At 44.1% G+C, this 57671-nt stretch carries 48 protein-coding genes (1 of these 48 cut by a window edge); 27 read left to right on the top strand and 21 right to left on the bottom strand.

Annotated elements, in window-relative coordinates; translation table 11 throughout:
* Window positions 1-5: 5 nt before the first annotated feature.
* Window positions 6-1064, bottom strand: coding sequence for a recombinase RecA (recA, locus tag ACSUPM_RS11215; protein WP_025652431.1), 1059 nt, complete (start codon window positions 1062-1064; stop codon window positions 6-8).
* 1030 nt (window positions 1065-2094) lie between these two features.
* The gene (trmB, locus tag ACSUPM_RS11210; RefSeq protein WP_407074181.1) at window positions 2095-2826 is read right to left on the bottom strand and encodes a tRNA (guanosine(46)-N7)-methyltransferase TrmB; all 732 of its coding nucleotides are present in this window, start codon (window positions 2824-2826) and stop codon (window positions 2095-2097) included.
* A 385-nt stretch (window positions 2827-3211) separates the two neighbouring features.
* Here trmB and ACSUPM_RS11205 point away from each other — a divergent pair, with 385 nt between their 5' ends.
* Window positions 3212-4141 carry a DUF2628 domain-containing protein gene (locus tag ACSUPM_RS11205; protein WP_025652433.1) on the top strand — a complete coding sequence of 310 codons (930 nt, stop codon included), beginning with the start codon at window positions 3212-3214 and terminating at the stop codon, window positions 4139-4141.
* Between the two features lie 34 nt (window positions 4142-4175).
* Here the strand turns inward: ACSUPM_RS11205 and ACSUPM_RS11200 are convergent, their stop codons facing one another.
* On the bottom strand, window positions 4176-6035 hold the full coding sequence (locus tag ACSUPM_RS11200; protein WP_025652434.1) for a monovalent cation:proton antiporter-2 (CPA2) family protein: 1860 nt from the start codon (window positions 6033-6035) through the stop codon (window positions 4176-4178).
* 89 nt (window positions 6036-6124) lie between these two features.
* Window positions 6125-6829: a hypothetical protein gene (locus tag ACSUPM_RS11195; RefSeq protein WP_101212386.1), complete on the bottom strand. Its 705-nt coding sequence runs from the start codon at window positions 6827-6829 to the stop codon at window positions 6125-6127.
* Window positions 6830-7030: 201 nt separating this feature from the next.
* On the opposite strand from ACSUPM_RS11195, the gene ACSUPM_RS11190 reads away from it, so the two are divergent.
* Window positions 7031-7345 (top strand): hypothetical protein, encoded by a 315-nt coding sequence (locus ACSUPM_RS11190; protein ID WP_173238837.1) that lies wholly within the window; start codon window positions 7031-7033, stop codon window positions 7343-7345.
* 78 nt (window positions 7346-7423) lie between these two features.
* Here the strand turns inward: ACSUPM_RS11190 and ACSUPM_RS11185 are convergent, their stop codons facing one another.
* The 6 genes from ACSUPM_RS11185 to gmk all read right to left on the bottom strand — a co-directional run bounded on the left by ACSUPM_RS11185 (window position 7424) and on the right by gmk (window position 15598).
* Window positions 7424-8617 (bottom strand): cation diffusion facilitator family transporter, encoded by a 1194-nt coding sequence (locus ACSUPM_RS11185; RefSeq protein ID WP_436879950.1) that lies wholly within the window; start codon window positions 8615-8617, stop codon window positions 7424-7426.
* A gap of 213 nt (window positions 8618-8830) precedes the next feature.
* Entirely contained in the window at window positions 8831-11128 is a 2298-nt protein-coding gene (locus tag ACSUPM_RS11180) for a primosomal protein N' (RefSeq protein WP_436879949.1), read from the bottom strand.
* Window positions 11129-11272: 144 nt separating this feature from the next.
* Window positions 11273-11653 (bottom strand): RidA family protein, encoded by a 381-nt coding sequence (locus ACSUPM_RS11175; protein WP_025652439.1) that lies wholly within the window; start codon window positions 11651-11653, stop codon window positions 11273-11275.
* 176 nt (window positions 11654-11829) lie between these two features.
* On the bottom strand, window positions 11830-14016 hold the full coding sequence (locus ACSUPM_RS11170) for a RelA/SpoT family protein (RefSeq protein ID WP_025652440.1): 2187 nt from the start codon (window positions 14014-14016) through the stop codon (window positions 11830-11832).
* 474 nt (window positions 14017-14490) lie between these two features.
* Window positions 14491-14751: a DNA-directed RNA polymerase subunit omega gene (gene rpoZ / locus ACSUPM_RS11165; RefSeq protein WP_025652441.1), complete on the bottom strand. Its 261-nt coding sequence runs from the start codon at window positions 14749-14751 to the stop codon at window positions 14491-14493.
* Between the two features lie 220 nt (window positions 14752-14971).
* A complete protein-coding gene (gene gmk / locus ACSUPM_RS11160; protein ID WP_025652442.1) occupies window positions 14972-15598 on the bottom strand; it encodes a guanylate kinase in 627 nt (208 codons plus the stop codon).
* A gap of 348 nt (window positions 15599-15946) precedes the next feature.
* Here gmk and ispH point away from each other — a divergent pair, with 348 nt between their 5' ends.
* From ispH to ACSUPM_RS11100, 12 genes are all read left to right on the top strand, one after another.
* The gene (ispH, locus tag ACSUPM_RS11155) at window positions 15947-16903 is read left to right on the top strand and encodes a 4-hydroxy-3-methylbut-2-enyl diphosphate reductase (RefSeq protein ID WP_025652443.1); all 957 of its coding nucleotides are present in this window, start codon (window positions 15947-15949) and stop codon (window positions 16901-16903) included.
* A 1-nt stretch (window position 16904) separates the two neighbouring features.
* Complete coding sequence (locus tag ACSUPM_RS11150; protein WP_025652444.1) at window positions 16905-17150, top strand: hypothetical protein; 246 nt, start codon at window positions 16905-16907, stop codon at window positions 17148-17150.
* A gap of 149 nt (window positions 17151-17299) precedes the next feature.
* The gene (locus tag ACSUPM_RS11145; protein ID WP_025652445.1) at window positions 17300-18115 is read left to right on the top strand and encodes a thioesterase family protein; all 816 of its coding nucleotides are present in this window, start codon (window positions 17300-17302) and stop codon (window positions 18113-18115) included.
* Between the two features lie 486 nt (window positions 18116-18601).
* Window positions 18602-20122 carry a catalase gene (locus tag ACSUPM_RS11140; protein WP_025652446.1) on the top strand — a complete coding sequence of 507 codons (1521 nt, stop codon included), beginning with the start codon at window positions 18602-18604 and terminating at the stop codon, window positions 20120-20122.
* Between the two features lie 448 nt (window positions 20123-20570).
* Window positions 20571-22580: a molecular chaperone HtpG gene (gene htpG / locus ACSUPM_RS11135; protein WP_025652448.1), complete on the top strand. Its 2010-nt coding sequence runs from the start codon at window positions 20571-20573 to the stop codon at window positions 22578-22580.
* Window positions 22581-22939: 359 nt separating this feature from the next.
* Window positions 22940-24421 carry a C13 family peptidase gene (locus tag ACSUPM_RS11130; protein WP_350587883.1) on the top strand — a complete coding sequence of 494 codons (1482 nt, stop codon included), beginning with the start codon at window positions 22940-22942 and terminating at the stop codon, window positions 24419-24421.
* Window positions 24422-24524: 103 nt separating this feature from the next.
* Window positions 24525-25415 carry an S-formylglutathione hydrolase gene (gene fghA, locus ACSUPM_RS11125; RefSeq protein ID WP_025652450.1) on the top strand — a complete coding sequence of 297 codons (891 nt, stop codon included), beginning with the start codon at window positions 24525-24527 and terminating at the stop codon, window positions 25413-25415.
* 286 nt (window positions 25416-25701) lie between these two features.
* Complete coding sequence (locus ACSUPM_RS11120; RefSeq protein WP_240990812.1) at window positions 25702-25914, top strand: TIGR03643 family protein; 213 nt, start codon at window positions 25702-25704, stop codon at window positions 25912-25914.
* Window positions 25915-26039: 125 nt separating this feature from the next.
* Window positions 26040-26729, top strand: coding sequence for a ribulose-phosphate 3-epimerase (gene rpe / locus ACSUPM_RS11115; RefSeq protein ID WP_025652452.1), 690 nt, complete (start codon window positions 26040-26042; stop codon window positions 26727-26729).
* A 105-nt stretch (window positions 26730-26834) separates the two neighbouring features.
* Window positions 26835-27170, top strand: coding sequence for a hypothetical protein (locus ACSUPM_RS11110; RefSeq protein WP_101212403.1), 336 nt, complete (start codon window positions 26835-26837; stop codon window positions 27168-27170).
* Window positions 27171-27304: 134 nt separating this feature from the next.
* Window positions 27305-27616 carry a hypothetical protein gene (locus tag ACSUPM_RS11105; RefSeq protein ID WP_010201409.1) on the top strand — a complete coding sequence of 104 codons (312 nt, stop codon included), beginning with the start codon at window positions 27305-27307 and terminating at the stop codon, window positions 27614-27616.
* 193 nt (window positions 27617-27809) lie between these two features.
* Window positions 27810-28121, top strand: coding sequence for a hypothetical protein (locus tag ACSUPM_RS11100; RefSeq protein ID WP_010201404.1), 312 nt, complete (start codon window positions 27810-27812; stop codon window positions 28119-28121).
* A 144-nt stretch (window positions 28122-28265) separates the two neighbouring features.
* Here the strand turns inward: ACSUPM_RS11100 and rpmG are convergent, their stop codons facing one another.
* Window positions 28266-28421 carry a 50S ribosomal protein L33 gene (gene rpmG / locus ACSUPM_RS11095; protein WP_010201403.1) on the bottom strand — a complete coding sequence of 52 codons (156 nt, stop codon included), beginning with the start codon at window positions 28419-28421 and terminating at the stop codon, window positions 28266-28268.
* A gap of 134 nt (window positions 28422-28555) precedes the next feature.
* The gene (gene rpmB / locus ACSUPM_RS11090) at window positions 28556-28792 is read right to left on the bottom strand and encodes a 50S ribosomal protein L28 (protein WP_010201401.1); all 237 of its coding nucleotides are present in this window, start codon (window positions 28790-28792) and stop codon (window positions 28556-28558) included.
* Between the two features lie 485 nt (window positions 28793-29277).
* Here rpmB and ACSUPM_RS11085 point away from each other — a divergent pair, with 485 nt between their 5' ends.
* Window positions 29278-37089 (top strand): hypothetical protein, encoded by a 7812-nt coding sequence (locus ACSUPM_RS11085; RefSeq protein ID WP_436879948.1) that lies wholly within the window; start codon window positions 29278-29280, stop codon window positions 37087-37089.
* Between the two features lie 211 nt (window positions 37090-37300).
* Window positions 37301-38224, top strand: a complete 924-nt coding sequence (gene purU, locus ACSUPM_RS11080; protein ID WP_227687540.1) for a formyltetrahydrofolate deformylase — start codon at window positions 37301-37303, stop codon at window positions 38222-38224.
* Window positions 38225-38353: 129 nt separating this feature from the next.
* Here purU and ACSUPM_RS11075 read toward each other — a convergent pair whose 3' ends face one another.
* Window positions 38354-39118, bottom strand: coding sequence for a cytochrome C assembly family protein (locus tag ACSUPM_RS11075; protein ID WP_037025430.1), 765 nt, complete (start codon window positions 39116-39118; stop codon window positions 38354-38356).
* A gap of 462 nt (window positions 39119-39580) precedes the next feature.
* Here ACSUPM_RS11075 and ffh point away from each other — a divergent pair, with 462 nt between their 5' ends.
* The 7 genes from ffh (at window position 39581) to ACSUPM_RS11040 (ending at window position 46001) form a co-directional block, all read left to right on the top strand.
* The gene (ffh, locus tag ACSUPM_RS11070; protein WP_201565437.1) at window positions 39581-41125 is read left to right on the top strand and encodes a signal recognition particle protein; all 1545 of its coding nucleotides are present in this window, start codon (window positions 39581-39583) and stop codon (window positions 41123-41125) included.
* Between the two features lie 195 nt (window positions 41126-41320).
* The gene (gene tsaB, locus ACSUPM_RS11065) at window positions 41321-42004 is read left to right on the top strand and encodes a tRNA (adenosine(37)-N6)-threonylcarbamoyltransferase complex dimerization subunit type 1 TsaB (RefSeq protein ID WP_025652460.1); all 684 of its coding nucleotides are present in this window, start codon (window positions 41321-41323) and stop codon (window positions 42002-42004) included.
* 97 nt (window positions 42005-42101) lie between these two features.
* On the top strand, window positions 42102-42944 hold the full coding sequence (locus ACSUPM_RS11060) for an undecaprenyl-diphosphate phosphatase (RefSeq protein ID WP_201577526.1): 843 nt from the start codon (window positions 42102-42104) through the stop codon (window positions 42942-42944).
* 67 nt (window positions 42945-43011) lie between these two features.
* Window positions 43012-43908 carry a class I SAM-dependent methyltransferase gene (locus tag ACSUPM_RS11055; protein ID WP_436879947.1) on the top strand — a complete coding sequence of 299 codons (897 nt, stop codon included), beginning with the start codon at window positions 43012-43014 and terminating at the stop codon, window positions 43906-43908.
* Between the two features lie 157 nt (window positions 43909-44065).
* Window positions 44066-44305 (top strand): hypothetical protein, encoded by a 240-nt coding sequence (locus ACSUPM_RS11050; protein ID WP_101212410.1) that lies wholly within the window; start codon window positions 44066-44068, stop codon window positions 44303-44305.
* Window positions 44306-44392: 87 nt separating this feature from the next.
* The gene (gene ubiA, locus ACSUPM_RS11045) at window positions 44393-45331 is read left to right on the top strand and encodes a 4-hydroxybenzoate octaprenyltransferase (protein ID WP_436879946.1); all 939 of its coding nucleotides are present in this window, start codon (window positions 44393-44395) and stop codon (window positions 45329-45331) included.
* Complete coding sequence (locus ACSUPM_RS11040) at window positions 45324-46001, top strand: DUF4112 domain-containing protein (RefSeq protein WP_025652465.1); 678 nt, start codon at window positions 45324-45326, stop codon at window positions 45999-46001. The genes ubiA and ACSUPM_RS11040 overlap by 8 nt, the downstream gene beginning before the upstream one ends.
* Window positions 46002-46107: 106 nt before the next feature.
* Here ACSUPM_RS11040 and ACSUPM_RS11035 read toward each other — a convergent pair whose 3' ends face one another.
* From ACSUPM_RS11035 to ACSUPM_RS11025, 3 genes are all read right to left on the bottom strand, one after another.
* A complete protein-coding gene (locus ACSUPM_RS11035; protein WP_201606406.1) occupies window positions 46108-46731 on the bottom strand; it encodes a hypothetical protein in 624 nt (207 codons plus the stop codon).
* An 80-nt stretch (window positions 46732-46811) separates the two neighbouring features.
* Complete coding sequence (locus ACSUPM_RS11030; RefSeq protein WP_173238850.1) at window positions 46812-47249, bottom strand: secondary thiamine-phosphate synthase enzyme YjbQ; 438 nt, start codon at window positions 47247-47249, stop codon at window positions 46812-46814.
* 9 nt (window positions 47250-47258) lie between these two features.
* Window positions 47259-47876: a hypothetical protein gene (locus ACSUPM_RS11025; protein WP_101212414.1), complete on the bottom strand. Its 618-nt coding sequence runs from the start codon at window positions 47874-47876 to the stop codon at window positions 47259-47261.
* A 171-nt stretch (window positions 47877-48047) separates the two neighbouring features.
* Here ACSUPM_RS11025 and yiaA point away from each other — a divergent pair, with 171 nt between their 5' ends.
* Window positions 48048-48614 carry an inner membrane protein YiaA gene (gene yiaA / locus ACSUPM_RS11020; protein WP_201575919.1) on the top strand — a complete coding sequence of 189 codons (567 nt, stop codon included), beginning with the start codon at window positions 48048-48050 and terminating at the stop codon, window positions 48612-48614.
* 50 nt (window positions 48615-48664) lie between these two features.
* On the opposite strand, the gene mnmD is transcribed toward yiaA, so the two are convergent.
* From mnmD to ispZ, 4 genes are all read right to left on the bottom strand, one after another.
* Window positions 48665-50704, bottom strand: coding sequence for a tRNA (5-methylaminomethyl-2-thiouridine)(34)-methyltransferase MnmD (gene mnmD / locus ACSUPM_RS11015; protein WP_436879944.1), 2040 nt, complete (start codon window positions 50702-50704; stop codon window positions 48665-48667).
* Window positions 50705-51039: 335 nt separating this feature from the next.
* Window positions 51040-51411, bottom strand: coding sequence for a hypothetical protein (locus tag ACSUPM_RS11010; protein WP_227674771.1), 372 nt, complete (start codon window positions 51409-51411; stop codon window positions 51040-51042).
* Between the two features lie 80 nt (window positions 51412-51491).
* Window positions 51492-51821, bottom strand: coding sequence for a YciI family protein (locus ACSUPM_RS11005; RefSeq protein WP_101212422.1), 330 nt, complete (start codon window positions 51819-51821; stop codon window positions 51492-51494).
* Between the two features lie 177 nt (window positions 51822-51998).
* Entirely contained in the window at window positions 51999-52550 is a 552-nt protein-coding gene (gene ispZ / locus ACSUPM_RS11000; protein ID WP_436879942.1) for a septation protein IspZ, read from the bottom strand.
* A 171-nt stretch (window positions 52551-52721) separates the two neighbouring features.
* Between ispZ and ACSUPM_RS10995 the strand changes: the two genes are divergently transcribed.
* Both ACSUPM_RS10995 and ACSUPM_RS10990 read left to right on the top strand, forming a co-directional pair.
* A complete protein-coding gene (locus ACSUPM_RS10995) occupies window positions 52722-53603 on the top strand; it encodes a PHP domain-containing protein (protein ID WP_025652474.1) in 882 nt (293 codons plus the stop codon).
* A gap of 241 nt (window positions 53604-53844) precedes the next feature.
* Entirely contained in the window at window positions 53845-55293 is a 1449-nt protein-coding gene (locus ACSUPM_RS10990; protein ID WP_436879941.1) for a diguanylate cyclase, read from the top strand.
* Between the two features lie 18 nt (window positions 55294-55311).
* On the opposite strand, the gene truD is transcribed toward ACSUPM_RS10990, so the two are convergent.
* The gene (truD, locus tag ACSUPM_RS10985) at window positions 55312-56538 is read right to left on the bottom strand and encodes a tRNA pseudouridine(13) synthase TruD (RefSeq protein ID WP_436879940.1); all 1227 of its coding nucleotides are present in this window, start codon (window positions 56536-56538) and stop codon (window positions 55312-55314) included.
* Window positions 56539-56990: 452 nt separating this feature from the next.
* Here truD and ACSUPM_RS10980 point away from each other — a divergent pair, with 452 nt between their 5' ends.
* On the top strand, window positions 56991-57671 hold the 5' portion of the coding sequence (locus tag ACSUPM_RS10980; protein WP_436879938.1) for an FAD-dependent oxidoreductase. 957 nt of this gene lie beyond the right edge of the window; 681 of the gene's 1638 nt are visible here — the first part of the coding sequence; the start codon lies at window positions 56991-56993; its stop codon lies off the right edge, out of view.

Raw genomic sequence — 57671 nt, 5'->3', positions numbered from 1 at the left:
AGCCGTTATTGAACAGGTTCAGAAGCGGGTTCTACATCGGCTTCATTAGTATCCGCTGCTTTGGCTTCTTTTTTCGATCCAAGTTTTTCATCACGAATTTTATCTTCAATCTCTTTCGCAATCGCAGGATTTTCTTTTAAGAACAGTACAGAGTTGGCTTTACCTTGACCAATTTTTTCATCGCCATAGCTATACCAAGAGCCTGCTTTACCAACCGCCCCAATCTCAACGCCTAAGTCAATCACTTCGGCTAAATGATTGGTACCTTCACCATAAGTGATTTCAAACTCTGCTTGGCGGAAGGGCGGTGCCATTTTGTTTTTGATGACCTTGACACGGGTTTGGTTCCCGATGATTTCATCACCATTTTTGACCGCACCGATACGGCGAATATCCATACGGACTGAGGCGTAGAATTTCAGCGCATTACCACCAGTCGTGGTCTCAGGGCTACCAAACATGACACCAATTTTCATACGGATTTGGTTAATAAAGACCACCATACAGTTTGAGCGTTTGGCATTACCGGTAATTTTACGTAGCGCTTGGCTCATCAGACGTGCTTGCAGGCCCATGTGCGAGTCACCCATTTCGCCCTCAATCTCAGCACGCGGCGTCAAGGCAGCTACTGAGTCAATCACGATCATATCGATTGCGCCTGAGCGTACCAACATATCGGTGATTTCAAGTGCTTGCTCGCCATTGTCAGGCTGCGAGAGCAATAAGTCATCAGTGTTTACCCCAAGCTTGCGTGCATAGACAGGGTCAAGCGCATGCTCAGCATCGATAAAGGCACAGGTCCCGCCTTGCTTTTGACATTCTGCAATCGCCTGCAGCGTCATAGTCGTTTTACCAGAGCTTTCTGGGCCATAAATTTCAACGATACGACCTTTTGGCAGACCGCCGATACCGAGCGCAATGTCTAGACCTAGTGAGCCTGTTGATACCACATCAACATCCATAATGGCTGAGTCGTCACCTAGATGCATGATGGTGTTTTTGCCAAACTGCTTTTCGATTTGACCGAGGGCTGCTTTGAGTGCTTTGGCTTTATTGTCGTCCATACTGGATTCCTTTTATTCAATAATTATTTTGAAATGGTAAATAAGATGTCTTTGCTACTATATAACGCTAGGGTAGTGAGGCTAATAATAGGAATGACCTAAATCATAAGAAAGATTCAGCCTTTAAATAGGCTAGCGACGTTGTAATAGGTGGTAATTAGTAAGTAATAGCTAATATATCACTCTACTATACAGTAAAATTAAATAATGAGATAAGTAAAAAAAAGTTCATAATCATCTATGATTATAGGAGACTTTGGCGTATCAATAGTGAATTAATTAAAGCATATGCTTTGTACTACTATTGATTAGATAAGGCAATTATAACAAAATCCAAGGACTGGCTTTAGGGTTAGGAAACGCTAAACGACACTAATTGTCGCGTGATAAACAACGATGACTTTATACAAACCATGCTAGCATTTATCTGTTATTTCAGACCGGATAACAGGGTGGTTTGTCAATAGATTTATAAGTTGTCCACAACGAATAATCAAAGTTTATTCGTCGTGTGTGAAACATCTTTGATAATTGAATAATATTTAAAAATATTAAAAATAAATTATTATGATTTCAAATGATGTCTAAGATATTGAATATTAAGGGTTTTTAAATTGTATAAAAAATGAACGATTTTACCTAACCCTTTAAGCTACCTAGGAAAATTCTTGTCAAGTGGTGACTTATACACAGGGTTATCCACAGCTTATGGGGAGAACTCATGCAGCCCTTATAGTATCAATGTTTGTATGAATAAGTAGGAGCAGAAAATCACTCAGTTATACATTTTTGCTATTATGCAACTATTTCTTCTTCTGTAAATTTCGTCGAAATGGCTATGTTTCACATATTGCTGCTTTGTTAATTTGGATAAATAAAATTCTTCAAAGCACCTCAGACAGAGGGTTCAGCCAATTAAACGCTACATATATTTAGATAGAATGAGGAAAAGCGATACCGATAGTACAAAAAAGCGGCTAGATATCTTAGCCGCTTTGTCGAAAAACCATTAAGGGTAACGTGGTAACGTTTACTCTTTAATATAGATCAAGTCCCAGACACCATGTCCGCGCTCTAAACCACGGCGCTCAAACTTGGTCATTGGACGAAAGTCAGGGCGGTCTGTGAAGTTGCCTGCGCCTGCTTGGTTGGTTAGCCCTGAAAAACCATCTAAAACCTCAACCATCCAAAAGGCATAATGCTCCCAGTCGGTTGCCGTATGGAACCAGCCACCTTGCTTTAAACTGCGCGTGACAATCGCCATACGCTCAGGACTGACAAAACGGCGCTTATAATGGCGCTTCTTTTGCCATGGGTCAGGAAAGTAAAGCTGGATGCGGTCGATATGGTTTTCTGGTAATTGCTTGAGTAATTGAATGGCATCACCGTTAATGATTTTGACATTGTTTAGCTCTTGCGTACCTGCCATATAAGCGCATTTACCGATACCTGGCTCATGGACTTCGACGCCAACGAAATTGCGCGTCGGCTCGGCGGCGGCCATCTCGATGAATGAATCACCCAGCCCAAACCCAATCTCTAAAGTAAGCGGAGCGGCACTGCCATTAGGGCTATCCGCGAATAACACCCGCAAGTCCTCGATGCCGTCGAGATTGCCATCACCGAAGCTGTTATTGACCAAATAATGCGCAAATTCTGGATCAGTAAGAGCCATTTCGGCATTTTTATTCATGTGCGTACGCCGTTTCATAAAGGTATTAACAATACGAATATGCTTGTCCGTTGGCATGTCTGTGTTCATGGTGTCAGCAGTATTGGGATTTTGCGCATCAGTAGTATCATGACTACTATTGATGTCATTGTGTTCAGGATGTTGACTCATAGGATTAACAAGGCTTAATTAGGTGGGTAAAGTTGCCTCATTATAAGTGAAATCGTCACCGCTGTGAACGCACAATCCAATTTTAGCGTGCCTGCCATAATTTTTATATATTTATACACTGTTTGTGTCTACAGGTTTCATATATATGGGTTTTCTACGCAGGGCTTTTGGCGTTATCATATAGCAAGTGTGGTTTTAAAATAATGGTTTAAAAATAACCACTTAATGAGAATCGTTGAATAAAAAAAGATATAAAAATCCGCGCGTTAACATTTATGCTTAATAATAAGTAAGGCTTGTCACCATGTTATTTATTGAGACGGACTCGCCACCACCGTTTTACCAAGAACAGCTGACAGCTGCCAAGCGTGAGCAGTTGGATAAATGGTTTATCAGTCATCGTACCCAGCGCTATTATCTCAAGCGCTTCTCAGAGTTTGATGAGCAAGGTTATCTGTCGCCAAAATGGCACTGGGCCGCATTTTTTATTACTTTTCCTTGGCTGTTATATCGCAAGCGCTATATGGATGCAATTGTTTACAGCGTAGCAGGCTGGTCTTTTATTCAGCTTAATGTTGCTATTGTGCTGGTCACTTTTGAATTTGTAGCGATGTCTTATATTCCAGATGCATATCAAATGGCAACGCGACTGGGTATTGCGGCGATTATTTGGCTGTTTTGGGCGTCTATGGTGGCACGTTGGACAGACGCTTATTACTACCGGATGGCACGGCGCGAAATCGCTGATGCGATTGAGGATTATCCGCGAGACGAGGCGGCGCAGCAAGCACATCTGCGCCGAGAGGGCGGGGTCAGTTTGTTTGGTTTGGGCTTGGGATTTGGGCTCTTTGCTTTTGCTTTATTGGTGATTAAGGTGCAGTTTTTACCTATTATTGCGAAGCCAAAAGCCAATGAGGTATTGTTTAATGCTTATGACATCACCAAGACGACGCAGAATCGTGTGGCGGTCATTTACCAACAGACCGGGCAGTGTCCCATTAATTTGCCATTTAACATAGATGATCCGCAGGTGCTGATGCGTATTGATACTCAAGTGCCGGGCGTTCCTAAAACAGATTGTGCCGTCATAGGAACGATTCATAACGTTAAATTCCCACTGCGTTATCTCAATGAGCAAACAGTCGCTTTTTATCATGTGAAAGATAGCAACAGTTGGCAATGTACCAGCTCGCTAAATGAAAAACTTGCGCCGCCAAACTGCTCACCGGATTAAACGGCAATTATCCTTTGGGGTTAGTAGCGATATTCTAGTTTTCATCAACGGGCGCGGCTTGGTTTTTTAGGGCGTCAGAGAACTCACTCAAGTCCATCTTACGTGCCTTACCAATATCCTCATCGAATAAGCTCTCAAGCTCTGTCATTGAGGACTGTACTGACTCTATCAGGCTGGCCTCATCATCATAGATGGCTTGCTGACGCTCAATCAAATCATCATCATAGTCACGGAAAGTTTGCACGGTTTCGCGCGCTTTTTCAGGAGAGATGCCAAGCAGCTGCAAGGACTCACGCGACATATCTAAAGACGATAAATAAGTCTCACGCCAGATATGACGAACCCCAACTTCACGGAGACGGTAATAGTGCTGTCGGTCACGAGCGCGTGCCAAGATAATTAAGTCAGGGTAGTTTTTGCGCAGGTATTGAGCGGTGGTAATAGAGCGCTCTAGGTCGTCAATCGCCAGAATAAAGACGCGGGCTTTTTTGATACCAGCGGCGCGCAATATCTCAGGGTTTTTTGGATCGCCGTAATAGACTTGGTTACCAAAGCGCCGGACGAAATCCACTCGATTGGCGGAGCGTTCGATGGCTGTAAATTCGATATTGTGCATGCGTAATACGCGACCGATAATCTGACCGACACGACCAAAACCAGCGATAATAACCTGATGCTCATGATCAGGAATGGTATCGTACTCACGGCTGGGTTTGCTTTTGGCGAATAACGGCTCTCCTATTTTTTCTAATAATAAGAATGCCAGCGGCGTCAGCGCCATAGAGATGGTCACAATGAGGTTTAGGGTGTTTGCCAGCTCAGGTTGCAAGACATTTTGAGCGGTGGCCACACTGAACAAAACAAATGCAAATTCACCGCCTTGAGCAAGAGTAACCCCTAACCTGATACTGGTTGGCCAGCGATTGCCAGATATTTTTGCGATAGCGGTGACCACACTGAACTTGATAAACATCAATGCCATCGCACAGCCGATAATAAAGATGGGCTTGGCCAAAATGAGTTTGACATCAGTCAGCATTCCGACCGACATAAAAAATAGCCCAAGTAATAACCCTTTAAAAGGTTCAATACTGGCTTCTAACTCGTGACGGTACTCCGAATCCGCCAGCAAAACCCCAGTCAAAAATGCACCAAGCGCCATCGATAGACCAATCTGCCCCATCAAAATAGAGACGCCCATGACGATAAATAGAGCAACTGCGGTTAATAATTCTGATGCGCCACTAGATGCCACAAATTTAAAGAAAGGTCGGATGATATAGCGGCTAGCAAAAATAAGTCCGGCGAAAACCGCAAATACTTTGCCGAAATAGATTAAGTCGTAGCTCTGCTCGCGCACCCCTGACAAAAATGGAATAACCGCCAATAAGGGAATCACGGCAATATCTTGGAATAACAAGATGGTAAACGCTTCACGACCATGGGTACTAGATAGCTGCTGTTTTTCGGTCAGTATTTGTAGCACAAAAGCGGTGGAGGAGAGCGCTAAGCCGAAGCCGACAATAAAAGCCGTATCGAGTGGTAAGGAGAAAAATTGATAGAGGATACTCATCAATAAGGTGCCAGACAGACCGACTTGTAAGCCACCAAGGACGAATATTGAGCGGCGTAGCGCCCAAAGCCGTGAAGGCTGGAGCTCAAGACCAATGATGAATAGCAGCATCACCACGCCAAATTCAGAAAAATGTAATAAGCTCTCAGCGTCGCCCGCCACATCTAGCGCACTTGGTCCTAATATCAATCCGGTGATTAAATAACCAAGGACGGTCGCAATACCAAAGCGTTTGCCAAGGGGTACAAAGAGCAGGGCAGCTCCTAAGAAAATTGTAGCTTGTAACATTAAATTTGGTGAGCCGGCGGCGGCAGCGAACATCTGGAATCCTCAAAATTGGCAAAAAAATAAGCAATGTAAAACAGTCAATATAAAACAAGAAGGACAATAATAAATAACGCTAGCATACTTTATTTTTTGCGATAAATCTTCCACACGCCGTTATCAGCAAGCGGATTGTTATAAGCATCATTACGACGCTTACGCGGTGTCTGCCGACTGTCTATCATCTTAAAATTGGGCAGTGCATGAACGATAAGTCCAGTGCGATAAAAGCGCACACGTTCGGGCTCTAGCATCTCACCCATACTATCGCGGCAAAAGACGTACGCACGCAAGTCAATAAATTCACGATGCGCCACCAAACGTGCCTCATCATCCTTCTCCAATACGGCAGCCATACGCGCAATCTCATCAGCGCTATAATCCCCGCATTTATCAGTAAGTGCACCTACTGAGCCAAAGCTCTTAGATTCTTTAGCATGAGTTTTGGTTAGATGCAGGCGCTGAACATGATAGATAAATTGAGGTATCTCGAGGCTGGCAGGTAATGGCAGATAATCGGGCGGTAGATTGGCCGCCGGATAAAAGGCCATCGCGCGTTCGAGCAGCGTCTGCCAACGCTGTTGATAGGCTTGGACTTCGGCTAGATTGCCTTCATAAATAGGCATATCACGGATTTGACACAAAATATCAGGCGGGAACTGCGCATCTCGAAAGCTAGCAATGTCTTCTTGCAGCGTTGATAGCAATGTTTTGGCATGCTTTTTACCCTCGCTTGAGATAGGGTCATCAATGTAGCTAGGAGCAACGAAAGGAGCTGAGCGTCTCGACATGGCAGAAGGTCATCAATTGGTTATGAATAAGGGTTTTAAGCCTTAAGTATACAGAATTTATAGGAAAAATATGGCGGCGCGGCCAAATTTTCCATTATTTTTAACATGCTCTTACAATGATAAAAATCTGCCTGATATAAGCTGATTTGCAATAAAGGTCTTTTATTTATCTTTTTTAAGCCACTTTTTAGGCGCTTTTTTATGAATCATCATTCACCTCCTTCGTCCATATATGATAACTGGCGTGGCTTATTAGAAACTGTTGGTAAAATAATTTTAAGGATTATCGGTGCAGGACTGGCGCTGCTATTTGGGTTTTGGTTAATAATGGCATCCAATATGGGACCGGCTTATCTGCCGCACCTCATGAACGGTGCGCTAGATTTTTGGATTCGCATGACGCTGTTGGGGCTCGGGCTAAGTACTTGGCTCATAACAGCGCTGTGGATAATCTGGCTAATACTGCGTTATTGCCAGTACTTTATAAAAAAATATCAATTAAAACGTCGCTCATAACTAACAACCAGATAGGCGACGTCTTAATTGATAATTATATGATTTAATATTTAATGTCTTATGTTTAATGTCTTATGCTTAATGGTTGTGACCAATATGACTATTGGTATCAGTCGCCTGCTGTGAGATATCGCAAACTAAAGCATCGCTATGCGTCTTGGTTTGCGGATGCGCTAAGCTTTCAACCTGAATGGTCGCATGGTGAATATCAAGCTCAAGGAGGCTTTGCTCTAAACTGGTAATCAGGATACTGGATTCATAAATACTCATTTCGCCATCGACGACCACGTGACACGATAGGGCGTTGAGACCGCTGGTGATACTCCAAACATGCAGGTCATGGACTTGTCGTACTTGCGGATGGGTAAGCAGTTTATCCTCGACCTCCACCAGCGATATTCCCTCTGGCGTCCCTTCCATCAGGATATGGACCGAATCACGGACGACGCGGTAACCACTAAACAAAATCAATATGGCGACAATCACCGAGGCCGCCGCATCCGCCCAAATCCAGCCAAAGCTCATCATCAAAAGCGCGGCAACGATAGCGGCAACCGAACCCATCAAATCGCTCAAGACATGCAAATAAGCACTTTGCATATTCAGATTGACCGGTGCTTTACCCTCATTTTTTCCTTGACTGTCCTTGTTACTACCTGCATGACTGTGACCATGTGCATCTGTGCCGCGACTGCCACGGTGCATCAGCCAAGCGACCAAAATGTTGACCAACATACCAATGGTAGCAACGATAAGCATGCCTTGGGTCGCAATCTCAGGCGGCGAATTAAAGCGTTTAATCGCCTCATAAAAAATCATAATGGCAATAATAACCAACGTCGCACCATTGACTGTTGCCACTAAAATCTCAAAGCGTTTATAGCCAAACGTCTTTTGATGAGTGGCTGCTTTTTCACCAATTTTGAACGCCATTAACGTCGCGCCAAGGGCTACGGCGTCACTGAGCATATGACCAGCATCAGACAATAGCGCCAAACTGCCCGTGAGCCAGCCACCGATGGCTTCGATAAACATATAGCCAGTAATAATGATAAAACTAAATAGCAAGGTACGCTGATAGCCTTTGGTATCACGCGGTGCAACCGTCTGTTCTAGGTGTTCATCGTGGTCGTGATTGTCTTGATTATTATCAGTATAACTGTCTTTAATATAATGACCTTCTGCATCCTTTTGACCGTGCTTATGATTATCAGCCGCAGTATTCTCATGAGAATGGTCATTCTTTTCAGATTTTGGGTGATTTTGATTCATAACAACACTCAGGATGATAGAAGGTGAAATTTGATTGCTTATAAAGCTGTGCTTGCTGTATAAAAACCAGACAGATATAAATAATTTAGCACATTTAATAAATGCTTGCTGTATCTAGGCGGTAAACGATAAATGAACTATTTCTAATAGCGTTCTTTAGTAACGGCGAGTTATAGAGGAGTAGTTGGGCTTATAAAGAGTAGTAGTTGGAAGTTACCAACCAACAGGGTCAATATCCAAGGTCAGCTTCAGGTATTTGGCGCTTGGCAAGGTAAGTACAGGTTGCCACCAATGATTTAATACCCGATGCAATTGCTGTCTGTCTTTGCCTAACAGCAGTAAATGCACGTGGTAGCGACTGTTCTTTTTACTCATTGGCGCATCGATAGGACCGAGGACAGCAAGATTATGCCCATTTGGCAAAATAGCAATCGCATCTTTAAGCGTTTGCGTCGTGGCGGCAAGGGTTTTGCCTTCACAGCGTATTAGGGCAGAGTGGCTATGCGGCGGCAAGCCCATCATTTTACGCTCTTGCAATAGCTCACGAGCAAATGAAAGATAACCATCTTTTACCAATTTTAATAACAGCTCATTATCGGGCTGCAGCGTTTGAATCAATACGCGCCCCGATTTATCACCGCGACCGGCACGCCCTGCGACTTGAATCATGAGTTGTGCAGTATGTTCCGGTGAGCGAAAATCGGCTGATAAAAAGCCACGATCAGCATTGGGCAAACAAACAAGCGTAACATTAGGAAAATGATGACCTTTGGCGACCATTTGCGTACCAACTAAGATGGCAGGCTTGCCTTCATTGATACGTTGATAGATATTCTCCCAGCTGTCTTTACGTCTGGTGGTATCGCGATCGATTTGGATAATAGGGTAAAGCTCTTTACTGGTTTGCGGATTGGCAAAAATCGCATGCAAGTTTTCGCTGAGCCTTGTAGTGCCCATGCCTTTGGCATCCAAATTTTGACTGCCACAATCAGGGCAAACCGTTGGAATATAGGCTTGCCAATCGCAATGGTGGCACTTTAAATATGAGCTGCTTGAATGGGAGTTAGATGGCGAATGGCTATTATAATGAACGGTTAAATGCGCGTCACAGCGTGGACAATCTGCTTGCCAACCGCAAGCTTCGCATAGCAAAACTGGTGCATAGCCGCGACGATTTAAAAATATTAATACTTGATCGCCAGCCTCTAGTGTTTGCCGTATTGCGCCGATAAGCGCATCGGTCAGACCAGTATCATAGCGTGCGCCTTCGTTCGTCGTTTGTTGATGCGTACTTTGCAGGCGCGCATCAATCAGCTGCATGCTGGCAAGCTTGGCATTACCGGGGCGAGTTTGCAATTGGCACTCTACCAGTTTACCGTCATCGACCAGTTTTAGATGCTCAAGAGACGGGGTGGCGGTCCCAAGTACGACGGGGATATTGGCTTGTAATCCGCGATAAAGCGCGACGTCAGCGGCATGATAGCGCAGCGTATCTTGCTGCTTATAGGAGCCATCATGCGCTTCATCAACCACAATTAAGCCCAAATCTGCAAAGGGATAGAGCACCGCTGAGCGCGTTCCAATGATAATTTGCGCATGACCGGTACGGCAATCTTGCCAGCCTTGTAGGCGATGGGTATTGTTCATACCCGAATGCAATAAGACAATATGAGCGGCAAAGCGACTGGCAAAGCGCGCGCGCGTCTGCGGCGTGAGTCCAATCTCTGGCACCAAAATCAAAACTTGCTTGCCGGCTTCTAAGACCGCTTGCATCGCTTGCAAATAAACTTCGGTTTTGCCACTACCGGTAATACCGTTTAATAAAAATCCCGTGTAGCGCTTAGCTTCGTGGGCAGCAATGATAGCGTCGACAGCAAGCTGTTGCTCATCGTTCAGATCAAGTGGCATTTTCGCGAGTTTGACAGGGGCAGGTGCTTGTTTTGGCTCAATATAGCGTTCGATAAGGCCTTTTTCTTCCAGCGTCTTTAAGAAGGCTCTTTGCATGCCTTCCAACAACAAAGTATCTTCACTCGCACCGCGTTCGCCATGCAGTTTAAGCATATCGAATTGCTGCTTTTGTTTTTTGGCATTGGCACGAAAGTCATCATCATTCGCATGCGGCAAAATTCGCCAATGGGTAATCAATAAGTCTAGCGGATTGCCTTGACGAACGAGGGTGGGCAAGATGACTGCTAATACATCACCGAGTGGATAGTGGTAATAACTCGCCAGCCAATAAGCCAGCTTTAGCATGCTGGCGTCCAAAATCGGCTCGGCATCTAAGCACTTATTGATAGGTTTGAGTTTTTTTATTGGTACGCTGCTATCTGCTGCAGCGATATGAGCAATGACGATACCAATTAAAGTCTGACGACCAAATGATACCTCGACGCGGCTACCAATTGGCGGTAGTTGTGATGCAGCCTCATTTAGTGAAATGTTCATATCTGCCGGTAGGCTATAATCAAATACCCGATAAAGGGGCACAGGCAGCGCAACTTGTACCAACATAAAATGCATTCCTAACTTTTGGGTATCTAAATAATAAACTCGATGAGGATAATAACAGTAAGCCCAAATAATGATATTTGGGCTTACGCTAACAACCGTTATTTTGACGCATTCACTTAAGCATTCAGTGTAATAACTTCCGTATTATTCAATGTATAGTATAGACTCAATTTCAACCACACCGCCTTTAGGTAGTGCGGCTACTTGTACCGCTGCACGGGCAGGGTATGGCTCGCTTAAGTTGGCAATGAATACCTCGTTTAAGGTGGCAAAGTCATTCAAATCAGTCAAAGATACATTGAATTTAACCACGTCATTTAGACTGCCACCCGCGGCTTCACAAATGGCTTTAATGTTTTCAAACACTTGCTCAGCCTGTGCTTTAAAACCCTCGCGCAGTTCCATGGTTTCAGGATCAAAACCAAGCTGACCTGAGATATAGACGGTGTTACCGACCTTTACTGCTTGTGAGTAAGTACCAACAGCGGCAGGAGCTTTATCTGTTTGAATGGTTTGACGACTCATATTATATCCTTAACGTATTTTTTTCGTTTGATTGATTGGATTTACTGACTAAAAACGAAGTAGCAAAGTTTATCATTATTTTGGTTTTTTCTAAAAATTAAGGCTAACTCTATAAGGGTTTAGTGCTTCTTCAATCAGCAAAAAAGTTAGGTATTAAGCATTAATAGCGCTTATAGCTATAGCTGATAAAGTCGCATAATATTAGGAAATCCCAGTAGTGAGCGCAGCTCGCGAATGCCTTGTGCTAAGTGATTGCGACTACGCACCACAATATGGATGATGGTGTCAGTATGGCGCACATCGACCGTTTCGACCCCCATATTTAACTGGCGCAGATGGTAGATAACCTCGCTAATTTGTTCGTCGCTGAGGGCAAGAGACAGCTTTAAATAAGCCGAAAAACGGACTTTGCTAGCGTGCTCACCGGACTCATTTTGTTTGATAGCCTTATCATTGCGCCAGCGCAGCTGTATCACTTGGTAAGGGTTGTCCTTACGAATATCATCGAGCGAAAAGCATTTATGGCGATGTACCACCAAGCCATGACGCGATAAATGGCCAACGATAGGGTCGCCATAGATCGGATGACAGCAATTGGCAAAATCAAGCTCAACCCCTGAGGCGTTGACGATCAATTGCTGCGGTTGCGCCGTATCATCGCTGTGTTCTTTGGCCTGCAAGTCACTGACTTCATCGCTAAATAGCCGCGTGACTACCAGCTGAGGCAATAGCGTACCCGAGCTGATCTGCTCAAATAGCGCACTTTTTTCTGCCAGACCGCGCCATTCTGTCAAGTTTTTCCAGTCGCTATCGGTTAAATCATCGAGACTTTTTTGATAGGTTTTTAGCGCGCGATCCAAGGCTTGTTGACCGTGGTGCTGCTTATCAGCTGCAGATAAATCTTTAAACCAGCGTAAAATCTCTTCACGAGCTTTATTGGTTACCACAAATCCTAACCATTCGGCTTTTGGTTCCGAGTGGCTATTCACTTCTATCTCGACCAATTGACCGTTTTTGACCACCGTACCCAGCTTGGCTTTTTTACCATCGATATTGGCACCAACGGCGACATTGCCGACCATAGGTCCAACAGCGTAGGCAAAGTCAAGCGCTGTGGCTCCTTGCGGTAGCTCATAAGCACGACCTTTTGGGCTATAACAGATGATTTTGCTTGAATGCAAATAATCCATCAGCTCATTAATCGTCGAGACCGCAGCGGTAAAGTCAGGGCTGTGTTGATTAAGGCTGTCCTCATCCACCAAGTCCTTCATATTGCGCAGCGATGCTTGAATGACTGATTGGCTGACATCGGAGGCGTGTTCTGCGCCAATGACGCCCAGCCTTGCCGCATTTTGCATCTGTTTGGTCAAGATAGTGACTTTTACAAAGTCGTTATCGCGCTCATAAATAAGGGTCAGTGATTGGTTGCCACCTGGTAATGGACGCCGAATATTGTCAGCGATATGGCCGTCATCGATCTGATATTTTTTGATTAGGTAATAAGCAAGCTTGTCACATTCTTCGATACTATCGAGCACAATCTCAAAAGCGTAGTGACGGAGCAGGGCATTAATCTCACCGCGATTGCGGAAAAACTGCCGATATATCACCACACGATTGTCTAATACTTTCACGAGGCCATTGAGCCCTAGATTATTTAAGACAATAGTCAGATAGCTATGAATGGTTTCTCTTTGGAAGTTTCGTCCCAGCCCATGTTGCAGTAGCTTATCCGAAATCTTGTTATACATCCCAGAATCAAGATTTCGATAACATAGCACCTCGATATAATCGGCAATGTCATTGAGACCCATCAGACGGGCAAATGGCACATAAAAATCTAATGTCTCTTGCGCCGTGGTGCGCTGTTTTTCGGGACGTACCGCATCCAGCGTCGACATATTGTGTAAGCGGTCGGCCAACTTAATAATGAGCACTCGTGGATCAGCAAGGGTAGCCGTCAGGATTTTATGAAAGGTAGCAGCTTTATTCTGTTGCTTATTATGAGACGAGGATTTTAGTTTGGTGACCCCATCGACCAGCCTCGCCACGACTTTGCCATAACGCTGCTCAATTTGCTCATCACTGACCTCGGTATCTTCGACCGTATCATGTAAAATCGCCGCAATAATTGTATCTCGATCTAAGCGAAAGCCCGCCAATATCTCAGCGACCGCCATCGGATGAGTAATATATGGCTCCCCTGATTTACGCTTGTCTTTAATGTGCGCAATATCGCCGAACTCACAAGCATCAATAATGTCACGGCGTTCAGCAGCAGTCAGATAGCCAACTGAACGGAGCAAATTATATTGAGCATCATCGACTAGGTGATGACTGAGTTTGGGGAGGGTTTGACTCATAAAGTGACGATCCTATTTTCCATTATCTATCATTGATTGAGCGCTGTTGAGGTAAATGGTGACTGAATGAATACTAATCTATCGTTAAAAAAATAATATCGGTGCATGGATATATGGATATAAAAGCAACCGCATGCAAGCTGTACTAGCGTATCGTTCACAAGGTTGATACTGTCACGCTTTTAAATTGCAGCGACCATATCATAAAAGAAAACGATCATTGTAAAAGAGCGCGATAATTATAATAGAGAGCAGTAGAAAGGCTAGACCACCCTCTAATTAATCGTAAATCGCCTTCAATGTCAACTGCTAAGCACAGGTGCTAGGAAAAAATTCATAAATTCCAACCCAATGGTACGATTTCGGGTATAAATGGCATTGGTAATCGGCAAAAGAACACTTGTATAAACGAAAAACCACAGCATAAGCTGTGGTTTTATCATCGATATGCAGATGCGTTTCGAGCCGTTCTTATTAAAAGCTATGATCGCCTGACAATGCTAAGTCTAGTGAGCTCGTGGCAAAGTTATGCTCTGGCTGATTTAGAATGTCGCGGGTGATTTTGCCAGCAGCAATTTCACGTAGAGCCAGTACCGTAGGCTTGTCGTTATCGACTTCAACCAACGGCTCAGCGATACCTTTGGCCAACTGACGGGCGCGCTTACTTGCGACCAAAACCAGCTCAAAGCGATTATCAACATTATCCAAACAATCTTCAATCGTCACTCGTGCCATAAATAGCTACCTCGGTTGTTTTTATCAGTCACGGGCATGGCCCGCCACTCAATAAAAATAATATCAAAAATATAAAGGGGAATAGCTAGACATTGTAGCATTTTTTGCCTAGGTAGGTGGTTGCTTTTTATGTCTGCTGCTACTTATATCGAAGGCGGCGCGCACAATGCTCAGATAAGAGGGCAGATAGTGCGATTTTAGCCTTCACCTATTTTTCCGGTTACTCTTCTACTTTGGGATTGAGTAAGTTGGTAATGGTGCGATGATAACGCTGCTGTTGACGTTTTAAGGTCTGTCTATCGGCGACGATAATGGCCTTTAGCTCAGTCAAGGCGACTTCGAAATTGTCATTAATAATGACAAAATCAAAATTCACGTATTGCGCCATCTCTGTTACCGCGCCCGCTAGGCGTTGCTCTATGACTTCCAGGGTATCTTGCGCGCGAGTCGATAAGCGCTGGCGTAAAGTAGCAATACTTGGCGGCAGAATAAAAACCATCGTCGCATCGGTAAATATTTTTTTGACTTGTAGCGCCCCTTGCCAGTCAATCTCCAAAATCACATCGACACCGGCGTCTAACTGCGCACGCACGCTTTGTTCTGAGGTGCCATAATAATTACCAAACACTTCGGCGTGTTCCAAAAATTTATTGTCACCGATAGCAGCCACAAATGTATCAACATCAGTAAAATGATAATGATGACCATCAATTTCACCGGGACGCGGGGCACGAGTCGTGTGCGACACACTGACGGTCAAGTCATTGGTGGTGGCAAGTAGCTGCTTTACCAATGAAGTTTTGCCCGTGCCGGAGGCGGCGGTAATAATAAATAATGAACCTGTCATACAATGTTTCCTAATGGAGTGCGTCCTGATGGAGTACGTCTTAGTAAAGTGTGTGTTAGTAAACCGCCAAAGCGTCAAAGGCTGGTAAAAATATAAAATGCCATCATGTAAGGTTAGAGAAACCGTAACCGCTGTATAATTATAAACTGCTTTTGGTACTTTTATTTTTTAAAGACCAACCGTTATTTTTTAAAGATTAACTGTGTCTATTACGACTGCACGGTAGTATTTTAAAAGGCAATAAAAGCAAATTATGCTAAAGTAGGGTATTGAATGCATCCCAACTTTTGAACGTTAAACTTTTGACGTTAAGCTATAAATACAAATTATCTAATGATAGGCCATCTTATGCAAATTTATCTTGCCAATCCACGTGGATTTTGTGCTGGTGTTGATCGTGCGATTGCGATTGTCAACGAAGCGTTGATACGCTTTGAGCCCCCTATTTATGTCCGTCATGAAGTCGTCCATAATAAATTCGTGGTCTCGGATTTGGCCAATCGCGGTGCCGTATTTGTCGAAGAGCTACATGAAGTGCCGGATGGAGCCATTGTCATTTTCTCGGCGCATGGGGTCTCAAAAGCGGTCGAAGATGAGGCGACGCGTCGTGACCTGACCGTCTTTGATGCCACTTGCCCGCTCGTTACCAAAGTACATATCGAAGTCGCTAAATTTGCCCAAGATGGCATGGATGCGGTATTGATCGGCCATGCAGGTCATCCTGAAGTAGAAGGCACGATGGGACGCTTTAATCGTCGCCATGGTGGGGAGATTCATCTGGTCGAAAATGAAGCCGATGTCGCAAAGCTAACTGTGCAGGATGGCGAGCGTTTGGCATTCGTGACCCAAACGACCTTATCGATGGATGATACAGCTCGCGTCATCGATGCCTTGCGTGACAAGTTCCCTAGTATCGAAGGGCCGCGTAAAGACGATATCTGTTACGCCACCCAAAACCGCCAAGATGCGGTCAAAGACTTGGCCAGTCGCTGCGAGATAGTATTGGTGGTCGGTTCGCCAAACTCATCAAACTCCAATCGCTTGCGTGAATTGGCAGAGCGGATGAACTGCCGTGCTTACTTGATAGACAATGCTAGCGAAATGGATAACAGCTGGTTCGACGGTATCGACAGTGTGGGTGTCACCGCAGGGGCTTCAGCGCCAGAAGTATTGATTCAAGAAGTGTTGCAGCAGCTACAGGATTGGGGTGGTGATTTACCGAGTGAGCTATCAGGGATCGAAGAAAACGTTACTTTCAGCTTGCCCAAAGCGTTACGTATTCCGGTCACACAAGTGGGTAAATAACATGAAAAAACAGAAAAATAAATTCGTACTGGCAGAAGCCTCTGTTGAAGACATTAATAAGCAATTGAAAATCAACATGCTGGTCATTGTCGTACTGATATCGATGTTGGTTCTCAACACCGCGCAATTTATGAAGGATTATAGTCTGTTATATGCTGTTCTCATTGCCATCATGGCTTTTTTCCTCTTTATAATGGCTAAGAGTCGCACGCTGCTTACTATGAGAAAGCAAGCGCTTACTAAATAAACAGTAAAGGTAAGCGCAGTCTAAAAATTACCAGCGGCTGTTTAACACGCTCTGGTAAAGCGTATTTTTTATATAACCATCACCACTTCTCACGGCAGTCAAAAGCGCTGGATGAATGAGAGGGATTCGATTGAAAATCAAGGATATCCATGTCAGCTTATTACAACTTTATTAAACGCGAGCAGCAAGACGATGGTGTGGTAGTCGCCTATTACCAACCAACGAAGAACGTCCAAGGTGCTTGGAATGAGCATGAGCAACATATGGCACCAGCCACAGGAATACTGACCGCTGAGCTCAGTAAATATGCCCCGCAAGCAAATACGCGTATTGCTCGTATTAGCCTTGACATCTTGGGACTGATACCCTTTGATGACTTTACCATTACCACTCGTTGTATTCGTCCGGGTAAAACTATTGAGCTGGTTGAGGCGGTCATGAGTAGTGGCGGTCGTGATGCAATTATTGCACGTGCATGGCGATTAATGACGCAAGATACCAGCGAGATTGCAGGGCTAGAGGACAAAAAAGCGCAGTATCAACCTGAAGAGTTAGCGGACTGGGATGGGATGAAAGGTTGGCCAGGTGGTTTTATTGAAACAGTGCGCTTAGTCACTGATGCCGATCGCCGTGCTGGTCGTGGTATGGTCTGGATCACCAATGATGTTGAAATGGTAGCAGGTGAGCCAACAGATGATTTGGTGCATTTATTGGGTATGGTCGACACTGCGAATGGTGTAGTACCACGGCTTGGCCTTGGCCTCACAACGTTGGAATGGATGTTTCCCAATACAGATTTGCAGATTCATATGCATCGCTCACCGCAGGGTCGTTGGCTTGGCATTGAAGCTGTACAACAGTATGGCGCTGACGGAATAGGGCTTACCAGTGCCGTATTACACGATATACATGGGCCTTTTGGTCGTAGCGAGCAGATTTTGACAATTCGTCCCATGCCTCGTTAATTGCTAAGCAGTATGTAAATAACTAGGGCGCGTCCTCAATTCAAGCGATTGTATCTAAATGGGCTAAATCTTGCCGAACATCGTCAAATAGCTGATTAATATCTCGATATTATTTGCGCTATTTTCCTCATTTGACTGCAATTTATCTCATTTTTATGACCATTTGTAAAATGAGGACACGCCCTAGCTTTTAATCAAAGTTACCCAAAGAAGTAAAGCAATTTAAATCGGTCAAAACAAGCCAGATTGTTCTGAAAAACAAAACCAAAGCATGTAATTAATTAATTATACAAATAAATGGTAATCGGTTGTAATAGCATTCAATAACAGAATCTGACCACCAATTAGACATTACCTATGAAAAAAACAATCCGTTTTTCGAACATGCTGACAACTATTCTGGAACTGTTGCTTGAGGCTTATTCAGAATAGATTTTGTACTTTAATGCATTTAACTTTCAAAGGAGTATCACTATGAGCAATGAAATGAGCGCTAAAAAATGTCCTTACGCACCGACCCAATTGACCATGGGCAATGGCGCACCAGTTGCTGACAACCAAAACAGTCTTACCGCCGGCAAGCGTGGACCACTATTGGCACAAGATATTTGGCTAAATGAAAAATTGGGTAACTTTGTCCGTGAAGTGATTCCAGAGCGCCGTATGCATGCCAAAGGCTCCGGCGCATTTGGGACCTTTACCGTCACTAATGACATTACCAAATATACCCGCGCTGATATTTTTAGCGAAGTCGGTAAGCAAACGGAGATGTTTGCGCGCTTTAGTACGGTGGCAGGCGAGCGCGGTGCGGCTGATGCCGAGCGTGATATTCGCGGATTTGCGTTGAAGTTCTATACCGAAGAGGGCAACTGGGACATGGTCGGCAACAATACGCCAGTGTTCTTTTTACGTGATCCTCGCAAGTTTCCAGATTTAAACAAAGCCGTTAAACGCGACCCACGTACCAATATGCGTTCGGCGACCAATAACTGGGATTTTTGGACTTTACTGCCAGAGGCATTTCATCAGGTTACTATCGTGATGAGTGATCGCGGTCTGCCCGCATCGTATCGACACATGCATGGTTTTGGCTCGCATACCTACAGCTTTTGGAATACAGCCAATGAGCGTTTTTGGGTAAAATTCCATTTCCGCACGCAACAAGGCATTAAAAACTTGACCGATGCAGAAGCGGCGGATGTCGTTGGTATGGATCGTGAAAGTCATCAAAAAGATCTGTACGATGCCATCGAAAATGGCGACTTCCCGAAGTGGAAAATGTATGTGCAAATCATGCCAGAAGCTGAGGCTGACACTGTCCCTTATCACCCGTTTGACTTGACCAAGGTCTGGCCAAAAGGCGACTATCCGCTGATCGAAGTGGGCGAGTTTGAATTAAACAAAAACTCTGACAACTACTTTGTCGATGTGGAGCAAGCCGCATTTGCGCCAAGTAACCTAGTACCAGGTATTAGCGTCTCACCAGATAAAATGCTACAAAATCGTTTGATTAACTACGCTGATGCACAGCGTTATCGTGTTGGGGTCAATCATCAGCAGATTCCGGTGAATAAGCCACGTTGCCCTGTGATGAGCAATCATCGTGATGGTCAAGGACGCGTCGATGATAACTACGGCAGTCGTCCGCACTATGAGCCAAACAGCTTTAGCCAGTGGCAAGAGCAGCCTGACTATGCTGAGCCACCATTAAAGATTGATGGCGATGCCGCGCATTATGATTTCCGCGAAGACGACAGCGATTATTTCAGCCAACCTAGAGCGCTGTTTAATTTGATGAGCGCTGAGCAGCAACAAGTACTGTTTGAAAATACTGCTGGCAACCTATCAGGTGTGCCTGACTTTATTCAGTATCGCCATATTCGCAACTGTAATTGGTGTGACCCCGCTTATGGCGCAGGCGTGGCCAAGGCATTAGGCCTAACGGTCGAGGACGCAATGGCAGCGCGCGCGACTGATCCTGCCCGTGATTTACCTAGTTGCTTATAATTATTCAGACGGTTATTAATGATTTAGGCAGTTATCAACCTTGATATTCTAGGGCGTGTCCTCAATTCAACCGATAGCAATCTAAATGGGCTAAAAATGGTTAAATCTTGCCAAACATCGTCAAATAGCTAGGTAATATCTCGATATTATCTGCACTATTTTCCTTGTTTGACTGCAATTTACCTCATTTTTATCACCATTTTTAAAATGAGGACACGCCCTAAACATTATGCCAATAGATTGCTGATACAAAAACACCGCTTTAGGAAACTAGGGCGGTGTTTTTGTTGAATTGAACTTTTTAGCTTGAAATTTTCCGCTGCGCCCCTATTAGTATAAACAGCTTAGCGGTATCCAAATCGTGCTTTTCTCATATTCATTTGAGCAAAAATGGTTTGACTGCTGCTGTTTTACAATAAGTTTTTGACATAAATTAAAGGAGTTTTTTATGAGTGAACAGACCCAAGCGGCTAATAAAAATGCTGATGACATCAACGTTAATAAAAGCAGCCCTGAACTAAAAAAACATACTTTTGAAGCAGAAGTGGCGCAGTTGCTACATTTAGTGACGCATTCTCTGTATTCTAATGCCGATATTTTTGTCCGTGAGTTGGTCTCAAACGCCTCCGATGCTTGCGATAAGCTGCGCTTTGAAGCCACCAATGATGACAGTTTGTACGAAGACGATGGCGAGCTACGTATTCGCATTGCTGTTGATGAAGACGCCAAAACCATTACCTTTACTGATAATGGTATCGGTATGAATGAAGCGGATGCCATCGAAAACTTAGGAACGATTGCCAAATCAGGTACCAAAGCATTCTTAGACAAGCTGTCTGAATCGCAAAAGCAAGAAGGTCAATTGATTGGTCAATTTGGCGTTGGTTTCTATTCAGGCTTTATCGTGGCAGATACGATTAGCGTAGAATCACGTAAAGCAGGCGAGCCTACTGATCAAGGCGTACGCTGGGTATCAGATGGTACGGGCAGCTTTACCGTTGAGCCGATCAATAAAGCGACGCGCGGCACTGCCATTACTTTGCATTTAAAAGAGCAATATAGTGAGGGCGAAGACAATTATCTAGATCGCGGTAAAATCAAGCGTTTGGTGAATAAATACTCAGACCACATCAGCTTGCCGATTCAAATGCGTAAAGAAGTTTGGCAAGAAGATGTAAAAGAAGAAGGCGACGCTGATGAACAAGCCTCTGCTGGCGGCGAGATGGTGTTGACTGACGAATGGGAAACCATTAATAAGGCCAGCGCGCTGTGGACACGCTCAAGCTCTGAGATTGAAGATGATGAGTACGTCGATTTTTATAAAAACATCTCTTATGATATGGATGCGCCACTAGCATGGACGCATAATCGTGTCGAAGGCCGCGTGCAGTATACGCAGCTATTATATATCCCAAAAAAAGCGCCGGTAGATTTATACACGCGCGAGCAGCAACATGGGCTTAAGCTGTACGTCAAACGCGTCTTTATCATGGACGAGGCAGAGCAGCTGCTACCAATGTATCTGCGCTTTGTCAAAGGGGTGATTGATTCAGCTGACTTGCCATTGAACGTCAGCCGCGAGCTATTGCAAGAATCGCGTGATGTGAAGTCTATCCGTGATGGTAATGCGCGCCGTATTTTGACCTTGCTAGCTAGCCTTGCTAATAGCGAAGACAGTGATAAGCAAGAGAAGTTCGCGCAGTTCTACGCTGAGTTTGGTGATGTCATCAAAGAAGGACTGGGCGAAGATATGGGCAATCAGGAACGCATTGCCAAATTGCTACGTTATGCGACCAGCACCCAAGATAGTGTGACCACCAGCTTTGAAGACTATAAAGCGCGTATGAAAGATGGGCAAAAGGCCATCTATTATATAACGGCTGACAACTTGGCGGCGGCAAAGAACAGCCCACAACTTGAGCTATTTAAGAAAAAAGGCATCGAAGTTATCTTGATGACCAGCCGTGTCGATGAATGGGCGATGAACTTCTTGACCTCATTTGATGAGACCCCGCTACAAAACATCGCCAAAGGTGCGGTTGATTTGGGCGACTTGCAGGACGAAGCTGAAAAGGCTGAAGCTGAGAAAGCGCAAGAGACCATGAAGCCTGTGGTTGATAAGCTAAAAGCAGCATTAGGCGAGCGTGCTAAAGACGTGAAAGTGTCTACACGCTTGGTCGATAGCCCAGCCTGCCTAGTCGTTGGTGAAGGTGAGTTGTCACCGCAAATGATTCAAATGCTCCAGCAAATGGGTCAAGATGTCCCAGCGAGTAAGCCGACGCTCGAGGTCAACCCTGATCATCCATTGATTAAAAAGTTAGAGAGTAGCGAGCAGTCTGACATCGATTTTGACAAGCTGGCGCAAGTGATTTTTGACCAAGCATTGTTAGCAGATGGCGGTCAATTAGACGACCCCGCTGCTTATCTAAAACGCGTCAATGAGCTATTGATGAGATAATGTTTATGGTTTGGTAGAATGCTTTGATATAAAAGGAGATCTTGTATTCAAGGTCTCCTTTTTTTATGCTATTTCTGCCTTGATTTAAGCGATTTTTTACAAATCAGCCTTATCCTCTTAACCGACAATCCGTTACAATCGCGATAGATTAGCAAGCTAGACTATTGAGTATAGAACATTGATTCTAGACCATTGGTTTACGCTATTCGCTTCTTATAATTATTCTATAGTGAGTCAAATATAAAATAGATTTGTGTCAGCCGCGTAAAAATGCAATTGAATACTATGAAACGGCTGCTGCATCAAAAATTTATTATTGGCTCGCTTTATTTCTTTCGACTGGCTAGAGGTCTAAGTCTTTGTCACTTGCGTCGCTAAAAACCGTATCGCTTCAGCGCTTTTCACTTAATTTCGCTGCCAATATTATTGCAACCTTATGGATGCTGGTGGGGTCAACACGGGCGTTTTCTTGGGTTAAGCCCACCTTTATTCAGTTTGCGGTATTCGCGCTATTGGCACTTGGTAGTAACGTGCTTTTTTCGTGGCTGGCTGCCGAAAGTGGCAGTATTTTTAATGAGCAAGGGTTGGTCAGTTATTTAATCTGGCCGATGATTATCTTATTGAGTGGTATCATTTTGGCTAGGCGCGCGGGCAATCAAGCGCTGGTTTTTGTGCCGGTGGTGCTATGGTTGGTTGCTGACACCTTGTCGGCATTGTTACAAAGTCTGGTGCAGTTTTTTGGCAGTTATGGTTGGCTGCCGGACTGGAGTTATTCATTTTTACCCATTCTGTTTTTAGTGCTGTTCTTATGGCAGACGCTTGCCTTATTGTGGATTTTTTCTCGTCGCCTGCGCACACCATGGTGGGAGCGTATTATTGTGCTGGTAGGCGCAGTGGCACTGTTGACGATTTGGCAGCGCAATGTCGCTGATCAGCCCATATTTAAGCAAATTCCCGTAGAGCCTGTGTTAGCAGAAGCCGCATTGTACGAGCAACCAAGGCTGTTACAACAAGCGCTGGACGGTATTGATCCAAGTGTCGATGGCAAAACCGACTGGTATTTTATGGGTGTGGCGGGCTTTTCTGATCAGAACGTTTTTCGCTCGGAGATTAATAAAGTACGTGAGCTGTTCGATGTGCGCTTTGGTACCAGCGGTCATTCGCTTGCCCTTATTAACAATATGTATAGTTGGCTCGATGAACCGATTGCGACCAAGACCAGTATCCTACGCGGCTTAAAAAGAATTGGTCAGCAGATGAATGCCGATGAAGACGTGTTATTTCTCACGCTATCCTCACATGGTAACGAGGATATCGTTCAGTTAGCGAATCCGCCAATCGCGATGGATAATCTAGATGCTGCATGGCTTCGTGAAGCACTGGACGCCTCAGGTATTCGCTGGCGTGTGATTGTGGTATCTTCTTGTTATTCGGGATCATTCATCGATGAACTAGCGTCTCCGACCACAGTGGTGATAACGGCATCAGCCGCTGATAAGGCATCGTTTGGTTGTACCAATACGGCTGAGATGACGTATTTTGGTCAAGCCTTCTTTGCTGAAAGCTTGAGAGGAAACACCAGTTTTGAGTCGGCTTTTAAGGAGGCTCGTATACGTGTCAATGAGCGTGAGAGCGCAATGGGTTTTGAGCCATCAGAGCCGCAGATGGTGATTGGTAGCTTAATGGAAACCGCCTTGCCAGCATTTGAGCAAGTATTGTTTGATAAAACCCGTCTACCAATTGCCGGCATTACCAATAGTGCTGGCTCTACTGCCGTAAATATCGTACCTGATGCTGCTGCTTCAAATACAAGAGGAGAGGCTACCAATGATATTAATTAACTATTTAAGTGTTATATGACTGATTATCAATGCGCTTTTTGCCTTATAAAGCATTTTTCACAAGCCATTGTTTATTTTACCTTGGATAAAAAGGACGTTAATGATGAATAATACTTATAATAAAAGCTTGTCTGCTAATAGCCAGCTCACGCAACAGAGTGTGAACCGCTGCTTTGATGGCGAGCAACATTACTATAGTCATGAGTCGACAGCGACTAAGACACCGATGACGTTCAGTATTTATCTACCAGATGAGGCGCTGGCAGGGCGGTTATGTCCTGCGGTTTTATATCTATCGGGTTTGACCTGTAATGCCGATAACGTCACCCATAAAGCGCATTTTCAACAAAAATGTAGCGAGCTTGGCATGATATTTATCGCGCCAGATACCTCTCCTAGAACTAGTGAGGGCAGTGAAGTGCCGAACGATGAGCGCTATTTTGTTGGTCAGGGCGCGAGCTACTATGTGGATGCCACCCAGCAGCCTTGGTCAGACAACTTTAATATGCAAAGCTACATCGTCGATGAGCTATACGATTTGCTACGCTCAGAATTTCCTATTCATAGCGTTGGCATTACTGGACACTCGATGGGTGGTCATGGGGCATTACTTTTAGGTTTTAAATTCCCGAGCAAGTTTGTCAGCGTCTCCGCCTTATCGCCTGTCTGTGCTGCCAGTGAGTCAGCATGGGGGCAAGCCGCCTATACTGAGTATTTCGGTGAGGACCACTCACTATGGTCGCAAGCAGATGCATCGCAGATGATCGAAAAGGTCGGCCAGCAGTATGCCAGCATCTTGGTTGACCAAGGCGCTGCGGATAATTTCTTGGCAGAAGGTCAGTTGCAAACAGCCAAACTTCAAGACGCTTGTATAAAAGCCAAGCAGCCTTTAACATTGCGTTATCAGGCAGGTCATGACCATAGTTATTATTTTATTCAGAGTGTTATCAACGACCATATCGAACATCATTGGCGCATGGCACAACTTAGCTAAGCGTTTATATTGAACTCTTTTCAATAAGCCGCTCAACACGCGCTAATGTTTAAAAGGTAAAATTATGGCAAGTTATCAAGATTTAACAGCACAAAGCTTAGATTCTTCCTCAGCTGAATCAGCGCTGGCGACTATGCAAGCCGAAATGGATGCGGCGCTAAAAAAGAAGCAGCATAGCAACAGTGACCCAGTCTCTAAAGCTAACTTAAATGAGTTCATCGCGAAAAATATCAATGACGCTGGTGACAGAGTGCTTGATGAGACCCAAGTCTCACGAGTTATAGAGATGGCGTGGGAGGATAGAACCCCATTTGGGGCGATCGAGCACAGCTACGGCCTTAATGAAGCGGGGGTTATTAAGCTCATGCGCCAAACGCTAAAGCCGTCGTCTTTTCGGTTATGGCGTCAGCGTGTGAGTAATCGCGCTACCAAGCATCAAGCGAAACGTGAGTTTGCAGTTGGTCGCGCCTATTGTAAAACCCAATATAAACAGCGCTAGGGGTTTGAATCCTTAAGATTATTGCTTTAAAGGCTTAAGTTTTTTAACTCATTTAGATGACTATCGAGTGAGTTGAAGACACGCCCTAGTATTTCTTTATTTCAACAAAATTAGGTAGCTCAATTATGATCAGTCCTTCTAAGCCATATCTTATCGCTCCTTCCATTTTATCTGCCGACTTTGCCAGACTGGGCGAAGAAGTTGAAAGAGTATTGGAGTCAGGTGCTGACGTCATTCATTTTGATGTGATGGACAATCATTATGTCCCCAATCTGACCTTTGGCAGTATGATCTGTAAAGCGCTGCGTGATTATGGTATCGATGCACCTATCGATGTTCATCTGATGGTATCGCCGGTGGATAGCATGATTGAGCAATTCTTAGAGGCAGGTGCCAGTGTTATCACTTTTCATCCAGAAGCCAGCGCGCACATTGATCGCTCTTTGCAGCTCATCAAAGATGGCGGCGCTGAATGTGGCTTGGTATTGAATCCAGCTACACCGCTGCATTATCTAGACTATGTCATGGATAAAGTGGATCAAATCTTACTGATGAGTGTCAACCCTGGTTATGGTGGTCAGTCGTTTATTGAAGGTACTCTGGACAAGGTACGCCAAGTCCGTCAACGTATCATCACTAGTGGTCGCCCAATTAGACTAGAAGTTGATGGTGGTATCAAAGCCAGTAATATCCGAGCCATCGCTGAAGCGGGCGCTGATATGTTCGTCGCTGGTTCTGCGATATTTAACCAAGAAGACTATAAAGCGGCTATCGATGCGATGCGTGCAGAGCTTGCCTTGGCAAATGGGGAGTAACGCCCCATGTAGTAAGGTATATACTATTGAATATTAGAGTTACATACTACTGATAGCCGCTGTATGACTGACTATATCAAGCGACGCGTCAGCTAAAGGTGCCATATGAATATACAAAATGCAGAACATAAAAACCAAGATTTGCAACCACGCAGCTTAGTACCCAAAAGCATTACCATTGGCTTGGCTATGTTTGCGCTTGTCTTAAGTTTGGCAGGCTATGGCTTTCGTCTCATGGTAGGTGATGATACTGGCGAAGTATTACGTCATGCTGCGGTCATCGTGCCTGCATTTATGCTGGGTATTCCGCTTTTGTTCTGGATAGGGTCACGCATATTTAACAAGGTTAAAGGCACACATATAGAAGGCTGGAATGCGATTAGCTTGGGCTATTTAACCTCTTGTATATCGATACTATGGTTGATGGGTACTTATAGTTAATTTTTTAGTCGCCAAGATGAGGTTGCTGAATAAATATAACCTTATGAATATAATGGGGCAATATTTTTTATAAGCGGTTTTTACACACTTTTTCATCATTAAGTCAGGCTTTTTAAGCATGACTGGAATTTTACATGCGAATCATACCGACCAAGATTGCCAACATTATCTATCCAAAAGACTTACCAAATGGCTTATTTACCAGCTTAATTATCGCCTGTTTACTGTTAGGGCTGGCATCACTGCGTCATGGTACAGATTTTCAAGGCTGGCTGAATGTCATCGAAAACTGGCTGCTTATGCTGTTGATATTTCCGACGGCTACCGCTACCGTTGCATTGCCGTTTAAATATCGAGATCCGACGCTCGAGTTAAAGCTCATGTATTACCTCGGCATGTTTGTGGCCTTCTTATTTACCATCGCAAAACTACGCTATTGGCGTTAACTGGTTTGCAGTGTCAGCAGACGAAAGTCGCATTTATATGTAAGACTTGCGTGACAGCCCTTGAATTCTAAGGTCAAAGCGTCCATTGTATGAGTAAGACAGTTTTACCCGCGTTACTGTAAATTGCTAGCTTTATTAAATGAATTATTAGGGTTTCTTTGCAGCGATAAACGGGTTAATAAGGATAACGTGAATGCCATACGACATTGATAATGAAATAGAAGTAGACAACGAAAGCACCGATCAATTTGCAGGATTTGCCAAAGAGACGACACTCGAGCTAGTAGAGGCGGATGATGGTCGATTGTTATTGCGTGACGCTGAACAAGATGAAGCGCCGCTGATGACCATTGATTTCTCTGAAAAACTCAAAGAGTTGCTTGGTAGTGATACGCAAGCGATAGGTCAGCACATGATTCATGCGGCGATTCAAGTTATCATGCAAAAGCAGATGAGCCAATGGCATGCGCATGTCTATGATAAAGAGCCAACACACTATAGTTAATTCAATCTGCACAGCTGTTTCTGTATAGCTATTAATAATAGCGAGTAAGTTAGTAAGGCAAGTTAAGCACAAATAGCCAAAACGTCAGCAATAAAAAAGGGTATATCAATTGATATACCCTTTTTTTTGTTCAAATAATAGCAATTATTTGATTTTAGCTTCTTTAAAGATCACATGCTGACGTACTTTTGGATCAAACTTTTTGATTTCCATTTTGCCAGGCATAGTGCGCTTGTTTTTGGTAGTGGTGTAGTAATACCCAGTACCAGCGGTTGATACTAACTTAATTTTATCTCTCATGATAGCTTTCCTGTAAATGAGGGGTCTTCAAACGATAGGTACGGATCTAAAAAATTAAGTGGCTACAATAAATGTAGCAGAATGGCAGCTTAAGTAACAAAGATAATCGATGTCCTTAAGCTACCAGTCGTCACTTATACTTTTTGACCTTGTGCGCGCATATCTGCTAACACTTTATCGATACCAAGTTTGTCAATGGTGCGCATACCTTTGGTAGACACACGTAGACGTACAAAACGATTTTCAGACTCTACCCAAAAACGATGGTTATGAAGGTTTGGTAGAAAGCGACGACGGGTTTTGTTGTTTGCGTGCGAAACATTATTACCCACCATAGGGCGCTTTCCAGTCACTTGGCAAACTCTAGACATGGCGAACTCCTAATCTATGAGGTATGAGGGATTCTCATACCAGTCTGGGCAAGTTGCACGTATTTGCGGCATGGACACAGCAAGCGGCAGCTTTGCACCAAACAAAACTATATGAAGGTTGAGCTGATATGACTGTCATCTAAAGGCAAATAACAGGCTAACCAATTCAGAAAATTTTAAAGCCGACATTTATACCATAAAAGTAATGAATACTCAAATATTTTTATGATAATTGTCTGCTTCAACGCGAGCTATTATACCTGAAATGAGGGAACTATGTGATTGATTATTTAACGGTAAAGTTTAATTTTTAGTTGTAAGTTATAACAAAAGTCAGTAAAGTTGCTGTTATAAAATTAATACAATCTGTTAATACAACTGACTTTAATGTAAATCTATGTATCATTACCAATCTATTGTGATTCGGTGTAATGATAATTTACTTATTTGCTCGAATAAATTACTGCCGATGCGGAGTTCAAAACATGTCATATAGCTCATTACCTTTTACTTATAAGTTATTTCAACTTACTTCTTTGACTTGCGCTTTGGCACTGGCAGGTTGTGGTGGCGGAGGTGATGGTGACACGGTCGACTCTATTGCTCCTGAACCTGATTTGGGTGTGACGCAGCCTGGTAATGGTGGCAATGGTAATAACGGCGGGGGTGAGCAAGTGCCAGATGTTGAGCCTGAGTTCTTTTTACAAAGACTTAGTACAGCGCCTACTATTATCGAGCTGTCAAATGAGCAAACGAACTTCAGTGTTACTGTCAAAGCTGCTGAAGTAAGCTCTGGTGGCGCAATGGTTGGTAAAGCCGTGACCTTAAAAGTAGTCAATTCTGAAAATAATGGTATTACTATTGAAGGGCAGAGCACCCAGACTACTGATAGCGATGGTAATGCTGTGTATACGCTCAAGCTCAATCCGCAAGCTGTTGCTGATAAAGATGCGCTAGTAGCAGAAGGCTTCACCTTAGTAGCCACTGCCAAAAAAGCAGATGGTACTGCTATTGCACCGCAAGAGCTGAAAGTTTCAGTGAGCAAAAAAGGCAGTGGTGGTGGCACACAAGTTACCGAAAGTAAACTTGATATCACATCTGTGTTGAGCACTAGTTCAGTTTCTAACAATGCCCTAAACCCTTATGGTGATAATGCCCAATTGACCGTCATTGCTAAAAATAGCAATGGTGCCCGTGTTCAAGATGTAAAAGTTGGACTGGGTATTGATAGTATTAAAGGCATCTCTATCGTAGGTGGCAGTAGTAAAGTTACAAATGCGGATGGTATCGCAACGTTCAGCATTAAAATAGACGAAAATCTTTCGAAAGCTGAGCGCGATGCACTTCTTCAAGGTGAAGGTATTGCGTATGCTATTAGCATCCAAGAGCCAGATGGTGCTACCAAGCAAGAAACAGGCAATCTATCAATAGAGTTGCCAGTCTCAGATTATGTGCTAGATGTAAAAGGTAGCGATGTAGTGCTCAATGCCTATGGAGATGAGCAACCTCTGACCATCACAGCAACTACCAAAAACGCTAAAGTACCAACCTCTATCAATGGAGCAAAAGGTACAATCAAGCTTAATAACCCAATTACTGGGGTCAAGCTGAGTACAGAGGCCTTTGTCTTTGATGCGACTGGAAAGGTAGTTGTAAATCTCATCGTAGCACCTACGCTTACTGCAGATCAGCGTAAAGAGATTGTAGAGAAAGGCGTGAGTTATACTGTGGTTTTATCAGAGCCTAACCGCGCAGTAACGTCGGATACATATGGCAGTGAAGCATATATTCCTGAGTCTCAGTATCAAATAAAGTTTGCGACGAAAAACAAAGATAGAATCTCTAGTTTTGGTAGTGAGGCCATTATCAGCTTCCGTGTCAATGATAAAGATGGTGGCGCAATTGCCAATCAAAAAGTAACCGCCAGCTTACCTCAAGATCTAATCAAAACAGGGTTATTGAATTTAGACAGTGCCGCTACTCAAGTAACCGATAGTAAAGGCATGGTTAGTTATAATGTGAGTGTGCCAGCAAGTTTGACTGCTGCACAAAGAGCAAAACTAGAAGGTATCGGTGGCTTTATCTTAGCGGCTAAGGTTACTGAGGCCTCAGGAGCTAGTAGCACTATCAACAGTGAGCGTATCCAAGTCACTGCTGCAAGTGAAACAATCCTAAATGTAAAAAACATCCCTAGTGCTGTTAATATATTAAAAAATCAATTCCAAATTCAAGTGGCAGGCAAACGTCCAGATGGTAGTGCGGCAGCTGGTAAAGAAGTGAAGTTGGCTATTAGCAATGTCACAGGCGTAAGTATTCAAGGTAGCCAGCAAACGACAGACGCCTCAGGTAATGTCACATTTACTGTTAATTTAAGCCAAGATCTGACAGAAACACAGCGCCAAGCTTTGGTGAAGTCTGGCATTCCTTATACGGTAACTCTGACTGATGATGATGGTGTGGCTACGAATAAGTATAAAGCGCCAGTTATCATTCCAGTGGCTGAATACAAGCTAAACTTTGGCAGTAGCAGTGTTAGTAAGCTGCTAAGTACAGGTGGTGTCACGACCCTAAGCTTCCGCGTTAATGATAAAAATGGTGGCGTAATAGCCAATCAGACCGTAACAGCAAGCTTACCGACCAGCTTGACTCAAAAGGGTTTGATAACACTTGAAAATGCCGCAAGCCAAGCAACTGATGCTCAAGGCAATGTAAGTTACACGGTTCGCATTCCTGCAGGGCTGTCTGTTACACAGAGAGCAGAGTTAGAAAAAGCTGGTGGGTTCGTGCTAAATACTCGTCTGGTTGAATCATCAGGTGCAAGTATCAATGTAAGTAGTAACCGTATCCCAGTGACTGCTGACCCTAGTAGAAGTAAAACTATCCTCACGGCAAAAACCACTCCTAGCGTCGTGAACGTTTTAAAAGACAAGTTTACGATTCAAGTATCTGCCAAGCGTCCAAATGGTAGTGCTGCTGCAGGTAAATCTGTAAAGCTTGCGATTAATAACGTCAAGGGCGTTAGTATCGAAGGTGGTGAACAAACCACTAACAGTGCTGGTAATGCGGTGTTCACCGTAAATATAGACCAAGCATTGACCTTAGAGCAACGTAAAGCGCTTGAAAAAACAGGCATTGCTTATACAGCCACATTGACTGATGACGATGGTGTTGCCACTGAAAACTACAGTGTGAAAGCATCTGTCCCTAACGCCGAGTACAAAATCAATTTTGGTAGCAGCAGCAATGCGCAATTATCAAGCTCAGGTGGCAGTACTGTCGTTAGCTTCCGAGTGAATGATAAAGACGGTGGCGTTATAGGCAATCAAAAAGTCACAGTGAGTCTCCCGAAGTCTTTAGTTGATGCTGGGCTATTGACCCTAGATAGCGCTGCTACTCAGACAACGAATGACAAAGGTATCGTGAGCTATACCGTTCGTATCCCTACTGGATTATCGACTGCACAAAAATCAGCATTAGAAAAAGCCAGCGGATTTTTCTTGACGGCCAATCTGATCGAGGCATCTGGAGCCAGTACTAGTACCAATAGTGCGCCTATCAGCATAAGCGATAAAATTCAAAAAAGTTTAACGGTCTTAACCTCAGAGACCAATCCTAAGGTAGTGAACGTTTTAAAAGATCAATTTACGATTCGAGTATCGGGTAAGCGCAAAGATGGTAGCGCTGCAGCTGATAAAGTTGTCAAGCTAGTGCTTAATAAAGTAGCCGGCATTACAGTTAAAGATAACGAACAGAAGACTGATGCGTCAGGTAATGCGACATTTATCGTAGATGTAAGCCAAGACTTGACCCAAGCTCAACGCGAAGCACTAGTGAAGTCAGGCATTACTTATACAGCCAGTTTGACTGATAACGATGGTGTCACCACCAGTAATTATAATGCGTCTGTGGTTATCCCTGCTGCACAGTATCAAATTAATTTTGGTAGCAGTGATAAAGTTCAGTTATCAAGTTCAGGTGGTAATGCAGTCATTAGCTTCCGTGTGAATGATAAAAATGGTGGGGTTATTGCTAATCAAAGCGTCACAGCAATGCTACCAAAAGCTCTAATCGACTCTGGCTTACTGACTTTAGACAGTGCTGCGACTCAAATGACCAATGCTCAAGGTGTGGTCAGCTATAAAGTTAGTGTTCCTGCAGGTTTGACTAAATCACAGAAAGATAAGCTAGAAGCACAAAAGGGCTTTGCGTTAACTGCCAAAGCTGTTGAAGCCTCAGGTGCGAGCAGCAGTATCAGTAGTTCGGCTATAAAAATCAGTTCAGAGTTAGCCAAAAGTGATATTAAACTTACTTCGATTAGCTCTCCTAAAGTGGTGACTGTCACAGACAAGCAGTTTACTATTCAAGTATCTGCTAAAAACCCTAATGGTAATGTCGCAGTCGGCAAAAAAGTAAAGCTTGAGATCAGTAATGTGGCAGGCGTCAGCATTCAAGGTAATGAACAAACAACCAATGAAGCTGGCAACGCAGTATTTACTGTCAACCTTAGTCAAGACCTAACAGCAGCACAACGTACAGCTCTAATCAAATCAGGTATTAAATACAATGTTACTTTGACAGATGATGATGGAACAGTCGCCAAAATTGAAAATGCAGTTATTAATGTAGAACAACCAGCAACGAGTTTAGAGTTTGCCTCTATCCTTACGCCTTCTATTAGTGAACTTGGTGGTAGTGGTACTATTAGTATCAAGCTATTGGATAAAGTTAAGCAAACGCCAATGAAAGGGCAAGCAGTTGCTATTCAATTGGGTAAAGCAGCACTTGATTATGGCGTTACTGTCAATGCAGAGTCAGCGACTACTGACTTTAGTGGTGAGACGACATTTATAGTGACTATCCCAGAAGGGTTGACAGCAAAAGAGCGTTCTGAGCTTAAGCGTACAGGTATTAACTATCAGCTGTCTTATGTAGAAAAAGGAGAGACTTATACCTCTGTTATAAAACAAGTAGATATTCTAACCCCAGCAGTTGATTTGACGGTACTAAATCCGCCAAACCTTATTAATAATCGTCCTTTCTACACATTGAATGGTGAAGGTGGTAACGTTGTTGTGAATGCGGCACTAAGTACCCGAAACACCAACATCAGTATCAGTGATCAGCCTATCCAGCTGGAATTTGCTAACAAAGAACTATCAGCGTTATTACTTGTAAATGGTAAGTCAGGCTCAGCTACCAATATTGTAAGTACTAACGCTACAGGCAAAGCAGGCTTCACGATTATTGTACCGAGTAGCTTAACGGCAGCGCAAAAAGCTGCTCTAAAAAACCAAAAGCTGACAGCTACTTTGACGGAAACATTAACAGGTAAAAAACAAGAAATTCAGTTTAATGTACAGTCAACCAAAGCTGCTATTGATTTAATAGCCATCACACCGAAAGCACTGAATCTAAACGGTGGTGAGACTCAAGTTGAAGTGATAGCCAAAGACAGCAAAGACAATGTCATTGCAGGTAAGTCAGTTTACTTAGCGCTCCCTGCTGCGATTGCTGCTCAAGGTGTTAGCTTAGTAACCAGTGGTACACAAACCACGAATGAGTCGGGCAGAGCTAGCTTTACGCTTGCTGTGCCAGCTGGTCTTACTGATGAGCAAAAATCAGCCATTGGTAGTAGCTTTGCAGTTGTATTCTCAGCAACGGATGAGAATACTAACATTGCCACAAAAACCAGTACTGTTAAGACAGTCACTCCAGATCCAAGCGGTACACAAGAAAGCCTAACCATCGGCGCAAATAAAGTCGTCAATACTAAAGGCGATACCTTCAAAGTATTCGTGCGTTTAGAAAATAAAGGTGGCGCTATCGCCAATCGTGAAGTTCGCTTAAATGTCGATGACCCTATCAAAACTGGCGTAACTGTTAGCAACAACACAGCTACGACTAACGGTGATGGTTTAGCAGCCTTTGACCTGACACTAGAAGACGGTGCTAATGTCAACCAAGCGATTCTAGCAGCGGGCATCAAGCTGACGGCGACCACGACGACTGCAGAAAATATCGAGTTGCCGCAGACCTATATCGTAGCCGTAGATACTGCTACGATTGATAGCTATCAGCTTATCGTATCTTCTGATAAATCTACTTTAAATACTGGTGGTGATCAGACCAATGCGACTTTCCGTGTGACGGACAGCAAAGGCGGTATCTTGGCAGGAGTACCTGTCCAGCTAAGTATCGAAGATTTAGAAGTTAGTGGTGCGGCTTTGACCACCCCAAGCATGGTAACAACGGATGCCAATGGTCAGATCGATGTCGGTGTCATCTTAGCCGCCAACTCTATCAACTCGCGTCTCAATCATAGTGTTGTTATTAACGCCAAAATCGTCACGCCACAATACGATGCAGATGGCAAGGTCAGTATGCAAGTGCGTGAAGAAAACTCACTAAGCTTGTCAGCTAACGGTACGGAAATTACTATTGCAGCTACAGAAGCCAATCTGAAAGATGATGCTTCTACTACTATCACGACCACATTGGTGGATGGTGCAGGACGTGCTATTGCCAATGCTGGTATGGAGTTAGTCGACGCGAACGGCGATGTTATCCATTCTAGTGCGACTGCTATTAGCAATGCAGATGGTAAAGCAGTATTTAATATTAACGAAGCTGACTTGACCTTTGATAATAACGGTAACTTACGTGTATTTGCCCGCGCTTTAGGTGAAAATGGCATCAATACTCAGCGTAGTCTAAATAGTATTGAGCTGATTAAGGTCTCACAGGCAGGTATTAGCTTTATAGACATCCAAGACGTTTATGATGTCAATATAGCGCAGACAATCAATGTTCAGATACGTCGTGATACAGCTGCTCAAGCAGCAGAACTAATCGGTAAGCAAGTTGAAGTACAAACGACTATTGGTACGTTTTCTGATAGCAATGATGTTATCGTCACAAAACCCATTACCGCTGCTAATATAAATGGCAATATCATTACGATACCGGTTACCTTAACATCAGAACTTGCTGGTATTACCGCACTACAGGCGACTGTATTAGGTGAAACACTACCAAACGGTGAGCCGCGCTATCGTGCGACAGTGGACGCACGTTTCCGTGCTACAACACCTGCTAAAATGTTATTTCAAGCGGTGAAATCTGTCATTACCCCGGGTGGTAGCACTGAAATTGTCGCTACGGTAAAAGATAAAAATGATGTGCCAGTCGAAGGTCAAACCGTCGTATTTAGCCGTGCGTCAGACTCGTCAGCAGGACGCTTGTCTGCGGCAACGGCTATTACTGATAGTAAAGGTGAGGCGCGAGTTGTCTATCAAGCCAATGCTAGCTCACCTATTGGCGGTGTTGTAATCAACGCACGTTTATTACAAGACAATGCGAATATAGGGGTGAAGACTACGACTATCACTGTGTCAGAAGAAGCGGTCTATACGACATTGGCTTTTGCTAATACTTTATCTTCTGATGATATTTATTATACAGTACGTGGTTCTATATCTGTCATGGATGGTTCAGGACGTGCTGTACCTAATCAAGAAGTATCAATTAAGTCTTATGCCACACAATATGCTCAAGGCAGAGTCTGTTTGTTAGACAGTACAGTGACCTATCAAGCGGCTGATATTGCAGAAAAAGATGAGAATGGGAATGTGATTACTACAACACCAGATCCTAAAGTGTTCTCTGAAAAAGCGCCTATTTATTTAGAATCTAATTGGATATCAACTGAAGATCTAAACTATAACTATACGTTAGATCAAGACGAAGATATTAATCGAAATAGTCAGTTAGATGCTATTAATCCGGTCGCTATTATTGGTGGTACAGTATCAAATGACGGTTATTCATTTGTCACTGATTCAGAAGGTAGAGCCGACTTTGAGATTCGCTATCCACAGCGTTATTCAAAATGGGTTAAAGTACGTTTTGATGCATCAACCTTTGTTAATGGTAGTGAAAATACGCAAAGTATTAACTATCAACTACCGATCCTAGCGGGAGGGGTATCAGTATCTGACTCAGATATAATTACACCTTGGATTAATGGTATAAGTCCATTTGGTGATGCTGGCGCAACTTGTATAGATAGCATGAATGTTCTTATCAATGAGCAGGAGGATAGTACTAAAGTAGTCCTATCACCTTATGCACCATCACAACCAAATTATGTTGTTGCTATCAATGGAAATAGTTCAGGAACATCGTCAATAGGTTACGATAGCTTTATTGTAAACTTTGATGAAGCATTTGATTTAGGCTCTCGAATTAAAGTCAGCCGCAATGGTGTTAATTTTTCTAAAACGCTTAAGGTCGAGTAGTCAGTATCTCGTATTAATTCAAAATATATTCCTTGGTAAAAACCCCCAACCACGCGTTGGGGGTTTTTGCATTAGTATACTGAATAACCAAAAAAAACCAACTCAGTCAGCAAAATATCGTAAAAGCGATTAAAATAGCGGTCTTCTTATACTGGTAATAGATTCTACAATCAGTAGCAAGTTTTGATTTAATTTTTACATTGGGCGCATTATGTTAAGTAATACAACATCAGACACTATAATAACGGCTTCATCTTCTAAAACCCCTGCCGCTAATCCTGCTATTGATACCGCGACGCTATTGATTAAATGCCGTGATCAAGCGGGCATCGTACAAGCCGTATCTGAGTTTATCCATCGTTATGGCGGCAATATCATCTCCCTTGATCAGTATTCAACTGCTCATGAAGGCGGACAATACTTTATGCGCTTAGAGTTTGCGCTATCAGGGTTAAGTGAGATTATTGACAATTTTGAAGCCAGCTTTGGGCATACGGTTGCCAAGCGTCACAATATGACTTGGCGCTTACACGATAATGCCATTCAAACCAAAGTCGGTATTTTGGTTTCCAAGTTTGATCATGCGTTGTTGGATTTATTGTGGCGGCATCAGCGTGGATTGCTTGATTGTGAGATTACTTCGGTCATCAGTAATCATGAAGACTTACGCCAAGCGGTAGAAAACTTTGGCATTGATTTTCATTATGTGCCAGTGACCAAGGACAATAAGGCAGAGGCGGAAGAGCAGATTCACGAATTGATGGCAGGCAATGACTTGCTAGTATTAGCGCGCTATATGCAGATACTGTCCTCTGATTTTGTCAAGCGTTGGCCGATGCAAGTTATCAATATTCATCATTCGTTCTTGCCAGCCTTCGTCGGGGCTGATCCGTATCGTCAAGCTTATGACAAAGGCGTCAAGCTTATCGGCGCGACCGCGCATTACGTCACTGCTGAATTAGATCAAGGGCCTATCATTGAGCAAGACGTACACCGTGTGACCCATCGTCAAGGTGTGACAGAGTTGCGGGCTATTGGTCGTGATATCGAACGCAATGTGTTGGCACGTGCCGTTAACTGGCATGTGCAAAACCGCGTGATTGTGACTGGCAATAAAACAGTGGTTTTTAATTAGCTTTTGATTAGAGCATTTTTAAAGTGAAAGGTATGCATTGAATACAGAGCTAATAAAAAGCCGCCAATAGTATTAGATAATACTATTGGCGGCTCCGTTTTTAATCACATTACTACGGTAAATCTAAGTTTATAACAGCATCTCTAACACAAACTTGCTACCGACGAAGCCAATGGCCAATAAGATAAAGGCATAAATAGTAATGTTGGCAGCACGTTTGCCACGCCATCCAGCGCGCCAATTACCGAACAGTAGCGCACCGAACAATAACCATGATAGCAAGCTAAACACCGTCTTATGCACGATATGCTGCGCCATCAGATCTTCTACGTAAATAAAGCCGATACCCAGCGCGATGCTAAGCAGGACAAAGCCGACCAACAGCATGTCGAATAACAGACTCTCCATACTTTGTAGTGAGGGCAGTTTATTGACCCAAAAGCGGTGGATGCTTTGATGCTTAAGCTCACGAATTTGCAGCCGCAAAAATAGCGCTTGCACCGCTGCCATCAGCAGCACACAATAGGCGGCCAGCGATAGCAATATATGTGCTTCAAGGCCAACGCTGATATCCGTAAGTGGTTGATAAGGCGCGCGGCCGACATAGCCGACTGTCAATCCTATCAGGGCAGTCGGTGCGGCCAAAATACCGAGGCTCAGAATAGGGCGATAGAGACAGAACAGTACATAAAAGAATAAGAAAAACAAACTGGTGAGGCTCAGCACATTAAACAGATTAAAATTTAGCCCGTATAAGGTCACGACGTAAGGGTAGAGTAGCGTCGCATGCGCGAGCATACCGACCAATAATAAGCCTAAGCTCACGCCTTTATGGATAGGTTTGTCCTGAATCAGCGCCCAACCGATGTGGAAGCTGACGATGATATAAGCCATACTAGCAAGTAAGAATGCAAAGTGCACAGGTAAAAAGCCTCATCTCATCATGAGCGTAAAATAGCCGCTCAATATAATGCTAAAGTGGTTGTGACAGAAGGATTAGAATAATCGTCCAATTTATCATAAAATGGCAGTCAATTGAGTATCATCTTATTTATTCCTCATAAATGCGTAACGATGGCAGGATAAATAAGACCTTGTATCGGTCACTGATAAGCCAACCAAGCAAGCATTTTGCAAAACGTCTATAAATTTTTAGCCGTCTTAATGCTATAGTATTGATAATAGGCAGTTTTATTTGCCAGCATTGCACCCAAACCTAAGCATGCATCCTAATATTATTTATAAGCCATTTTCATGGTTTACCTAAGAACTGGTTTGACTAACAATTATTTTAACCAACAACTATCTTAACTGCGAATTACTTTAACTGCGAATCACTTTAACTGAGAGTTATTTATGTTTGATACTTTAACAGAACGCTTATCGTCGAGTCTGCGCAATATTGTCGGGACTGGGCAACTGACCGAAGACAATATCAAAGACACCTTGCGTGAAGTGCGCATGGCATTGTTAGAGGCGGATGTGGCGCTACCGGTCACCCGTGATTTTGTGAAGCGCGTCAAAGAGCAAGCGCTTGGTGCAGAAGTGCTCAAAGAGTTGGCACCGGGTCAAGCATTTGTCAAAATTGTCCATGACGAGCTGACCGAAATGATGGGCAGTGCCAATCAGCAGCTTGAGATGACGGGTAAACCGCCAGTTGTTTATCTACTAGCTGGCTTGCAAGGGGCGGGTAAAACCACCACGGCCGGTAAATTGGCGAAGTTTTTACAAGAGCGTCATAAGAAAAAGGTGATGCTAGTCTCTGCTGACGTTTACCGTCCGGCAGCGATTGCCCAGCTTGAGCAAGTGGCAGGTCAGGTGAATGCCAAATTCGTCAATTCAACTAGCGACGAAAACCCGATTGATATCGCTCGACGCGCTATTGAAGAAGCGAAAATCCAGTATCAAGATATTTTAATTATCGATACCGCTGGTCGCTTGGCTATTGATGAAGCGATGATGGAGGAGATCAAAGCATTAACTGCTGCGGTTAATCCTTCTGAAACCTTATTCGTCGTCGATGCGATGACCGGTCAAGATGCGGCCAATACTGCCAAAGCCTTTAACGATGCGCTGCCATTAACGGGTGTTATCCTGACTAAAACGGATGGTGATGCTCGCGGCGGTGCAGCACTGTCTGTACGCGCGATCACTGGTAAGCCGATTAAGTTCTTAGGTCGCGGTGAAAAACTAGACGCGCTAGAGCTGTTCCATCCGGAGCGTATCGCCCAGCGTATTCTTGGCATGGGTGATGTCTTAAGCCTAGTCGAAGAAGTTGAACAAAAAATCGACCGTGATAAAGCCGAAAAAATGGCGAAAAAGATGCAAAAGGGCGGCGAGTTCGACCTTGAAGATCTCTTGACTCAGTTCCAACAGATGAAAAGTATGGGCGGTATGGCAGGCTTTTTGGATAAGATGCCAGGTATGGGCGGCTCTGACATGCAAAAAGCGGTTGAAGATGCTAAGCCAGAAGAAAAAGTGCGTGAAATGGAAGCATTGATTAATTCAATGACGCCTTTTGAGCGTAAAAACCCTGATAAGATTAACCCAAGCCGTAAACGCCGTATTGCCGCAGGTTCAGGTCGCGAGATTCAAGACGTCAATCGTTTGCTCAAGCAGCACAAGCAAATGGCAAAAATGATGAAAATGATCTCCAAGCCTGAAGGCATCAGTAAGATGATGAAATCGATGCAAGGATTGATGGGTGGCGGCGGTGGAGCAGGTGGTGGCGGTCCTTTATTCGGCGGCGGTCAACAAGGCGGCGCTAAAGACGTGAACCCACAGCAGATGGCCAAACAGATGGGTCTGGATCCAAACAATATGCCAAGTACCGAAGAGATGCAAAAGCAAATGGCGGAGATGCAAAATCAAGCGCCGAAGGGCTTCAAAAAACGTTTTTAAATGGTTGTTGATTAAATAAGTAGTTGTTAATAAAACCCCCAAGGTGCCAGTCGCTTTGGGGGTTTTCATGTCTGTCATACTTAAATGAATATCGATGGATTAAGTATGAAAATTTTGAAATTAATAAAATTTGCCCATCCTAAATGCTATGATAGGCGCTGTTTTATAATACCAAGCGAATAAGCCGAGGTTATGATGTTTTTAGCAATGGATACCGTGTTCGATCAGTGTTCGATCGCGATTTTAGATGTCAGTGGTCAAGTGCTATCGAGTCATACTGAGACGGGTAAACGCCAGCAAACGCAGCAAATCCTGCCGATGATTGATGCGGCATTGTCCGAAGCTAAGCTCAATCTTGCTGATTTGCAAGCCTTGATATTCAACCGTGGCCCTGGTGCATTTAGCGGTATACGCATTAATACGGCAGTCGTGCAAGCATTGTCTGTTGCTCATGACATTCCTTGTGTGGGTGTCTCAAGCCTACAAGCGATTGCTCAATGTGCGTATCAGAAATACGGTCAGACCGACGTTTATAGCGCCCTTGACGCCCGTATGCAGCAAGTTTATTTTGGGCAATATGCTGCAACAGATGACCTGATGCAGGCGGTTAATCAAGAAAATGGCGAAGATACAGAGCAGTTGCTCGATTATGACAGCCAGACAATGCTTAATATTCCTATCGCTGGTAATGGGGCATCGCTATTAGCATTACGTGACGGTCAGATAATTCAGGCAGATATTCACCCTGACGCTACTGTGATAGGGCAGCTTGGTATTGCTCAGTTCATGGCGACAGGTGGTACAGAAGCCTCACAAGCTTTACCAAAGTATCTTCGCAATCAAGCGTGGAAAACGCTAAAAGAGCAAGGTAAGGCGTAACCATCATATTAATGCCAGCCATTATCAGCGCTATATAACATATAACAATACTCTAAAAACGCTATTAACCAACCGGTCCGTATCTAGGAAAGCCATCGTGGATATCATTTTATTAATTCAAGCTGTCATCATGGGTATCGTTGAAGGTATCACTGAATTTTTACCCATCTCTAGCACTGGCTACTTGATTTTATCAGCCGATTTGATGGGCTTTTGGACCAAAGAAAAAGTCGATTTGTTTGTGGTAGTCGTGCAGCTTGGCGCTATCTTGGCGGTCATTTATGACTATTGGGGCAGACTGTGGCAAGCACTGATGGGCTTACTGACCGGTAAAGCAGAAGGTATGAGTAATCCAAGACAGCTAGGACTTAGCTTAATTGTGGCGACTATTCCAGTGATGATCGTTGGTTTTACCTTCGCTGACGAAATCAAAGCTTATTTGTTTAATCCTATCGTCGTAGCAATTATGCTGATTATCGGTGGTCTGCTGATATTCTATGTCGAAAATCGCCCTAAGACGATTATTGCGCAAGAAGCAGAAGACGTCAGTCTAAAAACAGCATTGATGATAGGTCTGCTGCAATGTCTGGCATTGATACCCGGAACATCGCGCTCGGGTGCCACTATTATCGGTGCATTATGGCTCGGTGTCTCGCGTAAAGCTTCCGCTGAGTTCTCGTTCTTTTTAGGTATTCCTGTCATCGTTGGTGCAGCATTATTAGATTTGCTCAAGCATCATGACGTCTTAACCAACAGTGAAGATTGGTTAGTACTCGGCATCGGCACAGTGGTGTCATTTATCGTTGCCTTATTATGTATTCGCCTGTTGGTTGCATGGGTAAGTCGTCGTGATTTCAAAATCTTTGCGTGGCTACGTATTGTCACTGGCGTCATCGTCTTGGTCGCTGCTTGGGGTTTTGGTTATCAAATGGCAGGCTAAGTTTTATGATGAAATAGGCTTTTATGATAATACATGCGGTTTTGAGTGGTAAGAAGGAAGGGCTATTATGAGCAGTTTGCAACCAGTATCTAGTAGCTTTACACATTGCCAACTTGTCTACGTTAGCGAGTCTCAGCATAGTCAGGTTGCAGATATACAAGCGTTGATAATTGCTCATCAGCTGCCCATTATTTTACACCTTGAGCTGTTTGCCGATAAACTTAATCAAAAACGTCGTCAGCAATTAAGCCAGACAGCCACCCAACCTATTTTGTTGTTGGATGACAAAGACAAGCTATCATGGCTGAGTGATGGACTCAGTGTTGCACCAGAATGGGATAAGTTGCAACGCCGTGTGGTGAGTGCGGGGCGTAAATCTGAATTGCTACTACAAGCGGCAAAACTTACCACAGATAGCAGGGTGATTGATGCAACTGCGGGTTTTGGGCATGACAGTCTGATATTGGCCAGTACAGGCGCACAAGTTATTATGCTCGAACAGCAGCCCTTAATGGCTTTACTGTTGCTAGCAGAACAGCAGCGTATGAGTGCGCTACCCAATTGGCAAAAGCTCATGAGCCGGCTACATATTATCAATAGCGAGGCGCTTAGTTATTTTGCGAGCTTACAAGCTGAGTCGCTAAATACTATTAAAAAAGTAGATGCAATATATCTGGATCCGATGTTTCCAGAGGACAGTTACCAAGATAGTAAAACAGGTAAAGGTGCTAAAGTGGGCAAGCATATGCAAGCATTGCATCAGTTGGCTAGCCCGCCGACCTCAGAGGAAGAACTACAATTGCTACAATCTGCGCAAGCAGTCGTTGGTCAAAATGGGCAACACACACAACTACGGGGTCGCGTAGTCGTCAAGCGTCCACAGTTGGCACCGTTACTCGCTAATCAACAACCCAGTGAAAGCTGGCATAACGAAGCCGTACGCTTTGATGGTTATTTTGTTTGATGGCTGTTATTTTCAAACATGGTTTTTTGATCACTGCTTTTTAATAGCTGTTTTTGATTATCATAAATGTGCTTAGTGAGCAGGTTTCCGATCGTTAACTTTATGATTGCTAACTTTAAATGTATTAAATTTAAGGCTATTAAGTTTAGGAGCAGGGATGACAACGTTGATAATATGGATCATGGGTGCCGGCTTGCTATTGGTAAATATCATCCTGCGCACCCGAATTCTACGGCTGGAAGCACGTCTTAAAGAGTTAGGCAATCCGCAAGAGCAATTGGCGTTTTTGCGTAAGCAGGCAGCACAAAAAGATAAAGTCCCTGCGATTAAAGCCTTACGCAAACAATATCCTGAGATATCACTCATCGAAGCAAATCGACTGTGGCAGAACGTTTAGAGACTGTTTGCGAAGAAATGGCAAACTTAGAGACAGTGCGTTGAAATCTGACTATTTAAAAAAGGTATATTTAGAGGTAAGGGTTCTATGACCAACCATCACTCAGCTTTAAGTTTTAAAGAAAAGCTACACGCTTACCTGCAGCTGACACGCTTTGATAAGCCCGTTGGTATTGAGCTGTTACTCTGGCCAACGCTATGGGGCGTGATGCTGGCTGCTATGGGTCAAGCGCAGCAGCAAGGGGCAACAGCAGGCTTACCAAGCATTAAGATATTTGTGCTTTTTGCGCTGGGTGCGATTTTTATGCGGGCGGCAGGTTGTGCGATTAATGACTTTGCCGATCGTAAGGTCGATGGTCAAGTGACCCGCACCAAAGGCCGCCCACTTGCTGATGGGCGCTTATCTGGTAAGGAAGCCATTGCTGCCTTTTTGGTATTAGTATTACTCAGTGGCGCTCTACTTTTCTTTTTGCCTATTGCCGTTTTCTACTGGTCGCTTGGCGCTCTCATACTGGCCTTCATTTATCCATTTATGAAGCGTTTTACCCATTTGCCGCAAGTGTTTTTAGCTGCCGCTTTTGGTTGGGCGATACCGATGTCATATGTGGCGATACAGGGCGCACCTGATATCTGGGGTTGGCTGTTATTTATCGCTTATATGTGCTGGACAGTGGCCTATGATACCCAGTACGCCATGGCTGACCGTGAGGATGATTTAAAAATTGGGGTAAAATCAACGGCGATATTATTCGGTCGCTACGATGTGATTATTATCTCGCTGCTACAAACATTGTTTTTGCTGATCATGGGCATGGTTATGTGGCATTACTTCGCACCGACGACGTTAGGTGTCATACCCGTATTTGGTTTGGCACTAGTCGCAATGATGTTCGCCAAGCAAAACAGCGCTTGTGCCAGTCGTCAAGCTATGGCTTGTTTTCAGGCGTTTTTAGCCAACATATGGGTAGGGCGTTACGTCTTTGCTCTTATCGCCATCGCTTGTTTATGGACGACTTTTAATGGATAACTTCAAAAAGCTCTCAAAGTCAAAAGCGAAAAAGGGCGCTGATATTAATGCGCCAGTTATCGATTATCAGGCAAAGCTAGCCGCGCATGGCCTAACACGCGCACAAGTCATCGCGACCGAGCGTAAGCTGGCAAAATTTGCCAATACGATGGATTCGCTGGTACGTGTGCCTTTTACCAAGCAAGGCATGGGCGCTGATGCAGCGCTCTCGACCATTCCGCTGGCAGGAGATTTGGCTGGATTGGCTTTGACCAGCTATGCTTTTATATTAGGTCGGCAGTTGGGCGTCCCTGCGCATAAGATGACGCCAGCGGTTAGATTGGCACTGATTGATATGGTCGTGGGTATCGTACCGGGCATTGGCACGTTGCTTGATATCTTTATTCGTCCCAGTCGCAAAACCTTGACCATCGTCCATGAGCATCTACACGATGAGTATGGCATCACGGAAACGATGCATATGGATCGACCGTTTTTGCATCAGTCATTAGAAGATAAGCAGCAGCAAAGCCGCTTTGCTTTCTTTTGGCGTAATCCAGTCGTTGCATGGTTGTATCTACATATTCCTGATATGCTCGGCTTACTCGTCATTGTGGTGATTGGCTGGGGACTGTGGGCAATGATTGGCTGGCTGGTAAGTCTGTTTGGCAACACAACTGGTTTTGGTTAAAGCTCCACAAGCCTAAAAAAGGCGGCAAATATCTATAATATTTGCCGCCTTTTTTATTGCATGCTTTTTTAGTGTCTATTTATTAATGTTAGTTTTTTTGCCATCGTTATTCTGTAATGACTTCCGCTTCAGCACTGACCGCATCAAAGCTGGTAACTTTATTATTACGAATAAAATCAATACTACCACCACCCGCATGACTGACCAGCTGAATACTACCATCGCTTGAGCGGTAAGTCGGGTTATTGCCTTGACCCTCTGGCGCGCTTAGGGTCATTTTTGGTTTGTTGGGTAGGGTGACGATAGCATTGAGCACACCTGCTGCCGAGGTCTCAAAAACGACAGATAACGATTCACCTGCCGCGCTTTTATAGCGAACATCAGTGATTTGAGCGCCCTTGATGGCTTGCTCTGGATTGGGCGCAACAGCCGCGTTGTTTGCTGCGCTATCCATTGGTTCAAGATCTTTCTCAAGCTCGTTTAAGCTGACATCTTGCGCTGAGTCTACAGTAGTCTCAGCGGCATTTGCCTCTCTATCCGTCACTTCAGGTACATTGATGTTAGAGGTCACAGGTGTCGTTTGGACTGCTGCATCAGTGGTGGTCTCGTTAACTGTCTCAGATTCTGATGACTTTTCACAAGCAGTGACTAAAAACATACTCAAAAAAATAACAGGCAGTACACGAAGATAGCGCGTAGGCTTGGTTGGCGTAAATAGATGGGTTTTCATAAGCAGATGACTATTGGTAAAGAGAGGGTTATTTAAGCACAGTAAAGGGTAAGGAACAATCTACCATTGGTGACCATTGATTAAGTATTGACGGTAATGATAATTTTGCGATTGCCACCATACGTTTCAAGATGGTCTCGATGTTCACATAAATAAATGCCTTGCCACGTTCCTAGTCCTAGCGCCCCATTTACCAGCGGCACAGTCAAACTTACGCCAAACAGCATGCTTTTAAAATGCGCTGGTAGGTCATCCGAACCTTCTAAGGTGTGGCGATATTCCGGTTGATCGGCTGGGGCGATTTTGTTCAGCCAGTCTTCGGTATCTAGTCTGACATCCGGGTCAGCATTTTCGTTGATGGCTAGGCTGGCGGAGGTATGTTGTAAAAATAGATGCATCAACCCTGCTTTAGCCGAATTCGGTAAGAGCTGACTAATGGCCTCTTCAATCAGCGGCGTTATGATGTGAATGCCGCGCGCGTAGGCAGGAAGGGTTAGGGTGGTTTGTTGATAAGCCATTGGCAGGTCTCACTTTATTTTTAATATATCAGCTGTCGTTCCGCTCTCTTGATATACGTCATCCAAATAGCGACGGCTGGCAAGAAGCTTATCGACGACGCCACTTTGACTTTGGGTATTGAGCTTTTGTGCAAAGTCCAAAATAGAGCGCAATTGTTCCAATACCATGGTGTAGCTGGTCGCTGCTTTATCACTATCAATAATGACGGTTTTTGCATAGTTTGCATCAAGGCTGAGATAGTCATCAATCAATTCAGGAATCCGAGTTTCTATTAATTTATTGAGAGTAAATAATTGTGATTCGGTTATTTGCTGATGATGGGTGCCTTCATACTGTTGACCAATATCGTCCATGATTGCTCGAAAAGCGGACGGTACGCGCTCATCATACAGCCGTTTTATAAAAGGATGCTGCGATGAGAAGTTAATAACGGCAAGTCCATTCGCGACCTCACTTGTAGCCACCTTAGTATTATTCTCTAATGAGGCCTTGGTCGCGGACGCCAGATACTCGCGATGGCGCTGTGTTGAATCAATTTGCAACTGTCGAGACTTTTCTTTCATCACAAAGAATATCGGCACAATAAGGATCAGGCTTAGCAAAATCAGTAAACTAAAAAAAGACATGTTTAGACTCTGTCGTGATAAAAACGATGATGATAAGAGTATCGCTATATTTAAAATATTTCTATATTACAACATAACACATCTGTGTTATTTTACCTGAAGGGACAACACTAGTTGGCGAGTATTACTTTATATTAATAAATAATAATGGATAAGTCGTTAAGGATGATAATGGATAATGACACAATTACGAAGAGTCAGCTAGCAGCTTATAAGCCGACTATTGCTTATGTCGGTACCTCTTGGGCCGTGATGCTGGTAGGCGTATTGGCCTATCTGCTGGGATTATGGAATGCACAAAGTATGCTACTTAATGAGAAAGGCTACTACTTTGCCGTTTTGGCACTGGGTCTATACTCTGCGATTAGCTTGCAAAAAACGTTACGTGATCGCGCTGAGGGTATTCCAACCACCAATTTATATTATTTAATCAGTTGGGCAGCGCTGGCGGTATCCATTTTTCTTATTGCCGTTGGGCTCATGAATGCAGGGGGTTTGAGCTTAAGCGAAAAAGGCTTTTATATGATGGCATTTACCATGAGTCTATTTGCAGCGGTGACGATTCAAAAAAACACTCGGGATGAAGCGCAAATTCGCACGCTTATCGCCCCAACGTTAAACGTAGATGGTAATGGTACGGCGCGAATATCTAATCAACACTCTAATACATCAGAGTCCGGCAAATCATTGTTTGGTGCGGTTAAGTCAAGAATGGACAGTAGTGATAAAGACAGCTAAACAAAATAGGTAAAAAGTATAGCTAAATTTGTTCGCTATGCTCAAATTGCTTAAATGAGCGGCGTCTGCAAGCGTGTACGATTTGGCGACAGGCGCGCAAGCATCGCTGTCGATAAGGGTGGAAACGACCCTAACATCATATCTGCCAAGGCCTCAGCGCATATGGGTGCCAGTGCATAACCCTTAGCACCCATCGCACTCATGAGCCACATCCGTTTGCTGCGGGCTAACTGTCCAACGATTGGATGATAATCAGGTGTTTGAGTGCGGATGCCTGCTCGTCCTTGCCACAAACTGATATCTGTTGGAATAATGGACGCGAGTTCAGGTATGGCAGTGATTAGTTTTTCACGGCTAATACTGTGTTCTTTATGACGAATATCCGTGGCTGTGTCATCGCGTATAAAGCTAGCCCCCAGTAATAAATGCGGTGCACCTGTTATTACCTTATTTAATTGTTCATCACCCGTTTGCCCGGTAAATGAGGCGCAGTAACCGCTATATTTCAAAGGTATTTTGGGTAGCTTCGCGTACTGCTCAGCGGTTGGGACAAACCACGAGAGCTGACCGCGAATTTTACGGCAATCAAAAATACGCTTGTCCAGCGTATGGCTTTCATAAGCTGCGCAAATGACGACATTATCAGCGGTAATAGAGAGCAAACCTTTATCTTGGTTAATGCCCTCAATACAAACATGCTCCTGCGCTTCGCTAATACTATTAACGTCTAATTGTTGAAAACGGATGAGCGGATGCATGAGTATGATATTTTTTAAAGCCTGCGGATTGACTAAGCCAGACTGGGGCAAATACAAGTTCTCTGATAAATTCTGCACTTTTAAGCCGCTCGCGTTTTGTGCCTGTTCACAGGAAAGTGTGGTTGCCATATCGTCAGGATAATCAGCGATTTGCTCTGTACCGATATTGGCTTTGATTAATAAATCAAGCGCGCCAGTTGGCTCCAGTATGGGTGCTCCGCTTTCCTTCTCAGCTGTTTTATTTAGCAAGCGATAGAGCCGGTTGCTGTAAAGATAGCCTATGCTATGCAGATGCTCGTCGACATGATGAAGCGGTGTCATCTTAGGTGCAAGCAGAGCACGCGGATTGCCTGAGGCGCCTGCCAAAGGTGCTGATTTGTCTAGTAAGCTGACTTGAATGCCGCGATTGGCCAGCGCCCAAGCCGTTAGCAGGCCAGAGACGCCTGCACCAATGACGATGGTATGGCTCTGCTCGCTAGGTAGCGCAGCATTACCATTTATACTATGGTTATCATCTGCGAGCTTAGGATTACTCATGATTGCCGTTAACATTTCGCGTTTACGGCCAAAGCCCTTTACTTTTTTAATCTGAAAGCCGCACTCTTGCAATGCACGTTTGACGATACCGGCACAGCTATAGGTAGCGGCGGTAGTCATTGGTCGTGATAAACGCTGCATTTGTGCAAAGATAGCGTCAGCCCATAAGCTGCTATTGCAAGAAGGGGCGAAGCCATCTAAAAACCAAGCATCGATGTAGGGCGTAGGCTTAAGGGATGTATCTACTGCTAATTTGCCCAAGCTATCGGCCGCATCGCCAAGCCATATATCAACGGTCAGATTATCCTCAAAAAACTTCAAACGATGACAGCCCGCGATAAGGGGTGGGTATGCCGTTAGTAGAGGCTCAATGAATTCGGTAAGCTCAGGCGCGCGCTGCCCCCACAAGGTGAGTATCTGCGTTAAATCTGCAAGGGGAATAGGATATTTTTCTGTCGTTATAAAATGCAGGCGAGCAGTGGCTAAGTGTGGCTGCTTATCACGCAGCTGTCGCCATAGTTGCCAAGTCGCTAAAAGATTCAGTCCTGTCCCAAAGCCTAACTCAGCGATTGTAAAGCATTGCTTTGGGGCAAGGTTTGCGAGGCGCGCGGGCAGTTGGTTGTGCGCTAAAAACACGTGGCGCGACTCTGCTAGACCATCGGCGTGTGAGAAGTAGACATCACCAAACTCGCCTGATACCGGCACTCTATTGCCCGTATCATCCGTTTGCCAATCGATGTTGGCAGGCGTAATAATATTGGGCTGTTCAGCATTTTTAATTTGAGCGTTAGACATGGCAAAGTTCTTAGGAGCGTTTTTAGCTATAGTCAGTGAGGAATAATATCGACACATCAGGCACTGCTGATATCCATTTTTCTTGCTTGCTGTGCCCGCGTAGACAGAGGCGACAAAAAATTGATATCAGCAATACCATCGCGTTTTAGAATAGTTTGACTATATGTCAACCATAATATCACGACAGCATCCACATCACTGACCATACTCATGTATAGCTTGCACTCGGTTTCATTGTATTGATATTATTTTGGATTGACGATATATGGGAAGCATCAGAGAAATTTAAGTCCATCAAATGCCGTTAAGTGCCGTTAAGTATAGATATGCAGCTATTACCAGCGTTCGCGGCGCACAAATACTAACCAAGACACAAAAATACCCACCAATAAGCTGATCAATACCGTGAACGCGCCATATAAAAACAGCTGACCTTTACTCTCATAAACCAACACATTGGCTTGGGTCTGCAGGTCATTGACCTGTCGTTGTAGTTGGGCATTGCGACTGAGCAGCTCTTGATTGGCAGCGTTTAGCGCCTTGTTGGAAGGTTGCAACTGTGCTGCCAAGGTATTATTTATATCAAGGCTTGAATTTGGCGTCATTGCTGGCGCGGTAGCCGCCTGTTCATCTAACGGCGCTGTCGCTAGCGGATCCGTCGTAGCAGGATTCACATTTGTGACCGTTGGCGCAGCGTGCGCTGTCATTGCTATCATAGCCGTGATTAGCATGACGCTAGCAAGACTGCGTTGATAGTAGCGGTTTTTTGACCAGGATACACACTGATTCACGACTTGACTGCTTTGTCTGAGGCGCTATCATCTGGCTTTGGCAAGGTATGGATAAAGGGTCTGATATCGACGTGACTGTATACACCGTCGCGCAGGTAGGGCTCAGCGTTTGCCCATGTTTGGGCTGCCTCGAGTGAGTCAAAGTCGGCGATGATTAAGCTGCCTGACATCTCGCTTTTACCATGCTCAATAGGGGTCGGACCTGCGATAATTAACCGTTGTTCGCGTCCTAATGCTTGCAGACGCTCGACGTGCTCAGCACGAGTGATCTGCCGCTGTGCGCTGCTATTAGCAACGTCATGACCAATAATGGCGAATAAAGACATAATAATTCCTTAATAGACAGTAATAATAAACCGTATCATCATTAATGATTAATCATTATCAATATTAGAATTTAGTAGTAATCAGTTATTATAAGATAATAAACTGGCATACCGAATGGTGAGTGTTGGACTTGTTCTTATGTTTACTTATCTAGCGACTATTTACCTAACCAGTGCTTATTTAGCCGCTTTATCGGTCAGCGCTGGATTGATATGTTTTTTTAATACCGCAAACTGCGCGACCACGAACACCAACATAATGGGTATCCAGCCGTAAGTTTTGAAGTTAATCCAAGCCTCATCTGACATAGTAAATGCCGTGATATAATGTAGTACACCCATCATGGCAAAAAACAGCGCCCAAGCAATGGTTAGCTTCTTCCAACCACTGAGCGTAAGGGTAAAGACCTCTTTCATGGCCAACTGCATCAACGGCTTATTGATAGCGGCACTGACAAATAACGTCAAGGCAAAGATGCCGTTAATAATCGGTGACTTCCAGCGTAAGTAAATGTCATCGCGTAGCAACAGCGTGCCGCCACAGAATACGATGGTCAATAATAAAACCACCCATTGCTGCTTATCAAATTTACCTTTTTGGCGAATAAAGTGAATAGCATAGACAACAATCGTGGCAATCAGTAAAGCGCCTGCTGCCGCCAAAATACCTTGGGTACGGGCGACAATAAAAAAAGCAATTAAGGGAATAAAGTCTAATAGGGCTTTCATAGCGTGCGGCTTGTCCAACAAAACGTATAGGGTAGTTTACACGTCTACTGCATCAAAAAAAAGCAATCAACACGATAATCGTTTTATATGACCTGCCTTTGCCATTTTCTTGCATTTTATTGATACCATACTCATGAGCATTACCATATTCAAAACCTTAAGGCTATTTTTATGAAAATCGATTTACATTGTCACAGTACTTGCTCTGATGGCACCTATGCGCCAACGGAAGTGGTGCAGCGTGCTCATGCGGCTGGTGTCGATGTATTGGCATTGACAGACCACGATACCCTAGCGGGCATCGATGAGGCGAGGGCAACCGCCACGGGCTACGGCATGACGCTTATTAACGGCGTTGAAATCAGCTGTGAACATACGCTGAGCGGTGGTTATGGCAAAAACAAATCTACCAACAAGATCATTCATGTGCTGGGATTGGATTTTACCGATTTTGATAAAATGCACGCAACATTGCAGCAATTACAAGACAGTCGTGCGACTCGTGGTCAGCGTATCGCCGAAAAGCTCAGTACGCTGCTAGAGATTGATTTTGATACGCTATGGCAAGCGATACTGGATAAAGCTGGCGGCAATCCACAAGCGGTTGGACGCGCGCATATTGGTCAAGTGCTGTTTGAGCGCGGTGACGTAAAGACGGTACAAAAAGCCTTTGATAAGTATTTGGCGGACAATAAACCGGCTTATGTGGCAATCGAAGCATTGACGATGCAGCACGGGATTGAGCTGATTCATGCGTGCGGCGGCAAAGCAGTACTGGCGCACCCAACGCGCTATCAGCTCTCGGCGACACGAGTACGTAAGCTTATCGAAGAGTTCGCTCAGTTGGGCGGCGATGCTTGTGAGCTGCCTGCCAATAGTGAGCCGATTAGTACTCGTAGAATGGTGGATCGCAGCATAGCCGAGCACCAGCTCGTTACCTCGATAGGGAGTGACTTCCATGGTAGTAATATGCCGTGGCGACGTATAGGTGATGTACCAGTATTGCACCCTGAACAGCAAGGTATTTGGCAGTCTTTTGCGACTTTGTCTTAATTTAAAAATCGTTATAAATAATCGATAAGTATGATTCAACTACTTGATCAACAAATGATTATTTTTTAAACTGAACCCTCATTTTATGAGGATATACCCTAGTATATTAGCCAGTACAGCAACGCTATAAATAAAGTAAAAATTATCAGACTAAACGCGCTATTCAGAGTAAGCTTAAGGCAAAGAGAACTGTTTTTTAATTTGAGCTTACTAACTTTATACTACCTGCGGTAGCCCAATTATGGCTGTAAAGATATCTCATCTAGGCTATAAAAGACTCTCCCGAGTTATTTTTGAATGGCAGGCGGCCGATAGGGCGTCGCTGCTGGCCTTATTTGTGGTGATAGAAGTCTCCACCCATTGGCTGTGGTGCTTGATGGTTTGGTGCTTTCGAGATGCGCTCGATGATTATGTCAATATCCATCTGTTATACCCATTATGGTTGGGAGTGACAGTAATGGGGTTGTTTTCTTGGTGGCTGGTCGGCTACTTATCTCGTACTAGAAACAACTGTAAAGACTTGGATAGATGGCAAATTATGTTAATTGTGCCTTATACCCTTTACATTGCCGTGGTCGTCGTGATGATAGGCTACAGCAGTTTGTTTGCGGGAGTATCGTTGGTTGGCGGTGCCATGTTAGGCATGGTGCTGATCAAGCGGCGTTATGCGTGGCGGGTGTTTTTGCTGCAGGTTTTACTGATTTTGTTGGCTATTGTAGCGCCTTATTTCGGTATCGATTTGCCCAATTTGCGCCAGTTAACAGTGATCTACCCCATTCTTGATAGCCCAAGTTATCTAACTTATAACGAAGTCATGGCGGTCGAGAACATGGTTGCCGCTGCCATCTTTAAAAATACAGCGCTAGGCTGGGACAGTGTTAGTGCCTTACAACAATCGTCAACGCTCTTTTGGCGCTCAACTCATGTGTATTTAGCCCTGCCCAAAGCCGTTTTTATCGTATATATGTTTCGTACCCTGTTATTGATATTGGATGATAGTAAAAACGAGATCTTGTTACATGCCAATCAAGACGAGTTAACCAAGCTCAAAAACCGCCGTTATGGCCTGACACAAATGCAGCAGGCGCTCATGACAGTGGACGAGGATCAAGATTTTAGTGTCATTTTATTGGATTTAGATTGGTTTAAAGAGGTCAATGACAATTATGGACACGATATCGGTGATCAGGTTTTGTTTGAGGTGGCGCAGACGTTATTACAGTCTTTGACAGAGGAGGCGATCGTCAGTCGCTATGGTGGTGAGGAGTTTTTGATTGTGCTGCCTGATACGGCTCATAAAGAAGCGATGGCTATCGCTGAGACCCTGCGAGATAATATTAGTAGTCATGTGGTACAAACCTGTAATAAGCCAAGTTTTCAAGTCACCGCCAGTCTAGGGTTATATACGTTTAGCGCGGCAGAACGAGATCGTATTAAGCAAGAATTTGCAGAGGCGACAACGCAGGTAACCCCTCAAAATCGTCATACAGTACCGTTATTTAGGTTGAGAAGTACCAAAACAGTGCAGGCGACAGAGGCACAACTTTTACCGGATCGCGTTTGTCAATGCCTCATCAACCTAGCTGATGAAGCTCTCTATGTAGCCAAAGCACGTAATCGCAATCAGGTCGTAAGCGCTAATGAGCTGATTGACGTACAGGCTATGACGCGGCCGAGTTATCAGGTTTAAGCGGTCTTTATAATCGTTTTAAGCGCTCTGTAAGTTCTGTACTAGACTTGCCAATACGCTAGTGGCAAAGCTTCCTGTAGTTAGGGTGAAATCTAACACCAAAGTCTGCTCATCCATCCAGCGCCATGTTAATGCTTCTATCGGCAAACGTAGCGCTCGCCTTTGCGCTTTAATTTCACGTTGCTCCAGACCTGTTGCCAGTTGTAATAATAAAACACTGTGCTGAACGGTATCGTTTTCGATGTCAGCCGCTGCGCTGGTCACCTTGTCGTTGCTTGTACCCCACATCACTGCGGTTGGATGAATATCGCCACTAGCAAGGCGCGCGCGTAATGTATCGTCCAGCTGCTCAGCGGCAAATATAGATCCTGATCCATCAAGATTGAACACTTCTCCTGTCAGTCCAGTATTCCAGCTACCATCACGCACTCGCGCTGCAAGTATCTCATTAAATATCAGGCTACGAGCAGCGGAGAACTCCATAGAGTTTTGCTCTCGCGGCGCACGTTTACGTTTGCTCTTTTTTGGCTGTGGTCTATTGTCTGGCGCTGGACGCGCAAACAGCGACAATGCTTCTCTAATATTATTACCATTCCATCCAAAACGCTGTGGACCAAAATAATTGGGCACGCCCGTTATGCTTATATGGGCTAAATGCTGTTCTACAGACGACTTATCGTCACTTGCCAATTCAATATCACGCAAGGTGATGATAAATTGATTGGCCCTATGCGTACCACGATTGAGCTTTTTATTATGCCAGTGTTGGGCGAGGATAATGACCGACTCGTTGTCGCTAATATCTATCGGCACAAACTCAGACTCTGGCAATTGCTTTTTTGGTATCCGCAGGCTAAACCACTGCGTCGTCAGCGCCTGACGATCTTTGAGCCCTGAGTAACCCACATCACGTAGCGGGATATCCGCCCATTCTGACAACAACTTGGCCAAATAAGCCGTATTGATGCCAGACTTTTGAATATGCAACCATAGATGCTCGCCCTCGCCTGTAAACTCTAACGGCAATATTTCATTGACGACGAAATCTGTATTATGTGTCTTGTAAGTCGCTTGTTTGATAGGTGGCAAGTTTGGCTGTGGTAATTGCGCAGTATCCGTCGCGGCTTCGATATCGACACTAGTGATATCAAGCTGTTCATTATTAGATGGCTTACTGTCTGAGTCAGGTTGAGAAGTAGAATTAACGGTCATTTCGTTCTGGTTGTCTTGATTTTGAGAAGTCATAAAGTTATCTTTTATTTTAATGATAGGTTTTAGATTGGGAGAGTAAAGCGACGTATTAAAGACTAGCAAAAGGATTCGGAAGGTTAGTGAAGGTTAAAAAGTTACGTTTTGCAACGCAGTAAACATACAAATAAACAGCGTACGCTAACTGGGCTTGCTACTATCAATGAATCTGCTTTTTTAAATATAGTAATTCTTAGGGCGTGTCCTCATTTTAAAAATGGTGATAAAAATGAGATAAATTGCAGTCAAACAAGGAAAATAGCGCAGATAATATCGGGATATTAACCAGCTATTTAACGATGTTTGGCAAAATTTAGCCATTTTTAGCCCGTTTAGATATGATCAATTGAATTGAGGACACGCCCTAGTAAACCTGTATTTTTTAAAGTGTATCGAATATCTCAAACGCGTTTTATTCAGTAAACAATTATAACTGTTAAGGATGACCTATGAGCCAAGTTAGTGATAACCAAGCCAATAATAAAATCGCTGCCAAAAATCTAGTGACTATTAATAAGTCTGACATCCCAAGTGGCGGCATGAAGTCATATAAGCAAAAAGACGATAGTATCATTTTAATCACCCGTGATGAGGATGAGTTTTTTGCTTTTGATGGCAAATGCCCTCATGTTGGTGCAGATCTCGGTGACGGTATGCGCTGTGGCAATCGCGTGGTCTGTCCTTGGCACCATGGCAGTTTTGACAGTCGCGATGGCTCGCTCTTAGAGCCTGTTGCTATGCGCGGCCTGACTCAATATGAGCTGACAGATGAGGGCGATAGCCTAATTGTCAATCCCTCAGCGAAGATAGATAATAGTGTTGCTAATGATAAAATGACAGATACGCATACCATTATTGTTGGGGGCGGTGGCGCAGGCTTTATGACCGCCAATCAGTTGCGTCATACAGGTTATGGCGGCAAGATTACCTTAATCAGTAAAGATGATACAGCCCCTTACAACCGTCCTTTATTATCCAAAGCATTTTTGGCAGGGCAACTAAGTGCAGATAAGTTATTGCTTGGCGGCAGCGAGTGGGCCAGTAAAAATAATATCGAGCTACGCTTAAACCAAACTGTCAGCGAAGTATTGCCTAATGAGCGCACCATCGTCATAACCGACGAAAAAGGC

Source organism: Psychrobacter okhotskensis (genome assembly GCF_965638355.1).
GTDB lineage: Bacteria > Pseudomonadota > Gammaproteobacteria > Pseudomonadales > Moraxellaceae > Psychrobacter > Psychrobacter okhotskensis.
The sequence above is the reverse complement of the archived record's forward strand: the minus strand, read 5'-3'. Positions and strand labels throughout refer to the sequence as shown.

What these genes read in the sequence shown, in the direction of transcription:
- ispH (WP_025652443.1), top strand. Translation starts at nt 15,947, where the DNA reads ATGCAAATTTATCTTGCCAATCCACGTGGATTTTGTGCTGGTGTTGAT.
- rpmB (WP_010201401.1), bottom strand. Translation starts at nt 28,792, where the DNA reads ATGTCTAGAGTTTGCCAAGTGACTGGAAAGCGCCCTATGGTGGGTAAT.
- ACSUPM_RS11030 (WP_173238850.1), bottom strand. Translation starts at nt 47,249, where the DNA reads ATGGCTTATCAACAAACCACCCTAACCCTTCCTGCCTACGCGCGCGGC.
- rpe (WP_025652452.1), top strand. Translation starts at nt 26,040, where the DNA reads ATGATCAGTCCTTCTAAGCCATATCTTATCGCTCCTTCCATTTTATCT.
- truD (WP_436879940.1), bottom strand. Translation starts at nt 56,538, where the DNA reads ATGACTTCTCAAAATCAAGACAACCAGAACGAAATGACCGTTAATTCT.
- ACSUPM_RS11105 (WP_010201409.1), top strand. Translation starts at nt 27,305, where the DNA reads ATGCGAATCATACCGACCAAGATTGCCAACATTATCTATCCAAAAGAC.
- htpG (WP_025652448.1), top strand. Translation starts at nt 20,571, where the DNA reads ATGAGTGAACAGACCCAAGCGGCTAATAAAAATGCTGATGACATCAAC.
- ispZ (WP_436879942.1), bottom strand. Translation starts at nt 52,550, where the DNA reads ATGAAAGCCCTATTAGACTTTATTCCCTTAATTGCTTTTTTTATTGTC.
- ACSUPM_RS11075 (WP_037025430.1), bottom strand. Translation starts at nt 39,118, where the DNA reads ATGGCTTATATCATCGTCAGCTTCCACATCGGTTGGGCGCTGATTCAG.
- tsaB (WP_025652460.1), top strand. Translation starts at nt 41,321, where the DNA reads ATGTTTTTAGCAATGGATACCGTGTTCGATCAGTGTTCGATCGCGATT.
- ACSUPM_RS10990 (WP_436879941.1), top strand. Translation starts at nt 53,845, where the DNA reads ATGGCTGTAAAGATATCTCATCTAGGCTATAAAAGACTCTCCCGAGTT.
- recA (WP_025652431.1), bottom strand. Translation starts at nt 1,064, where the DNA reads ATGGACGACAATAAAGCCAAAGCACTCAAAGCAGCCCTCGGTCAAATC.
- ACSUPM_RS11145 (WP_025652445.1), top strand. Translation starts at nt 17,300, where the DNA reads ATGTCAGCTTATTACAACTTTATTAAACGCGAGCAGCAAGACGATGGT.
- trmB (WP_407074181.1), bottom strand. Translation starts at nt 2,826, where the DNA reads ATGAACACAGACATGCCAACGGACAAGCATATTCGTATTGTTAATACC.
- ACSUPM_RS11120 (WP_240990812.1), top strand. Translation starts at nt 25,702, where the DNA reads ATGGCGTGGGAGGATAGAACCCCATTTGGGGCGATCGAGCACAGCTAC.
- ACSUPM_RS11190 (WP_173238837.1), top strand. Translation starts at nt 7,031, where the DNA reads ATGAATCATCATTCACCTCCTTCGTCCATATATGATAACTGGCGTGGC.
- ACSUPM_RS11200 (WP_025652434.1), bottom strand. Translation starts at nt 6,035, where the DNA reads ATGTTCGCTGCCGCCGCCGGCTCACCAAATTTAATGTTACAAGCTACA.
- ACSUPM_RS11055 (WP_436879947.1), top strand. Translation starts at nt 43,012, where the DNA reads ATGAGCAGTTTGCAACCAGTATCTAGTAGCTTTACACATTGCCAACTT.
- fghA (WP_025652450.1), top strand. Translation starts at nt 24,525, where the DNA reads ATGAATAATACTTATAATAAAAGCTTGTCTGCTAATAGCCAGCTCACG.
- ACSUPM_RS11180 (WP_436879949.1), bottom strand. Translation starts at nt 11,128, where the DNA reads ATGTTGGTACAAGTTGCGCTGCCTGTGCCCCTTTATCGGGTATTTGAT.
- ACSUPM_RS11185 (WP_436879950.1), bottom strand. Translation starts at nt 8,617, where the DNA reads ATGAATCAAAATCACCCAAAATCTGAAAAGAATGACCATTCTCATGAG.
- ACSUPM_RS11140 (WP_025652446.1), top strand. Translation starts at nt 18,602, where the DNA reads ATGAGCGCTAAAAAATGTCCTTACGCACCGACCCAATTGACCATGGGC.
- ACSUPM_RS11110 (WP_101212403.1), top strand. Translation starts at nt 26,835, where the DNA reads ATGAATATACAAAATGCAGAACATAAAAACCAAGATTTGCAACCACGC.
- ACSUPM_RS11150 (WP_025652444.1), top strand. Translation starts at nt 16,905, where the DNA reads ATGAAAAAACAGAAAAATAAATTCGTACTGGCAGAAGCCTCTGTTGAA.
- ACSUPM_RS11050 (WP_101212410.1), top strand. Translation starts at nt 44,066, where the DNA reads ATGACAACGTTGATAATATGGATCATGGGTGCCGGCTTGCTATTGGTA.
- ACSUPM_RS11010 (WP_227674771.1), bottom strand. Translation starts at nt 51,411, where the DNA reads ATGACAGCGCACGCTGCGCCAACGGTCACAAATGTGAATCCTGCTACG.
- ffh (WP_201565437.1), top strand. Translation starts at nt 39,581, where the DNA reads ATGTTTGATACTTTAACAGAACGCTTATCGTCGAGTCTGCGCAATATT.
- ACSUPM_RS11025 (WP_101212414.1), bottom strand. Translation starts at nt 47,876, where the DNA reads ATGTCTTTTTTTAGTTTACTGATTTTGCTAAGCCTGATCCTTATTGTG.
- ACSUPM_RS11085 (WP_436879948.1), top strand. Translation starts at nt 29,278, where the DNA reads ATGTCATATAGCTCATTACCTTTTACTTATAAGTTATTTCAACTTACT.
- rpmG (WP_010201403.1), bottom strand. Translation starts at nt 28,421, where the DNA reads ATGAGAGATAAAATTAAGTTAGTATCAACCGCTGGTACTGGGTATTAC.
- ACSUPM_RS11035 (WP_201606406.1), bottom strand. Translation starts at nt 46,731, where the DNA reads ATGAAAACCCATCTATTTACGCCAACCAAGCCTACGCGCTATCTTCGT.
- yiaA (WP_201575919.1), top strand. Translation starts at nt 48,048, where the DNA reads ATGGATAATGACACAATTACGAAGAGTCAGCTAGCAGCTTATAAGCCG.
- ubiA (WP_436879946.1), top strand. Translation starts at nt 44,393, where the DNA reads ATGACCAACCATCACTCAGCTTTAAGTTTTAAAGAAAAGCTACACGCT.
- ACSUPM_RS11175 (WP_025652439.1), bottom strand. Translation starts at nt 11,653, where the DNA reads ATGAGTCGTCAAACCATTCAAACAGATAAAGCTCCTGCCGCTGTTGGT.
- gmk (WP_025652442.1), bottom strand. Translation starts at nt 15,598, where the DNA reads ATGACAGGTTCATTATTTATTATTACCGCCGCCTCCGGCACGGGCAAA.
- ACSUPM_RS11100 (WP_010201404.1), top strand. Translation starts at nt 27,810, where the DNA reads ATGCCATACGACATTGATAATGAAATAGAAGTAGACAACGAAAGCACC.
- ACSUPM_RS11005 (WP_101212422.1), bottom strand. Translation starts at nt 51,821, where the DNA reads ATGTCTTTATTCGCCATTATTGGTCATGACGTTGCTAATAGCAGCGCA.
- ACSUPM_RS11170 (WP_025652440.1), bottom strand. Translation starts at nt 14,016, where the DNA reads ATGAGTCAAACCCTCCCCAAACTCAGTCATCACCTAGTCGATGATGCT.
- ACSUPM_RS10995 (WP_025652474.1), top strand. Translation starts at nt 52,722, where the DNA reads ATGAAAATCGATTTACATTGTCACAGTACTTGCTCTGATGGCACCTAT.
- ACSUPM_RS11195 (WP_101212386.1), bottom strand. Translation starts at nt 6,829, where the DNA reads ATGTCGAGACGCTCAGCTCCTTTCGTTGCTCCTAGCTACATTGATGAC.
- ACSUPM_RS11040 (WP_025652465.1), top strand. Translation starts at nt 45,324, where the DNA reads ATGGATAACTTCAAAAAGCTCTCAAAGTCAAAAGCGAAAAAGGGCGCT.
- purU (WP_227687540.1), top strand. Translation starts at nt 37,301, where the DNA reads ATGTTAAGTAATACAACATCAGACACTATAATAACGGCTTCATCTTCT.
- rpoZ (WP_025652441.1), bottom strand. Translation starts at nt 14,751, where the DNA reads ATGGCACGAGTGACGATTGAAGATTGTTTGGATAATGTTGATAATCGC.
- ACSUPM_RS11205 (WP_025652433.1), top strand. Translation starts at nt 3,212, where the DNA reads ATGTTATTTATTGAGACGGACTCGCCACCACCGTTTTACCAAGAACAG.
- mnmD (WP_436879944.1), bottom strand. Translation starts at nt 50,704, where the DNA reads ATGTCTAACGCTCAAATTAAAAATGCTGAACAGCCCAATATTATTACG.